This is a genomic window from Brevundimonas sp. NPDC046655 (assembly GCF_044901625.1).
GTDB lineage: Bacteria > Pseudomonadota > Alphaproteobacteria > Caulobacterales > Caulobacteraceae > Brevundimonas.
Map to the genome: position 1 here is coordinate 326,101 of NZ_JBJDPV010000003.1, position 56,986 is coordinate 383,086.

The 56,986-nt window shown below is 67.8% G+C and carries 46 protein-coding genes and 1 tRNA gene (2 of these 47 running past the window's edge); 26 read left to right on the plus strand and 21 right to left on the minus strand.

Annotated features, from left to right (window positions below):
- The 6 genes from ACI2KI_RS11445 to ACI2KI_RS11470 form a co-directional block, all read left to right on the plus strand.
- Nucleotides 1-481: the 3' portion of a fumarylacetoacetate hydrolase family protein gene (locus ACI2KI_RS11445; protein ID WP_404620166.1), read on the plus strand. Its footprint begins 215 nt before the window's first position; the window shows 481 of its 696 coding nt (coding positions 216-696); its start codon lies off the left edge, out of view; the stop codon is at nt 479-481.
- A gap of 72 nt (nt 482-553) precedes the next feature.
- Nucleotides 554-1,888: an MFS transporter gene (locus tag ACI2KI_RS11450; protein WP_404620168.1), complete on the plus strand. Its 1,335-nt coding sequence runs from the start codon at nt 554-556 to the stop codon at nt 1,886-1,888.
- A 4-nt stretch (nt 1,889-1,892) separates the two neighbouring features.
- Nucleotides 1,893-2,522: a maleylacetoacetate isomerase gene (gene maiA / locus ACI2KI_RS11455; protein WP_404620170.1), complete on the plus strand. Its 630-nt coding sequence runs from the start codon at nt 1,893-1,895 to the stop codon at nt 2,520-2,522.
- Between the two features lie 55 nt (nt 2,523-2,577).
- Nucleotides 2,578-4,026 carry an alginate export family protein gene (locus ACI2KI_RS11460; RefSeq protein WP_404620172.1) on the plus strand — a complete coding sequence of 483 codons (1,449 nt, stop codon included), beginning with the start codon at nt 2,578-2,580 and terminating at the stop codon, nt 4,024-4,026.
- A 272-nt stretch (nt 4,027-4,298) separates the two neighbouring features.
- Nucleotides 4,299-7,286: a TonB-dependent receptor domain-containing protein gene (locus ACI2KI_RS11465; protein ID WP_404620261.1), complete on the plus strand. Its 2,988-nt coding sequence runs from the start codon at nt 4,299-4,301 to the stop codon at nt 7,284-7,286.
- A gap of 117 nt (nt 7,287-7,403) precedes the next feature.
- Nucleotides 7,404-8,195: a hypothetical protein gene (locus tag ACI2KI_RS11470; protein ID WP_292083477.1), complete on the plus strand. Its 792-nt coding sequence runs from the start codon at nt 7,404-7,406 to the stop codon at nt 8,193-8,195.
- Here ACI2KI_RS11470 and ACI2KI_RS11475 read toward each other — a convergent pair.
- Nucleotides 8,192-9,892: a M1 family metallopeptidase gene (locus tag ACI2KI_RS11475; protein WP_404620174.1), complete on the minus strand. Its 1,701-nt coding sequence runs from the start codon at nt 9,890-9,892 to the stop codon at nt 8,192-8,194. The genes ACI2KI_RS11470 and ACI2KI_RS11475 overlap by 4 nt on opposite strands.
- 110 nt (nt 9,893-10,002) lie before the next feature.
- Nucleotides 10,003-10,299, minus strand: a complete 297-nt coding sequence (gene rpmB / locus ACI2KI_RS11480; protein WP_292083479.1) for a 50S ribosomal protein L28 — start codon at nt 10,297-10,299, stop codon at nt 10,003-10,005.
- A gap of 254 nt (nt 10,300-10,553) precedes the next feature.
- Between rpmB and ACI2KI_RS11485 the strand changes: the two genes are divergently transcribed.
- Entirely contained in the window at nt 10,554-11,030 is a 477-nt protein-coding gene (locus ACI2KI_RS11485; protein ID WP_313101664.1) for a DUF3617 family protein, read from the plus strand.
- On the opposite strand, the gene ACI2KI_RS11490 is transcribed toward ACI2KI_RS11485, so the two are convergent.
- Nucleotides 11,027-11,656, minus strand: a complete 630-nt coding sequence (locus ACI2KI_RS11490; RefSeq protein WP_404620176.1) for a DUF2306 domain-containing protein — start codon at nt 11,654-11,656, stop codon at nt 11,027-11,029. The two genes, ACI2KI_RS11485 and ACI2KI_RS11490, sit on opposite strands and share 4 nt — an antisense overlap.
- 140 nt (nt 11,657-11,796) lie before the next feature.
- On the opposite strand from ACI2KI_RS11490, the gene ACI2KI_RS11495 reads away from it, so the two are divergent.
- Nucleotides 11,797-12,537 carry a LytTR family DNA-binding domain-containing protein gene (locus tag ACI2KI_RS11495; protein ID WP_404620178.1) on the plus strand — a complete coding sequence of 247 codons (741 nt, stop codon included), beginning with the start codon at nt 11,797-11,799 and terminating at the stop codon, nt 12,535-12,537.
- 61 nt (nt 12,538-12,598) lie between these two features.
- On the opposite strand, the gene ACI2KI_RS11500 is transcribed toward ACI2KI_RS11495, so the two are convergent.
- Both ACI2KI_RS11500 and fdxA read right to left on the minus strand, forming a co-directional pair.
- Nucleotides 12,599-13,159 (minus strand): CarD family transcriptional regulator, encoded by a 561-nt coding sequence (locus ACI2KI_RS11500; protein WP_105564399.1) that lies wholly within the window; start codon nt 13,157-13,159, stop codon nt 12,599-12,601.
- Nucleotides 13,160-13,471: 312 nt separating this feature from the next.
- Complete coding sequence (gene fdxA, locus ACI2KI_RS11505) at nt 13,472-13,813, minus strand: ferredoxin FdxA (RefSeq protein WP_207825511.1); 342 nt, start codon at nt 13,811-13,813, stop codon at nt 13,472-13,474.
- Between the two features lie 171 nt (nt 13,814-13,984).
- Between fdxA and ACI2KI_RS11510 the strand changes: the two genes are divergently transcribed.
- Nucleotides 13,985-14,617, plus strand: coding sequence for a YceI family protein (locus ACI2KI_RS11510; RefSeq protein ID WP_404620181.1), 633 nt, complete (start codon nt 13,985-13,987; stop codon nt 14,615-14,617).
- A 143-nt stretch (nt 14,618-14,760) separates the two neighbouring features.
- On the opposite strand, the gene ACI2KI_RS11515 is transcribed toward ACI2KI_RS11510, so the two are convergent.
- Nucleotides 14,761-15,048: an RNA-binding S4 domain-containing protein gene (locus ACI2KI_RS11515; RefSeq protein WP_404620183.1), complete on the minus strand. Its 288-nt coding sequence runs from the start codon at nt 15,046-15,048 to the stop codon at nt 14,761-14,763.
- Complete coding sequence (locus ACI2KI_RS11520) at nt 15,045-17,543, minus strand: helicase-related protein (RefSeq protein WP_404620185.1); 2,499 nt, start codon at nt 17,541-17,543, stop codon at nt 15,045-15,047. The genes ACI2KI_RS11515 and ACI2KI_RS11520 overlap by 4 nt, the downstream gene beginning before the upstream one ends.
- Nucleotides 17,544-17,806: 263 nt before the next feature.
- Here ACI2KI_RS11520 and ACI2KI_RS11525 point away from each other — a divergent pair.
- The 10 genes from ACI2KI_RS11525 (at nt 17,807) to ACI2KI_RS11570 (ending at nt 29,302) form a co-directional block, all read left to right on the plus strand.
- Nucleotides 17,807-17,883 (plus strand) — tRNA-Arg (locus tag ACI2KI_RS11525).
- Between the two features lie 300 nt (nt 17,884-18,183).
- Nucleotides 18,184-18,270, plus strand: a complete 87-nt coding sequence (locus tag ACI2KI_RS11530; RefSeq protein ID WP_349678975.1) for a potassium-transporting ATPase subunit F — start codon at nt 18,184-18,186, stop codon at nt 18,268-18,270.
- A 16-nt stretch (nt 18,271-18,286) separates the two neighbouring features.
- Complete coding sequence (kdpA, locus tag ACI2KI_RS11535; RefSeq protein WP_404620187.1) at nt 18,287-19,999, plus strand: potassium-transporting ATPase subunit KdpA; 1,713 nt, start codon at nt 18,287-18,289, stop codon at nt 19,997-19,999.
- A 12-nt stretch (nt 20,000-20,011) separates the two neighbouring features.
- Nucleotides 20,012-22,075 carry a potassium-transporting ATPase subunit KdpB gene (kdpB, locus tag ACI2KI_RS11540; protein WP_404620189.1) on the plus strand — a complete coding sequence of 688 codons (2,064 nt, stop codon included), beginning with the start codon at nt 20,012-20,014 and terminating at the stop codon, nt 22,073-22,075.
- Between the two features lie 17 nt (nt 22,076-22,092).
- A complete protein-coding gene (locus tag ACI2KI_RS11545) occupies nt 22,093-22,836 on the plus strand; it encodes a TorF family putative porin (protein ID WP_404620191.1) in 744 nt (247 codons plus the stop codon).
- Nucleotides 22,836-23,420, plus strand: coding sequence for a potassium-transporting ATPase subunit KdpC (gene kdpC / locus ACI2KI_RS11550; RefSeq protein ID WP_404620193.1), 585 nt, complete (start codon nt 22,836-22,838; stop codon nt 23,418-23,420). The genes ACI2KI_RS11545 and kdpC overlap by 1 nt, the downstream gene beginning before the upstream one ends.
- Entirely contained in the window at nt 23,420-26,089 is a 2,670-nt protein-coding gene (locus ACI2KI_RS11555) for a DUF4118 domain-containing protein (RefSeq protein WP_404620195.1), read from the plus strand. The genes kdpC and ACI2KI_RS11555 overlap by 1 nt, the downstream gene beginning before the upstream one ends.
- A 10-nt stretch (nt 26,090-26,099) precedes the next feature.
- On the plus strand, nt 26,100-26,789 hold the full coding sequence (locus tag ACI2KI_RS11560; protein ID WP_404620197.1) for a response regulator: 690 nt from the start codon (nt 26,100-26,102) through the stop codon (nt 26,787-26,789).
- Nucleotides 26,790-26,886: 97 nt separating this feature from the next.
- Nucleotides 26,887-28,881, plus strand: a complete 1,995-nt coding sequence (locus ACI2KI_RS11565; protein WP_404620199.1) for a TonB-dependent receptor plug domain-containing protein — start codon at nt 26,887-26,889, stop codon at nt 28,879-28,881.
- A gap of 16 nt (nt 28,882-28,897) precedes the next feature.
- Nucleotides 28,898-29,302, plus strand: coding sequence for a helix-turn-helix domain-containing protein (locus tag ACI2KI_RS11570; RefSeq protein ID WP_404620201.1), 405 nt, complete (start codon nt 28,898-28,900; stop codon nt 29,300-29,302).
- A 67-nt stretch (nt 29,303-29,369) separates the two neighbouring features.
- Here the strand turns inward: ACI2KI_RS11570 and ACI2KI_RS11575 are convergent, their stop codons facing one another.
- A complete protein-coding gene (locus ACI2KI_RS11575) occupies nt 29,370-30,827 on the minus strand; it encodes an alpha/beta fold hydrolase (RefSeq protein WP_404620203.1) in 1,458 nt (485 codons plus the stop codon).
- A 110-nt stretch (nt 30,828-30,937) separates the two neighbouring features.
- Here ACI2KI_RS11575 and ACI2KI_RS11580 point away from each other — a divergent pair, with 110 nt between their 5' ends.
- On the plus strand, nt 30,938-32,365 hold the full coding sequence (locus ACI2KI_RS11580) for a LytR/AlgR family response regulator transcription factor (RefSeq protein ID WP_404620205.1): 1,428 nt from the start codon (nt 30,938-30,940) through the stop codon (nt 32,363-32,365).
- Nucleotides 32,366-32,368: 3 nt separating this feature from the next.
- Here ACI2KI_RS11580 and ACI2KI_RS11585 read toward each other — a convergent pair whose 3' ends face one another.
- A complete protein-coding gene (locus ACI2KI_RS11585; RefSeq protein WP_404620207.1) occupies nt 32,369-34,618 on the minus strand; it encodes a glycoside hydrolase family 88 protein in 2,250 nt (749 codons plus the stop codon).
- Nucleotides 34,619-34,769: 151 nt separating this feature from the next.
- Between ACI2KI_RS11585 and ACI2KI_RS11590 the strand changes: the two genes are divergently transcribed.
- Nucleotides 34,770-36,146: a glycoside hydrolase family 28 protein gene (locus tag ACI2KI_RS11590; protein ID WP_404620209.1), complete on the plus strand. Its 1,377-nt coding sequence runs from the start codon at nt 34,770-34,772 to the stop codon at nt 36,144-36,146.
- 140 nt (nt 36,147-36,286) lie between these two features.
- Here the strand turns inward: ACI2KI_RS11590 and ACI2KI_RS11595 are convergent, their stop codons facing one another.
- From ACI2KI_RS11595 to rhmD, 8 genes are all read right to left on the minus strand, one after another.
- On the minus strand, nt 36,287-39,013 hold the full coding sequence (locus ACI2KI_RS11595; protein ID WP_404620211.1) for a TonB-dependent receptor: 2,727 nt from the start codon (nt 39,011-39,013) through the stop codon (nt 36,287-36,289).
- 320 nt (nt 39,014-39,333) lie between these two features.
- The gene (locus ACI2KI_RS11600) at nt 39,334-40,803 is read right to left on the minus strand and encodes an oligogalacturonate lyase family protein (RefSeq protein ID WP_404620213.1); all 1,470 of its coding nucleotides are present in this window, start codon (nt 40,801-40,803) and stop codon (nt 39,334-39,336) included.
- Nucleotides 40,804-40,844: 41 nt separating this feature from the next.
- Nucleotides 40,845-43,139 carry a hypothetical protein gene (locus ACI2KI_RS11605; RefSeq protein WP_404620215.1) on the minus strand — a complete coding sequence of 765 codons (2,295 nt, stop codon included), beginning with the start codon at nt 43,137-43,139 and terminating at the stop codon, nt 40,845-40,847.
- Nucleotides 43,139-44,401 carry a sugar MFS transporter gene (locus ACI2KI_RS11610; protein WP_404620217.1) on the minus strand — a complete coding sequence of 421 codons (1,263 nt, stop codon included), beginning with the start codon at nt 44,399-44,401 and terminating at the stop codon, nt 43,139-43,141. The genes ACI2KI_RS11605 and ACI2KI_RS11610 overlap by 1 nt, the downstream gene beginning before the upstream one ends.
- A 63-nt stretch (nt 44,402-44,464) precedes the next feature.
- Nucleotides 44,465-45,367 (minus strand): amidohydrolase family protein, encoded by a 903-nt coding sequence (locus tag ACI2KI_RS11615; protein WP_404620219.1) that lies wholly within the window; start codon nt 45,365-45,367, stop codon nt 44,465-44,467.
- Nucleotides 45,368-45,379: 12 nt separating this feature from the next.
- A complete protein-coding gene (locus ACI2KI_RS11620; RefSeq protein ID WP_404620221.1) occupies nt 45,380-46,132 on the minus strand; it encodes an SDR family NAD(P)-dependent oxidoreductase in 753 nt (250 codons plus the stop codon).
- Nucleotides 46,129-46,992, minus strand: coding sequence for a fumarylacetoacetate hydrolase family protein (locus tag ACI2KI_RS11625; RefSeq protein WP_404620223.1), 864 nt, complete (start codon nt 46,990-46,992; stop codon nt 46,129-46,131). The genes ACI2KI_RS11620 and ACI2KI_RS11625 overlap by 4 nt, the downstream gene beginning before the upstream one ends.
- 17 nt (nt 46,993-47,009) lie before the next feature.
- Nucleotides 47,010-48,203, minus strand: coding sequence for an L-rhamnonate dehydratase (gene rhmD, locus ACI2KI_RS11630; protein WP_404620225.1), 1,194 nt, complete (start codon nt 48,201-48,203; stop codon nt 47,010-47,012).
- A gap of 150 nt (nt 48,204-48,353) precedes the next feature.
- Here rhmD and ACI2KI_RS11635 point away from each other — a divergent pair, with 150 nt between their 5' ends.
- From ACI2KI_RS11635 to lldD, 3 genes are read left to right on the plus strand one after another with little or no spacing between them, the layout of a single operon-like run.
- On the plus strand, nt 48,354-49,151 hold the full coding sequence (locus tag ACI2KI_RS11635; protein ID WP_292083516.1) for an IclR family transcriptional regulator: 798 nt from the start codon (nt 48,354-48,356) through the stop codon (nt 49,149-49,151).
- A gap of 24 nt (nt 49,152-49,175) precedes the next feature.
- On the plus strand, nt 49,176-49,937 hold the full coding sequence (locus tag ACI2KI_RS11640) for an SDR family NAD(P)-dependent oxidoreductase (RefSeq protein ID WP_404620227.1): 762 nt from the start codon (nt 49,176-49,178) through the stop codon (nt 49,935-49,937).
- Nucleotides 49,938-49,947: 10 nt separating this feature from the next.
- Nucleotides 49,948-51,087 carry an FMN-dependent L-lactate dehydrogenase LldD gene (lldD, locus tag ACI2KI_RS11645; RefSeq protein WP_404620229.1) on the plus strand — a complete coding sequence of 380 codons (1,140 nt, stop codon included), beginning with the start codon at nt 49,948-49,950 and terminating at the stop codon, nt 51,085-51,087.
- An 8-nt stretch (nt 51,088-51,095) separates the two neighbouring features.
- On the opposite strand, the gene ACI2KI_RS11650 is transcribed toward lldD, so the two are convergent.
- The 4 genes from ACI2KI_RS11650 to ACI2KI_RS11665 form a co-directional block, all read right to left on the minus strand.
- Nucleotides 51,096-52,502: an amino acid permease gene (locus tag ACI2KI_RS11650; RefSeq protein WP_404620231.1), complete on the minus strand. Its 1,407-nt coding sequence runs from the start codon at nt 52,500-52,502 to the stop codon at nt 51,096-51,098.
- A 107-nt stretch (nt 52,503-52,609) separates the two neighbouring features.
- Nucleotides 52,610-53,143: a PadR family transcriptional regulator gene (locus ACI2KI_RS11655; protein ID WP_404620233.1), complete on the minus strand. Its 534-nt coding sequence runs from the start codon at nt 53,141-53,143 to the stop codon at nt 52,610-52,612.
- Between the two features lie 20 nt (nt 53,144-53,163).
- Nucleotides 53,164-53,595: a nuclear transport factor 2 family protein gene (locus ACI2KI_RS11660; protein ID WP_404620235.1), complete on the minus strand. Its 432-nt coding sequence runs from the start codon at nt 53,593-53,595 to the stop codon at nt 53,164-53,166.
- Between the two features lie 13 nt (nt 53,596-53,608).
- Nucleotides 53,609-55,621 carry an FAD-dependent oxidoreductase gene (locus ACI2KI_RS11665; protein ID WP_404620237.1) on the minus strand — a complete coding sequence of 671 codons (2,013 nt, stop codon included), beginning with the start codon at nt 55,619-55,621 and terminating at the stop codon, nt 53,609-53,611.
- A gap of 157 nt (nt 55,622-55,778) precedes the next feature.
- Here ACI2KI_RS11665 and ACI2KI_RS11670 point away from each other — a divergent pair, with 157 nt between their 5' ends.
- The gene (locus ACI2KI_RS11670; protein ID WP_404620239.1) at nt 55,779-56,375 is read left to right on the plus strand and encodes an RNA polymerase sigma factor; all 597 of its coding nucleotides are present in this window, start codon (nt 55,779-55,781) and stop codon (nt 56,373-56,375) included.
- Nucleotides 56,347-56,986, plus strand: partial view of a FecR family protein gene (locus tag ACI2KI_RS11675; protein ID WP_404620241.1) — the 5' portion only. It continues 317 nt past the right edge of the window; 640 of the gene's 957 nt are visible here — the first part of the coding sequence; its start codon is at nt 56,347-56,349; its stop codon lies off the right edge, out of view. Before ACI2KI_RS11670 ends, ACI2KI_RS11675 begins: the two co-directional genes overlap by 29 nt.

The following is a 56,986-nucleotide window of genomic DNA, read 5'->3' on the forward strand; positions in this document are numbered from 1 at the left end:
CGAGAACTTCCACTATGAGGCCGAGCTGGTCGTCGCCATCGGCAAGGGCGGTCGCGACATCGCCGCCCGGGACGCTCTGGACCACGTCTGGGGCTACGCCACCGGCCTCGACATGACGCGCCGCGACCTGCAGCTGGAAGCGCGCGCCCAGGGCCGTCCGTGGGACACGGGCAAGAACGTCGAGCAGTCGTCGCCGCTGGGCCTGATCCACAAGGCGGGCGAGGGCTTTGATCCCGAGAACGGCAAGATCGAGCTGACCGTCAACGGCGAGGTCAAGCAGTCGGCGGACCTGGCCGACCTGATCTGGCCGGTGGCGGACATCGTCTCCTACCTGTCGGGTCTGTGGGAAATCCAGCCCGGCGACCTGATCTATACCGGCACCCCCGCCGGCGTCGGCGCCGTCGTCGAAGGCGACGCCATGGTTGTGAGCATCGACGGTCTGACCCCGCTCAACATCAAGGTCGGCCCCAAGGCCGCCTGATTTCCCTTCACAAGCATCATCAACACAAGGAGAGGCGCGCGACAGACGCGCCCTCCACGGAGGACGACACAAATGGCAGCCATGGGTGAGGGGGGCGGAAACGCCGTCATCGACCGGGCCAAGTTCGGCCCGCTACAGTTTGGCGTCACGGCGCTGTGCTTCATCATCGCCATGCTCGACGGCTTCGACACCCAGTCGATCGCCTTCGTCGCGCCCAAGATCGCCGAGGACTGGGGCTTGGCCCCGTCGGCCTTCGGCCCGATCTTCGCCATCGGCCTTCTGGGCCTGACGGTCGGCGCCTTCACCCTGAGCCCGGCGGCGGACAAGTTCGGCCGCAAGACGGTCATCCTGATCTCGACCTTCATCTTCGGCCTGTTCGCCCTGCTGACGGCCTTCTCGACCTCGATGAACGAGCTGCTGATCTATCGCTTCATCACCGGCGTCGGCCTGGGCGCGGCCATGCCCAACATCATCGCCCTGACCAGCGAATACGGCCCGGCCCGCCTGCGCGCGACCCTGGTGACGGTCATGTTCTGCGGCTTCCCGCTGGGCTCGACCATCGGCGGTCTGATCTCGACCTGGCTGATCGCCACCTGGGACTGGCATTCGGTCTTCGTCGTCGGCGGCGTCCTGCCGCTGCTGCTGCTGCCGGTGCTGTACTTCATGCTGCCGGAATCGGTGCGCTTCCTGGTCGCCAAGGGCGCGCCGGAACACAAGATCGCCCCCATTGTGAAGAAGATCGACGCTGACGCCTCGGTCAGCGAATTCATCGCCGGCCTGAAGCACGAGCAGTCCTCGGCGGCCAAGGGCTTCTCGGTCTTCCAGCTGTTCCGCGAAGGCCGCGCCCCGGTGACCCTGCTGCTGTGGGTCGCCTTCTTCATGAACCTGCTGGTCATGTACTTCCTGGTGAACTGGCTGCCGACCCTGCTGAAGGGCGCCGGTCTGCCGCTCAGCATGGCCATCCTGTCCACCGCCACCCTGAATCTCGGCGGCGTCGTCGGCGCCATCGTTCTGGGCCGGATGATCGACAAGATCAGCCCCTATGTCGTCCTGGGTTCGGCCTACGCCGCCTCGGCCGCCTTCATCGCCCTGCTGGCCTTCGGCGGCACCAATCTGACGGTCCTGCTGGTCGGCGCGGCCCTGTCCGGCTTCGGCGTCGTCGGCGCACAGATCGGCTGCAACGCCCTGACGGCGGCTGTCTATCCGACCGCCATCCGCGCCACGGGCGTGGGTTGGGCCCTGGGCGTGGGCCGCATCGGCGCCATCGTCGGCCCGCTGGTCGGCGGCGTGCTGCTGGCCGCCGGCTGGAGCCCGCAGAACCTGATCCTGCTGGCCGTCATCCCTGCCATGATCGCCTCGATCGCGGTCTTCACCCTCGGCGGCGTGCGCCGTCGCGCCGGAGTCTGACCCCATGATCCTGCACGGCTATTTCCGCTCCACGGCCTCCTGGCGGGTGCGTATCGCCCTGGGCCTCAAGGGACTGGAGGCCGTGCAGGTCATCCATCACCTGCGCAAGGGCGAGCAGCGGGCGCCGGAATACCTCGCGCTCAATCCGCAAGGCTTGCTGCCCGCCTTCGTCACCGACGACGGCGCGGTCCTGACCCAGTCGCTGGCCATCATCGAATACCTCGACGAGACCTCGCCCGAGCCGTCGCTGCTGCCCGCCGATCCGGTGCAGAAGGCCAAGGTCCGGGCCGTGGCTCAGGCCGTCGCCTGCGACATCCACCCGGTGCAGAACCTCAAGGTGCTGCAACGCCTGCGCGACCTCGGTCTGGGCGAAGACGTGGTTCAGGCCTGGGCCGCGACCGTCATCGAGGAAGGCCTCGACGCGGTCGACAAGCTGCTGGCCGATCAGCCGGGGCCCTTCGCCTTCGGCGACGCCCCGACCCTGGCCGACCTTTGCATCGTGCCGCAGCTGGGCAACGCCCGTCGCTTCGGCGTCGAGCTGCGCTGGCCGCGCCTGCTGGCGCTTGAAGCCGCCTGCCTCGACCTGCCCGCCTTCCAGAACGCCGTCCCGGGCCGACAGCCCGACGCCGAATAATCATCCCAATCGAACCGAGCGCGGAGCCAACCGCGCCCTTTCCCGGAGGACATCCATGAGTATCGCCGCTGCGGCCGCCGCCGCATTGCTTTCGCACGCCCCCATGCCCGCCGACGCAGAGGCGCCGATCCAGACCGCGCCCGCTGCGGTTCCGACCGTCGCGCCTGCCGCCCCGGCCGCGCCGCCGCCGTTCAAGCTGATCAACCACGACGAGAGCTACGCCTGGATGGCCGACCCGGCCAAGCGCACCTCGACCTGGTCGAAGTTCAAATATGTGCCGGTCGGCGGCGAGGGCGGGCCCGTCTGGGCCAGCTTCGGCGGCGAGCTGCGTTTCCGCGGCGAACACCGCGACAACGAGCGTTTCGGTCGGGGGGCTCAGGATACCGGCGGCGACTTCCAGACCCGCGCCCGCCTGTGGGGTGAACTGAACCTGGGCTCTTCGCTGCGGGCCTTCGTCGACGTGCAGGACGCCCGCACCTCGGGCCTGGCCAGCGGCGAGCCGGTGATCGAGGAAAACCGCACCGACCTGCATCAGGCCTTCGTCGAAGCGAAGACCGGTCTCGGCGGGGGCACGGTGCGCGTCCGCGCGGGCCGTCAGGAGTTCGGTCAGGGCGGCTTCCGCCTGTTCGACATGCGCGAGGGCGCCAACGCCCGCGTGGCCCTGGACATGGTGCGGGTCCTGTATGACAGCCCGACGGGCTGGAGCGGCGGCGCCTTCGCGGGTTACGCCCTGCGCGAAGGCAAGGCCTCGTGGGACGACGCGACCAACTTTGACTACCGCCTCTATGGCGCGACGGCCGCCAGGACTCTGGGGCAGGGTGCGACGGCGCCCAGGCTGGAGCTGCTCTACGCTAACACCGATCGCCTGACGACGCCCTTCTATGGCCAGGTGGCGGGCCGCGACGACCGCGACACCCTGTCGGTGCGCCTGTCGGGCAAGGTCGCGCCCTGGGATTATGAGGTCGAGGCGGTCAAACAGTGGGGCTCGTTCCGCGACCTCGACATCGACGCCTGGTTCGTCTCGGCGGTCGGCGGTCGCACCTTCTCAAGCGTAAAGTGGTCGCCGCGCCTGGCCGTGCGTCTGGACGTCGGCTCCGGCGACAAGGACCCGAACGACGGCAAGCTGAACAGCTTCAACCCCCTGTTCCCGCAACCGGCGGCCCTGCGCACGGATCTGGGCTTCGCCAACATGGTGCTGCTGCAACCCGAAGTGACGGTGCGTCCGTCGCCCAAGCTGACCCTGGGCGCCAACACGGCGGGCCTGTGGCGTCAAAGCAAGGACGACGGCCTTTACGCCCTGTCCGGCATGGTGCTGCGCGGCGCGAATGAAGGGCAGTCGTCCTATGTCGGCTGGCGCACCGGCGTCTTCGCCCGCTACGCCTTGACCCCCTATGTCTCGCTGATGGGCGTCGCCAACTACACCAAGGCCGGCGACTTCCTGAAGGAGACCGGGACGGCGGAAGACCAGTCCTATCTCGGGACCTTCCTGACCTTCCGCTTCTGACGTCAGCGTCAATGTGAGGGGCCCCGTCGCCGAGACGGGGCTCTTTTCAATTGCGAGACCGGGCATCCCGGCCGGGCGCGTCCGGCGTCGAACGGCGGGCAGTGCTGTGGCGATAGTGCAACGTCGTTCCGTCAAAAGTGTCCGCTTTGCGGTTGCGGTGGTGCAATTGTGGCGCTTTTGGCGAAGTCTGATGAACTTGTCGTAATGAATTTATTGCGGTCGAGCTCGCCGAGAAGCGAGGGCGACAGGATGAAAAGGACACAGTGATCAAGATGACGCCGCAAAATCGTCTGCGCTATTCCTCCTCGCTCTTCGGCGGCGCTGTAGCGGCGCTGCTGGCGACGAGCCCAGCCTTCGCTCAAACGACGCCGCCGGCCGCCGTGGACGACCAAGCCACCCAGGTTGAAGAAGTCATCGTCACCGGGTCGCGCATCCCGAAGAATGAGTTCACCAGCGCCTCGCCGGTGCAGGTGATCACCAGCGAACGCGCCCAGGCGCGGGGCCTGAGCGACACGGCGCAGATGCTGCAGTCGTCCACCGTCGCCGCCGGTTCGCCGCAGGTGAACAGCACGATTTCCAGCGCCTTCGTGACCGATGGCGGTCCCGGCGCCTCGACGATCTCGCTGCGCGGTCTGGGCGCCAACCGGACCCTGGTCCTGCTCAACGGGCGTCGCGCCGGCCCGGCCGGCACGCGCGGCGGCGTGTCCGCCTTCGACCTGAACGTCATTCCGCAGTCGGCGATCAATCGCGTCGACGTGCTGAAGGACGGCGCCTCGTCCATCTATGGCTCGGACGCCGTGGCCGGGGTGGTCAACCTGATCACCAATCGCGGTCGCGACGGCGGGGAGATGGGCGTCTTCGCCACAGCGCCCCTGGACGGCGGCGGCGAGCAGTACAACATCTCCGGCTCCTTCGGGAAGAAGTTCGACCGGGGCTACATCAACCTGTCGGCCGACTACTATCGCCAGGAGGCGCTGCGCGCCGGCGACCGCGACTTCCTGATCTGCAAGAACCAGTATGTGTTCGAACCGGGCACCCGCAATCGTGCCGACCGGATCGACCCGCGCACCGGCAAGCCGACCTGTAACGACACCCTGTGGGGGCAGGTCTATGTCTATGGCCCCGGCTTCACCGGCCGCGCGGGTCGCTTCCAATACGATTACGACGGCGACCTGGGCAAATACATCCCGGCCCGTCCGACCAATCCGGCCACCAGCGCACAGTATCCGGGCGCGCCCAACGGCTTCTATCTGGTCAACTACGACGCCGCGTCGCGTGCGGTCGTCAACGCCAGCCATCCCTTCGCGCGCGAAGAATCCATCGTCCCCGAGATCGAGCGCTACACGGCCTTCGTCGACGGCGCCTATGACGTCGGCGGCGGCGTGGAAGTCTATGGCGAGTTCCTGCTGAACCGTCGCGAGAGCCGCACCGACAGCTATCGGCAGTTCTGGAACTACACCTACACCTCGACGGGGCTGGGCTATGGCGGGGATCCCGTCACAGGCTTCAGCGGCGACTACTATCTGAGCGCGACGCCGATCACGGACCACTTCGATCAGTCGCAACGCGTGGACTACATCCGCGGCGTGGCCGGCGTTCGCGGCGATCTGAACCTGTTCTCCAACACCTGGAAATGGGACGTCTTCGCCCAGTACAGCCGCTCTGACGGCGACTACACCTCGGATGTGATCCTGGACGACGCTGTGGCGTCGACCAACTTCAAGACGTCGAGCTGCGTCGGCACCAATCTGCCGGTCAGCGGCCGCAAGTGCATCGACATGGACTTCACCGATCCTCGCGTGCTGCGGGGCGATCTGAGCGCCGAAGAACGGGCCTTCCTGTTCGATACGGAAACCGGCAACACCCTCTACGAGCAGACCTATGTGGAAGGCTCGATCGGCGGCAATTTGTATGAACTGCCGGCTGGACCTCTGGGCCTGGCGCTGGGCTTCCACATCCGTCGTGACGAGATCAATGATACGCCCGGCGAAGTGACCCTGGCCGACAACAGCTGGGGTCTGTCGGGCGCCGGCATCACCCAGGGCAGCGAAGACACCCGCGAAGCCTATGCCGAGCTGGCCGTGCCCCTGCTCAAGGACTTCCCCTTCGTCCAGGGGCTCGATCTGTCGCTGTCGGGACGCTACACCGACACCAAGACCTCCGGCGACGCCTCGACCTACAAGGTGGGTCTGAACTGGGCGGTGAACGACGCCGTGCGCTTCCGCGCGACCCACGGCACCTCGTTCCGCGCTCCGGCCCTGTTCGAACTGTATCTGGCGGACCAGACCAGCTTCGCCGGACAGCGCAATATCGACCCCTGCCTGAACCTGGACACGCGTCTGGCCGATGGCGCCGTGACGCAGAAGCTCTATGACAACTGCCGCAATGCGGCGGGTCCGGGCGGCGGCGTGGCCGGCGACTTCACCGGGGGCAACGCCTCGGCCGAGGTGGTCACCGGCGGCGGTCTGGGCGTTCTGACGCCGGAAACCTCGAAGGCGACGGTGGTGGGCGTCATCATCACCCCGCCCGAAACCGGCATCAGCCTGGCGGTCGATTACTTCGACATCAACATCAACAACCAGGTGACCAACCTGGGCGCCGGCGGGATCCTGACGGCCTGCTATCTGTCGGACAACTTCCCGACCGATCCGATCTGCAACCAGTTCGACCGCGATCCGACCCTGGGGATCACCCAGGTGCGCGACAGCTTCATCAACATCGCTGAGCAGACGAACCGCGGCCTGGACTTCACCTTCCGCTTCATCACCGAGACGCCCTGGGGTGAGCTGACGCTGGACAGCCAGACGACCTGGACCCTGGAGAACTACACGGCGGTGTTCGCGGACAGCTCGGTCGATCCCCTGGGCGAGGTCGGCTATCCTGAACTGGTCGGCAATATCAACGCCAGCTTCTCGCGCGGTCCGTGGACGGCCTACTGGGGCTTCGACTGGATCGGCAACCAATCCAGCGCGGGCGAGTACCTGGAGAGCAATGGCTCGCTCTTCACGACCATCGACGGCCGTCGCGTCGAGGTGAAGGCCGACGCCGAGTTCACCGGCTTCCACAGCGCTTCGCTGGCCTATCAGTTTGACGACTGGAAGCTGATCGGCGGCGTGGCCAACGTCTTCGACGAGAAGCCGCCCGCAGCCTCGACCATAATCGGCGAGTACTCGACGACGGGGAACTCGATCCTCGCGTCGCAGTACACCGAGGCCTATTACGGTCGTCGCGTCTTCGTTCGGATCAGCAAGTCCTTCTGATCGCAAGAACATCTGTGTTCCGGGAGGGCGGCGAGGCTTCTCGCCGCCCTTTCCATTTTTTGTGCTGTGCGGCGAGGCGGACCCTGCCTTATCCATGGCTGAGGCTTAGGGGGAAGCATGGCGATCATCACCGGAATCAAGGACACGTTGGACGCGGAGGTGGCGCGGTTCTCACAGACGCCGCTGGCGCAGCCGGTCCTGCTTAACAGCGTGCCCAAGGGCGGCACCCATCTGTTGCGCAACATCGTCAGGATGTTCGTGCCCGTCGAGCAACACTACGACCGCGACTTCGTGCAGATCCCCAACATGCATCTGCACCTGGAGGCCTTCAATCCGCACGCGCCCCGGCTCAGCGCCGCGCATCTGCTGTTCAGCGACCAGGCCGCCGCCAATGTCCGCACCGCCCGTCATGTCCTGCTGGTGCGCGACCCCTACGACTGGGTGCTGGCGCGCGCTCGGTTCTTTGTCTCGGACACCTTCCATCAGGAGAATCTGGAGCATCTGAAATCCGGCGTGTTCAACGCCGACATGCTGATGAACTTCATGATCTTCGGCCTGCATGGGAAGACGCCGGCCCTGGCCGACATCTACACGCACAACGCCGCCTCCTGGCTGGGGACGGGGGTCTATCTGGTCCGTTACGAGGATATTCTGGCGGCGCTGGGCGATCTGGATGCGCCGTCGTCAGAGGCCTATTTCCGCGCGCTTCTGGACGCCTGCGGCATCGCCTTGCCGGAAGACTGGAAGGCGCGCGTGCGGATCGGCTCGGACCGCAAGCTGAGCCGGACGGCGCGCGAGAACCTGATGTTGCCGGAAGGCATGACCTTCCCGTCGGAACTGCCCGAGCAGCAAAAGCGGCTGGTGGATTTCCACGCGCCCGGCCTGCGCAGCCTGCTGGGCTACGCCTAGCCGGCGCTCTGGGACGCCTTCCAGACCTCGAGGTACTCCAGGCGGCGCAGCACCTTTGAACCGGGGTCCAGCAGGATGTGGGCGCTGGAGGGCGCCGTGAAGACGGCGCGACCGTCGGTCATGGGCAGGGCGCGCAGACGGCCGTCCACCTCGACCTCGACAGGCAGGGGGAAGGGGCGGCCGTTTCCGGTCTTCCACTCCACGGTGACACGCTCGCCGTCGCGGGTCATGACCAGATCGGGCAGGGCGGCCTGATAGAGGTAGGCGTCGAAAAACCAGCCCAGATCGCGGCCGGTCACCTGATTGACGATGGCAATGAACTCGGGCGTCGTGGCGTAGCGCGGGGCGAAGTTGCCGGGTTTCGGATCAGGGCGGCCATAGACCAGTCGGCGCATGGATCCGTAGAAGGCATCGTCGCCGATGTAGAGGCGCAGGGTGTGGGCGATCAGGGCGCCCTTGTAATAGAGGTCCAGCCCCGGCCCGGTCTCGCCGTTGTAGACCGTGCCCGCGTCCTGGGGCTTGCCCGAGACGACGGGGAAGCGGTTCGACAGCGTCAGCCGCATGGTCTGAAGCTCGGACTGCATGGCGCGTTCGCCGTTCAGCCAGCGGGCGTAGAGGGGCTGCATATAGGTGCCGAAGCCCTCGTGCAGCCACATGTCGTCCCAGTCGGCGTTGGTCAGCTGATTGCCGAACCATTCGTGCGCCAGTTCATGCTGCAGCAGCCAGTCGTAGCCCTTGCCGTCCAGCTTGTAGCCGTTGCCGTAGGCGTTGATGGTCTGGTGCTCCATGCCCAGGTGCGGGGTCTCGACCACGCCCATCTTCTCGTCGCCGAAGGGGAAGGGGCCGATGGTCGCCTCATAGAAGTCGAGCTGCTGGGGGAATTCGGCGAACAGGGCGGCGGCCTTGGCCGGGTCGTCCGACGCCAGGCGCCAGAAGCGCAGCGGAATCACATTTCCGAAGCGGCTGGGGTAGTCGGCGGCCATCTCCACGAAGGGGCCGACGTTCAGGCTGATGGCGTAGGTGTCGGGCTGGCGCGCTGTCCAGTTCCAGGTGGTGGTGCCGTCGCCATTGTCGGTCTTGCCCAGGAAGCGGCCGTTGGCGGGGGCGCTGAGGGCCGAGGGGACGGTGATGTGCAGATCGACGCGGTCGGGCTCGCCCTGCGGGTGGTCGACGCAGGGCCAGAACAGATCGCAGCCCTCGCCCTGAACCGCGCTGGCGATCCATGGCTGGCCGTCGGACGTCTTGGCCCAGACGAAGCCGCCGTCCCAGGGGGCGCGCTTGGCCTGGTGCGGGCGTCCGGCGTAGGCGATGCGGACGGAAACCGTCTGACCGGCCTCCAGGGGGCGCGGCAGGGGGATGGTCAGGCGGCCCTCGGGATTGGACCAGCCGGCGACAGTCTGGCCGTCCACGGTGACCAAGGCGATGGCGAACAGGGTGTCCAGTTCGACCACGACGGCGCTGGCCGGGGCCGCAGCGGTGAAGTCGAGGACGGCGACGCCCTCGATCGACTGGGTCTCGGGCAGCAGCTTGAACGACAGGTCCGCCTTGTCGAAGCGCAGGGCCAGTTGTTCCGACGTGCGGGGCGTGCCGCTGGACAGGGTGAAGGCCGTCGAATCGCGAGCGGGGGCGGCCTCCTGGGCCAGCGCCGGGGCGCTGATCAGGGCGGTGGTCAGGCAGAGGGCGGCGGTCAGGCGCAAGGCTTCGGCTCCGGCAGAGGTCGTGATGACCGTAGCGGGGGGCGACGAGGGCGCAAAGAAAAAGGCCGGTGTTTCCACCGGCCTCTTCAAACTTGGTCAGACGGCGCTGATTAAGCGGCGGTCTGCTCGGCCAGCTTGGCCTTGACCTGGCGCTTGATGCGCTGGGCGGCGACCGACAGCTTTTCGTCGCGAGCCTTGACGATGAAGGCGTCCAGGCCGCCCTTGTAGTCGAGGGTGCGCAGGGCGGCGTTCGAGATACGCAGCGAGAAGGTTTGGCCCAGCGATTCCGAGGCCACCTTGACCGTCTTCAGCGACGGCAGGAAGCGGCGCTTGGTCTTGATGTTCGAGTGGCTCACATTGTGGCCGACCATCGGGCCGATACCCGTGAGTTCGCAACGACGCGACATCTTAAGATCCTCAAGGTCACATCCGCGAGACGTGTGCGGACGCATGAAACAGGTGCACGCAGCGGGCGGACCCCTGCGAGAGAGGGGGCCGTATAGAGGAATGACTCGGAGGCCGTCAAGGCTGGAGTCGAGTCAGGCCAGGGATTCTGGCGGGGATCGAGGCTGTCCGGCGCGCGGGATCGCCTTCGTTCAGCCAGCGTTCAACGACCTGCTATACAGAGGATAGCATGAAGACCCATTGGAAGCCGTTCCCCATGAAGACGCTGCCTGTTTCGTTCGCTCGAGTCCTGGCCCTGGCCGCCCCCGTTGTCGCCGGCGCCGTCATGCTGGGCGCGCCTGCGGCGGCCCCCCAGGCCCAGACGGCGGCCCCGGCCCAGCCGGTCCTGCCGGGCTACTGGGAATACACCACCAGCGCACTGGGCAGCCGCGACACCGAGCAGAAGTGCGTGCGCCCCAGCGAGATCAACCGCTTCTTCGGCGGGCTGTCGACGAACCGCTGGAAATGCACCTATCCGACGCGTCAGGTCGGCGACGGGCGGGCGCGTTTCGAAGGCACCTGCCAGGACAAGAAGGGCCGTCGCGTCAGCGTGCGCCTGAACGGCACCTATCAAACCGAGAGCTTCCATTTCAACGGCGGCGCCCAGCTGATGCGAGGCACCCCCTATATCCCCGCCAGCATCACCGCGCGTCGTCTCAGCGCCCAGTGCCCGGCGAACGCCGAGTATTTCTAAGCCTTTCCTGAGCGGCGCAGCCAAAGCTCCGCCGCGATCAGATTGGGAACCCAGGCCAGGAATGAGATGGCGCGGTACCAGGGCAGGAAGGGCAGATCCAGGATCATGACCAGCGGCAGGTAGAGCCGCAGGGTTACGGCGGCCAGGGTCAGGGCCCAGGAGCGGATCATCCAGCGGCGGTGGTCGTCGAAGCGGCCCTGCACGGCGGCGCGCCAGCCTAGGAGGGTTGTGGCGATCCAGAGGACGGCGAGGGCGTCGAAGCCTGCCGAGGCGATGGGGCCTGCGTGGGAGCCGGGGGCCAGAATCAGACCCGCCGAGCCGCCGACCAGGCATCCCGCGACATAGACCCTCCCGACCCAGCGGTGGGGCGGGCCGGCTGTGCGGCGCAGGACCGGCAGGAACTGGAGCGACCCCAGCGCCAGGGCCGTGACGGAGCCTGCAACGTGGATGAAGAGCCACGGAACGCCGAGTGGGTTGCCCAGGGCCTGGGCGGGCGTTTGCGGCGGATGCAGCAGATAGCGGGCGGAGTAGACGCTGATCCCCAGGCAGAGGAGGGCGAGCAGCGCCCAGCCGATGCGGAAGCGCCAGGACGTGCGGCGGGTCGAAGGCGGGGCGGCGATGGTCATGCGGGGGCCTCGTTGGCGGTTTCGCCGAACGCCATTGCCGGACGCGCGGCGGCTCGCTAGGCCTTGCTTCGTGAGCGGCGCCAGGGTTGCGCGAACGGGGCGACATGAGCGGAGAGGCGACAAGGGCGGGGGCGTCGGCCATGGCGCGGCGATGGGGCGTCGACCTGGCCATGCTGATCGCGATCGGCCTGCTGATGGGCTTCCTGGGGCCGTTCGGCTCGGACCGCATCCCGGACGCCTATCGCTATATCTACTGGATGATCTGCATGGTCGGCGGCGGTGTGATCGGGATTACGGCCGATGAGCTGCTGAGCCGTCGCATGGCTTCGGGCTGGCAACGGGTCGCGGCAGTTTCGGTGCTGATGACGCCTGCGGTGTCGCTGCTGGTGTTGAGCACCGAGCACCTTCTCATGGGCGGGCGGCTCGACTGGCAGGGCTTCGGGCGCCTTCTCTGGCAGGTCTGGCCCATCCTGCTGGCGGTGATGGCGGTGCGGGCCCTGGTCTGGCGGCGTTCGCCGGCGCGCGTCGAGACGCGGACCATCATCGCCCCGCCCTTGCCCGAGGCCGAGGCCGCGTTCAGGCGGCGCCTGTCGGCGAAACGGCGCGCGGCGCGGCTGATCGCGATCGAGGCCCACGACCATTATCTGAAGGTCCACACGGATGCGGGGGTCGAACTGGTCGCCCTGCGTTTCGGCGACGCCCTGGAGGAACTGGGCGGCGCGCACGGCTGGCGTGTTCACCGGTCATGGTGGGTGGCGGCCGATGCGGTGGAGGATGTGCGCTGGCGACGCGGCGTCGGCGAGCTGCGTCTGGTCGGCGGCCTGACGGCGCCGGTGAGCCGGACCTATGGCCCTGTGCTGAAAGAGGCGGGCTGGTTCTAGGGCTAAAGAAAAGGCCCGGCGTTTCCGCCGGGCCTTTGTCGTATCCGTCTGTCGCCGTGGATCAGGCGGCCTCGGCCTCGGCCTCGGCGGCGGCCAGTTCAGCGGCCGTCGGGACCGGCTTCTTGGCGCTCAGCGACTTGGCCAGCAGGGCGACGGCGGCGTCCTTGTCGATGCGGTTGGCGGCGGCGACTTCGCGAGCCATGCGGTCCAGGGCCGATTCGTAGAGCTGACGCTCCGAATAGGATTGTTCCGGCTGGGTGTCGGCGCGGTGCAGGTCGCGGACCACTTCGGCGATCGAGATCAGGTCGCCCGAGTTGATCTTGGCTTCGTATTCCTGGGCGCGGCGCGACCACATGGTGCGCTTGACGCGGGCGCGGCCCTTGAGGGTCGTCAGGGCCTTGGTGACGGTGTCGTCGGCGGCCAGGGTGCGCAGACCGGCGGTCTTGGCCTTCTTGGTCGGGACGCGCAGGGTCATTTTTTCATGGTCGAAGGTCACGACATAGACCTCCAGCGACATGCCGGCGACTTCCTGAGTCTCGATGGCGGCCACCTTGCCGACGCCATGGGCGGGATAGACCACCGCATCGCCAACCTTGAATTCCAGACCGGTCTTGCTCGTCATGTCATTCCTTTCCCGGAACAGGGGCGAAGCGAGGCGCTGAACGCAGCCGATGGGCGAAAACAACCCCGCCGCCGGAAACTGGTCCCGTCGGTTGGGCGGTCAGGTCACACATCAGAAGCGAAAGCGGATCACCGAACCTCTGGCCGACCCCGTCTGTTCGGCGGGGGACTGTCGCAAACGCGGGCGGCGCGCATGACTGCGGAACCGCCCGTTTCGAATAGGGAGGAACCTATCATAAAATTAGGAAATCTCAAAACATCCACAGGACGACTGAGCGGTTCCGGCACTTTGTGACCGGATTGTGTTCAGGTCTTAGGAGCCCTTGCCGGGCTTCTCGCTGAAGTATTTCTCGAACTTGCCGGTCTCGCGCTCGTACTGTTCGCGGTCGGCGGGCGGCGTGCCCTTGACGGTGATGTTGGGCCAGACCTTGGCGTACTCGGCGTTGACCTGCAGCCACTTGCCGTCGGGTTCGTCCTCGGTGTCGGGGACGATGGCGTCGACGGGGCACTCCGGCTCGCAGACGCCGCAGTCGATGCACTCGTCAGGAGCGATAACCAGGAAGTTCTCGCCCTCGTAGAAGCAGTCCACCGGGCAGACCTCGACACAGTCCATGAACTTACATTTCACGCAGGCGTCGGTGACGATGTAGGTCATGGCGGTCGGGCGGGCTCTCTGGCGCAATCAGGGTCGAGGGCGGGCACATGGCCCCGTCGGAACCAAGTGTCAACCGAGGGCGCTGTTCAGCGACGCGAGAAGCTTGACGGGCCAGAGGCGCGTCTGCATCCCATGTGGCTGAAGATCATCGTTCAAAAAGGAGGTTCGCCCATGCGTTTCGTCGCTCGTTCCGCAGTCGTTCGTGTCGGCGCGGGGGCTGTCGCTCTCAGCCTTCTGGCCGGGGGCGCCGTCGTCGCCCAGGCCGCCCTGACCAAGGTCCCGTCCGAAGTTCAGGCCGGCGACTACAGGCTGGATTCCGCCCACGGCAAGATCACCTGGTCGGTCGATCACCTGGGCTTCTCGAAATATTACGGCCAGTTCGTCAATGTTCAGGCCGAGCTGAAGCTGGACCCGACCAATCCCTCGGCCAGCAGCCTGACGGCGACTATTCCGCTGACGGATGTGGCGTCCAACTCGGACGGGCTGAACCGTCACCTGCAGACGGCGGACTTCTTCGACACCGCCAATCATCCGGTGGCCACCTTCCGCTCGACCCACATCATGCTGGACCCGTCGGAACCGAACGAGGCCATGGTGCATGGCGAGCTGACCCTGCGCGGCGTGACCAAGCCAGTGACCATGGAGGTCGAGTTCAATCAGGCCGGCCAGACGCGCGGCGGTTACAAGGCCGGCTTCGACGGCGAGGCCAAGATCAAGCGGTCGGACTTCGGCATCACCTTCGGCCTGCCGGCGCTGGGGGATGAGGTCGAGCTGCACATCGAAGGCGAGTTCGTGAAGCCGTAGAGGGCTTTTTCCTCCCCATGAAATGGGGAGGGGGACCACGGAGTGGTGGAGGGGGCGACGCAAACTTCAGCCGTCGAGACGCCCCCTCCGTCTCATCGCCTTCGGCGTCGATCCACCTCCCCATTTCATGGGGAGGAAAGAGGTTAGGTTTCCGGCGCGTCGAGCGCCGCATAAAGGGCGCGGGCTTCCTCGGAAGGGCCGCGCCTTTCGCCCAATTGCAACACGCGCACGGCGATCAGCCGCCCGCCCTGGGCGAACAGGATGTCGTCGCCGGGGTGGACGCTGCGACTGGGTTTGTCGAGGCGGGTCTGGACCCCGTGATGGGTCAGGCGGACGGCGCCGCGCTCGACCATGTCGGCGGCCAGACCGCGGGTCCTGGCGAACCGCGCCCGCCACAGCCAGAGGTCGATGCGGCAGCTTTCCGCCTTCACGCGCCGGCGGCCTTGCGCCTCGGGCGGCGCTTGCGGCGCGGGGGCGCGGGCGGCTGGGTCAACTGGGCGAGCGCGGCGAAGGGCGAGTCCTTGGGAGGCGGGGCGGGCTTGCCCGGGCGCGGGGTCTTGTCGGCGCGAGGCAGGCGCAGGGCCGTCTGCACCTGTTTCGCCTGTTCGGCGGTCCAGCCCAGTTCGGTCAGGGCTTCGTCGGCCAGCGGAGCCTTGCCCGCCGCACGCGACAGCTCGGCGAAGCGTTCCAGGGCCTCGACCGGAGCGGTCCATGACCCCACGGCGCGGCGACCGAAGGCGGACAGCGCGCGCGGAGAGGGCGCCTGCGATGGCAGGGGGAGGAGGGCCTCGCCGCCGGGGCGGAAGGGCTCGACGACAAAGGCCTGGGCCAGCAGCCGGGCGCGGGGCTTCAGCGCGCCGGGCAGCCAGACGGAGTGGGCGCCGATGCGGATGGCGAAGGTCTTGACCGTGCGCCGTTCGTGCTGGCTAAGCGCCGCCAGATCGCGTTCGACGTCGGCGCGGCGGATGACGCCGCCCGCCTCGATCAGACGGAAGGCCAGGCCGCGCGGCAGGCCGGTCAGGGCGCCGCTGTCCACGGCCTGACGCAGGCGGCGCAGGTCGCGAAGGGCGCGGCCCGCCTCGGCCGCCAGCCAGGCCTCAATGCGACGCTGGGCTCGCTCGCGGGCCGGGACCGGGCCGAGGTCGCCCAGCAGGCGCACACGCGGGGCGAAGGGATCGTCGTTGATGATCCGGGCCGTCAGGGCGCCCTTCCACAGGACGTCGCCGCCGCCTGAACGCGGATTGGGAATGAGGCTGAAGGCCTCGTCCGTCTCGGCGGCCAGCTTGCCCAGGCGCCGCGCGATCTCGGGCCCGACGGCGCGGGTCGCGGCCTGTCGCAGGGCGCGATCGGCCAGGGCCGAGCCGCCTGCGTCGGGGGTGAAGTGGACGCCCTCCAGATGGCCGACCACCTCGCCCTCGACCGTTACCTCGCCGTCGTCGCCCACGCCCGCGACGGTGTCGGAGCGCACGTTGAGCGCCCGCATCAGGGCGGTGGTGCGCCGGTCGACGAAGCGCGCCGTCAGCCGTTCGTGCAGGACGTCGGACAGACGCTCCTCCAGCGCCTTGGTCCGGTCGCGCCAGCCTTGCGCCTGATCCATCCAGTCGGGGCGGTTGGCAATATAGGCCAGGGTCCGCACCCCGGCGAGCCGCGCCGACAGCTGGTCGATCTGGCCGTCGTCGCGGTCCAGATCATTGAAGCGCGGGGCCACCCACTCCTCGGTCAGGCGGCCGCGCCGACTGGTCAGGGCGGTGAAGATCTCCTTCGACAGGCGGGCGTGCTCGTCCAGCGTCGTCTTCTGGAAGTCCGGCAGCTGGCAGGTCTCCCACAAACGCATGAGGGCGCCGCGCGAGCGGGCGATCTTCTTGATGTCGTCGTCGGCCGCGAAGCGCCGCAGCAGGGTCTCGTCCAGGGCCTGGGCCGTCAGCCGCAGCCCGAACCGTTCGGGGCTGACGGTCAGCGAGCGCAGCAGGTCGGGCAGGGTGTCGAAGTCCAGCCGGCCGTGGCGCCACTCGGCGGCCTCGACCGGATCGAAGCGATGGCTGACCACCTGTTCGAGGATGTCTTCGTCCAGCTCCTCGGCCTCGCCCGTGACGCCGAAGGTGCCGTCGCGCAGGTGGCGACCAGCGCGCCCGGCGATCTGGCCGATCTCGGCGGCGTGCAGCCAGCGGGTCCGTCGGCCGTCGAACTTGCGAAGCCCCGCGAAGGCCACATGGTCCACGTCCATGTTCAGCCCCATGCCGATGGCGTCGGTGGCGACCAGGAAGTCCACCTCGCCCGACTGGAACAGCTCGACCTGGGCGTTGCGGGTGCGCGGCGACAGCGAGCCCATGACCACGGCGGCGCCGCCGCGTTGGCGACGCAGCAACTCGGCGATGGCGTAGACCTGCTCGGTCGAGAAGGCGACGACGGCGCTGCGGCGGGGCAGGCGGGTCAGCTTCTTCGACCCGGCATAGGACAGGGTGGACAGGCGCTCGCGGGTGACGATCTCAGCGTCGGGGACCAGGGCGCGGATCAGGGGGGCCATGGTCCCGGCCCCCAGGAACATGGTCTCGAAGCGGCCGCGCGCGTGCAACAGGCGCTGGGTGAAGACGTGGCCGCGTTCCGGGTCGGCGACCAGCTGGATCTCATCGACGGCCAGGAACTCGACCTGGCGCTCCAGCGGCATGGCCTCGACGGTGCAGACGAAATAGGCCGGGCGCGGCGGGACGATCTTCTCCTCGCCGGTGATCAGGGCGACGGCGGCGGCCCCGCGCTGCTTGACGATCCGCTCATAGATCTCGCGCGCCAGCAGGCGCAGCGGCAAGCCGATCATGCCTGAGGCGTGACCCAGCATCCGCTCAACCGCCAGATGGGTCTTGCCGGTGTTGGTGGGGCCCAGGATCGCCGTAACGCGCGATGGGGCCAGACCTGCGGAACGATCACTCATGTCGCGTTCAAGGTGGAGAAGCGCCCTGGGTTTCTCAAGCGAAACCGCAGATCGAGGGCAAGAATGAACAGATGCTTTCCAGCGCCTGGAACGGGCGCGAAACGAATCATGACCGAATCAGCGACACGGCCCGATTCAGGATTTGTTCCCTACAAGATATTGTAGCTTAACGAGGATTAATCGCTAGGATTTTCTTGCCGGGTGGATAAGTCGGGCGCGGCGTCTTTCCCTGATCGCCTTGAGCCGCTAGGGACGACGGCAACGGCCCCGTAGCTCAGCTGCATAGAGCAAGGCTTTCCTAAAGCCGAGGTCGGGGGTTGGAGTCCCTCCGGGGTCGCCACTGCTTCTAGCTGTGCGACGCGTCGTTGAAGTTGCTTCATTTAATTTCGATAGCTTTCCCCGATTTGGGGAGCTTGCCCGCCGGGTGACCCGCCGCCGCGCGCCGAGCGCATAAGGTCTTTACGCGCGCCTTATGCGGAGCGCCGGGTTCCGCATGGCTCCCTTATGCCTCAAGGGCGTCTTCTTCGGCTCTCAGTCGAGCTGGAGGTGTCGGCATGGCCGATGTGATCTTTCTGGCGATCGGCGGCGGGGCCTTTCTGGCCTTCGCCGCCCTCGCTGTTGCGTTGAAGAGGTTGTGACGATGTTGCTGAACGTCCTGTGGGGCGCCGGCGCCCTCGTCATCGCCGCCTACATGGTCGCGGCCCTGCTGCGCCCCGAGCGGTTCTGAGCGGAGCCGCCTCAAGATGAATATTCAAGGTTGGGCGGAAATCGCCCTGACCCTCGGCCTCGCCGTCATGCTCGGCTGGCCGATCGGGATATATATGTCGCGCGTCTGGAACGGCGAGCGCACCTGGCTGGACCCGGTGCTGAAGCCGGTCGAGGGCCTGTTCTATCGCGCCGCCGGGGTCGACCCGAGCCGCAGCCAGGGCTGGCTGGGCTACGCCGGCGCCCTGCTGGCCTTCAACCTGGCGGGCTTTGTCCTGCTCTACGCCATGCTGCGTCTGCAGGGCGTCCTGCCGATGAACCCGCAGGGGTTTGACGGCGTCAGCCCGCACCTGGCCTTCAACACCGCCGTCAGCTTCGTCACCAACACCAACTGGCAGAGCTATGGCGGCGAGACCACCCTGTCGACCTTCACCCAGATGGTCGGCCTGACGGTGCAGAACTTCGTCTCGGCGGCCACCGGCGCGACCATCGCGGCGGCCCTGACCCGCGCCTTCATCGCCAGCCGCGGCGAGGGCGTCGGCAACTTCTGGGCCGACCTGACGCGCACGAGCCTCTATGTCCTGCTGCCCATCGCCTTCATCGTGGCCGTGGTTCTGGCCGGCCTCGGCGTGGTTCAGTCGCTGGCCGCCTCGGCCCAGGCGACGACGCTGGAAGGCGGATCGCAGACCATCAGCCTGTTCCCGACCGCCAGCCAACTGGCCATCAAGCAACTGGGCATCAACGGCGGCGGCGTGTTCAACGTCAACTCGGCCCACCCGCTGGAAAACCCCACGCCGCTGACCAATCTCATCACGGCGATCAGCATCAACGTCCTGGGCTGGGCGGCCTTCTTCGCCTTTGGCCGCAGCGTCCTGGCCAAGAAGGACGTGCGCGCCCTGGTGGTGGCGGCGGTCATCCTGCTGGGCGGCGCGGCATCGGCGCTCTATGTCATCGAAAGCCAGCCGGCTCCGGCTGCGGTCGCTGCCGGCGTCGATACATCGGTCGGCAATATGGAGGGCAAGGAGGTCCGCTTCGGCGTGCCGTCCTCGGTCGCCTGGGCGGCCCAGACGACGGGCGCCTCGAACGGCTCGGTCAACTCCATGCACGCCAGCTACATGCCGCTGGGCGGGGCTGTGACCATGTTCCTGATGCAACTGGGCGAGATCCTGCCCGGCGGGATCGGTTCGGGCATCGCGGTCATGGTGCTGATGGCCATGCTGTCGGTCTTCGTGGCGGGCCTGATGGTCGGTCGCACGCCGGAATATCTGGGCAAGAAGATCGAGGCGCGCGAGATCCAGTTCGCCATGCTGTCGGTGCTGGTCGTGCCGCTTTCCGTGCTCGGCTTCTCGGCCGTGGCTGCGGTCCTGCCCGAAGCCCTGGCCGGACTGCTGAACAAGGGGCCGCACGGCCTGTCCGAGGTCCTCTACGCCTATACCTCGGCGACCGGCAACAACGGTTCGGCCTTTGCGGGTCTGACCGCCAACGCGCCCTGGTGGAACACCACCCTGGGTCTGGCCATGCTGCTGGGCCGGTTCGTGCCTGCCATCGCGGTTCTGGCTGTCGCCGGCGCCCTGGTCGCCAAGCCCAAGCTGGCCCCCTCGACCGGGACCCTGCCGACCCATGGCCCGCTGTTCATCGGCCTGTTGATCGGGGTGATCCTGATCCTCGGCGGCCTGCAGTTCTTCCCCGCCCTCTCGCTGGGTCCGATCGGGGAGCATTTCGAAATGCTCCAGGTCGTGGCTCGGTTCTGATCGGATAATCTAATGACCCAAGTCACGCTCGATCCGTCGAGCCCCCGGTCGACGCCCATTGCGGGCGGCCTGTCCGGGGCCATGCTCGGCCGGGCGCTCGGCGACGCCGTCGCCAAGCTGAACCCGACGAAACTGCTCAACAACCCGGTGATATTCGCCACCTGGATCGTCGCCCTGCTGGCGACCGCTTCGGCGGTCGTGGCGGTCGCCAGCGGCCAGGCGGCGGGCTTCGCCATCCAACTGGCGCTGTGGCTGTGGGCCACGGTCCTGTTCGCCAACGTCGCCGAAAGCATCGCCGAAGGGCGCGGCAAGGCGGCGGCCGACAGCCTGCGCGCCACCCGCGTCACCACCAAGGCCAAGCTGATCGTCGATCCGAAGACCGGAACGGTGGTCCCGACCCCCGCCGGGGAGCTGGAGATCGGCTCCATCGTCCTGGTCGAGGCCGGCGACGTCATCCCGTCGGACGGCGAGATCATCGAGGGCGTCGCCTCGGTCAACGAGGCCGCCATCACCGGCGAAAGCGCCCCCGTCATCCGCGAAAGCGGCGGCGACCGCTCGGCCGTCACCGGCGGCACCACGGTCGTCTCCGACTGGATCAAGGTGCGCATCACCTCGGCCCCCGGCGCCACCTTCCTGGACCGCATGATCGCCATGGTCGAGGGCGCGGACCGTCGAAAGACGCCGAACGAACTGGCCCTGTCGGTGCTGCTGGCCGGGCTGACCCTGGTCTTCCTGATCGCGGTGGCCAGCCTGCTGGGTCTGAGCGCCTATTCGGGGATCAAGCTGGACCCCATCGTCCTGGGCGCCCTGTTCATCACCCTGATCCCGACGACGATCGGGGGACTGCTGTCCGCCGTCGGCATCGCCGGCATGGACCGGTTGCTGAAGGTGAATGTTCTGGCGACCTCCGGCCGTGCGGTGGAGGCGGCAGGCGACGTCGACACCCTGCTGCTCGACAAGACCGGCACCATCACCTTCGGCAACCGCATGGCCACCGAGGTCATCACCGTGCCGGGCGTGCGTCCCGAGGCCGCGATGCGGGCGGCCGTCATGGCCTCGCTGGCCGATGAGACGCCGGAAGGCCGCTCCATCGTGGAGCTGGGCCGCAACGCCGGGGTGACGGGCGATCTGCCTGTCGGGGCGAAGACCATTCCGTTCAGCGCCGTGACCCGCCAGTCGGGTCTGGAGGCCGACGGCCAGTCGTGGCGCAAGGGCGCGGTCGACGCCGTGCTCAAATCTCTGGGCTTGGACGAAAACGCCGCGCCCGCCGAGTTCCGCGCCGCCGTGGACCGCATCGCCCGCTCGGGCGGCACGCCTCTGGCTGTGGTCGAGAACGACGTCCTGGTCGGCGTCATCCACCTGAAGGACGTGGTCAAGCCGGGGGTCAAGGCGCGCTTCGCCGACCTGCGCCGCATGGGTCTGCGCACCGTCATGATCACCGGCGACAACCCGGTGACGGCGGCGGCTATCGCGTCCGAGGCCGGGGTCGACGACTTCCTGGCCGAGGCGACGCCCGAGGACAAGATGCGCCTGATCAAGGCGGAACAGGCCAAGGGCCGTCTGGTCGCCATGTGCGGCGACGGGGCCAATGACGCGCCGGCTCTGGCTCAGGCCGATGTCGGCGTGGCCATGCAGACCGGCGCCCAGGCCGCCCGCGAGGCCGGCAATATGGTCGACCTGGACAGCGACCCGACCAAGGTCATCGAGATCGTCGAGGTCGGCAAGCAACTGCTGATCACGCGCGGCGCCCTGACCACCTTCTCGATCGCCAACGACCTGGCCAAGTATTTCGCCATCATCCCGGCGATGTTCGTGGTCGGCCTGCCGTCGCTGGCGGCGCTGAATGTGATGAAGCTGTCCAGTCCCGAAAGCGCCATCCTGTCGGCGGTCATCTTCAACGCCCTGGTCATCATCGCCCTGATCCCGCTGGCGCTGCGCGGGGTGAAATACCGCGCCGTGGGGGCGGGCAAGCTGCTGGGCCGCAACCTGCTGATCTACGGCCTGGGCGGTCTGATCGCCCCCTTCGTCGGCATCAAACTGATCGACATCCTCATCTCCGCCCTCGGCCTGGCTTGAGGCGTAAGGAAACCACCATGCGTAAACCCAACCTCCCCAAGGCTTCCGGCTCGAACGACGCCCTGTTCGGCGGCGCCTGTCTGGCGGCCATCATCGCCCTGGGCCTGTGCAGCAGCCCGGCCAAGGCCGAGGAAAAAGTCGGTCCCGACTTCGCCTTCAACGCCGCCGTGGCTTCCGACTACGTCTTCCGGGGCGTCAGTCAGACCGAGAGTGATCCGGCGATTTCGGCCGGGATCGATGTGACCCAGGGTCTGTTCTACGCCGGCGCCTGGGCCGGCAACGTCTCCTTCGCCGGGGACGCTGACACCGACGCGGAGATCGACCTCTACGCCGGGGTTCGGCCCGAGTTCGGCGGCTTCAACTGGGACTTCGGCGTGGTCAGCTACTTCTACGCCGGTCAGCCGGACGGGGCCGACTACGACTATGTCGAGCTGAAGGCCGCGACCTCGCGCGCGGTCGGCCCGGCCACCCTGGGGGCGGCGGTCTACTGGTCGCCCGACTTCTTCGGCGCGGCCGAGGACGAGGCGACCTATGCCGAGATCAACGGCGCGATCAGCCCGGCCGACAAGTGGACCATCTCGGCGGCGGTGGGGCGTCAGTGGGTGTCGTCGGACTTTGACTACACCACCTGGAACCTGGGCGCGGCGTATCAGATGACCGATCATCTGGCGCTGGACGTCCGCTATTTCGACACCGACGAACACGACTTCGGCGCCGCCTATGACGGTCGCGTCGCAGCCAGCCTGAAGGCGACCTTCTGATGCTGAACCACATCCGTCCGGCGGTCGTGATGATCGCCCTGTTCACCGGCGTTCTGGGCGTCGCCTATCCGTTCGCGGTGACGGGCGTGGCCCAGACGGTCTTCTCGGAGCGGGCCGACGGCAGCCTGGTCCGCGACAAGGCCGGTAAGGTGGTCGGCTCGGCCCTGGTCGGCCAGACCTTCGCGGAGCCGGTCTATCTGCATCCGCGTCCTTCGGCGGCGGGCGACGGCTATGACGCCGCGGCCTCGTCCGGCTCCAACCTCGGCCCGCTGAACCCGGACCTGATCGCCCGGGTCAAGACGGACGCCGATGCGCTGCGGGCCGAGACGGGGGAGGCGGTTATCCCCGCCGACGCCGTGACCACCTCGGCCTCGGGCCTCGACCCGCATATCTCTCCGGCCTACGCTGAGCTTCAGGTGGCCCGCATCGCCAGCGCGCGCGGGGTAGGGGAGGCGCAGGTGCGCGAGGTGATCCGAGAGCATGAGGAGGGCCGCACGTTCGGCGTTCTGGGCCAGCCGCGCGTCAATGTGCTGCTGACCAATATGGCGCTCGACGCTCGCTTCCCGCGTCCCACGGAGGGTTGATGGCGCCGCCCATCCCTCCGACGAGCAAGACCCCGGCCGCCCCGCGCAAGCGTGGGCGGCTGAAGGTTTTTCTGGGCATGTCGCCCGGCGTCGGCAAGACCTATGAGATGCTGCGCGCCGCGCGTCGGCGCAAGGCCGAGGGCGACGACGTGGTCGTCGGCGTGGTCGAGACCCACGGCCGCAAGGAGACCATGAGCCTGCTGCGCGGGTTGGAGGTCATGGCCCGCAATCCCATCGCCTACCGCGACCGGACCCTGCTGGAGTTCGACCTCGACGGCGCCGTGGCGCGCCGTCCCGGCCTGCTGCTGGTCGACGAGTACGCCCACTCCAACGCCCCCGGATCACGGCACCCGAAACGCTGGCAGGATGTGGAGGAGATCCTCGACGCCGGGATCGACGTCTGGACCACGCTGAACGTCCAGCATCTGGAAAGCCTGTCGGACGTGGTGTTGCGCATCACCGGCGTCAGACAACGTGAAAGCGTGCCCGACAGCGCCCTGTCGCGCGCTGACGACATCGAACTGGTGGACATCACCCCCGAGGAGCTGCGCAAGCGTCTGGCCGAGGGCAAGGTCTATGTGCCCGAGACGGCGCGGCTGGCCTCGGACAACTTCTTCAAGGTCGAGAACCTGACGGCCCTGCGCGAACTGGCCCTGCGTCGCGCGGCTCAGACGGTGGATGACCAGTTGACCGCTCGCCTGCGGGAGCAGGGGATGACCGGGCCGTGGGCGGCGGGCGAGCGGATTCTGGTCCTGATCGCGGGCGACGCCATGGCCGGGCCTCTGGTCCGCGCCGGTCGGCGGCTGTCGGACATGATGATGGACGCGCCCTGGACCGTGGCCCACGTCGACCGCCCCTCGGGCGCGCGGCACGGCGTCGGCTCGGCGGGCAAGCTGTCGGACGCGCTGAAACTGGCCGAACAACTGGGCGGGCGCACGGTGGTCCTCAGCGGCGACGACGTGGTGCGCGCGGTCATGGATTACGCCCATCAGAACAATGTCACCCAGATCGTCCTCGCCAAGGGGCGCGACAGCCGCCTGTCCGAATGGCTGGGCCGGTCGCTGGCGGCGGAACTGCTGCGTCAGGCGCGCGGCGTGGCGGTTCACGTCATCACCGACGGCGCCGATCTGGAGGAAAAGACGCTGCGCGAGCCGCGCGTGTCCCTGCCCGGCGGCTGGCGCGGCTATGCCGTGGGCGCGGCCTTCGTGATCGCCGCCACCGGCCTGGCCCTGCTGCTGGATCGGACGTTCGAGCGGGTCGATCTGGGCGTCATCTATCTGTCGGCGGTGCTGGCGGCGGGGGTGCTTTATGGCCTGCGCCCGGCCCTGGCGGCGGCGACGGTCGCCTTCCTGACCTACAACTTCCTGTTCCTTCAGCCGAAATACAGCTTCGCTATCGGCTCTCCGACCGACGTCCTGACCCTGATCGTCTTCTGGGCCGTGGCCCTGACGACGGGCTTCCTGGCCGGCCGGGTGCGCGAGCAGGCGCGGGCGGCGCAAGGCCGCGCCTCTGCGGTCTCGGCCCTGCTGGCCGCCAGCCAGCGCCTGACCGGCGTGGGCGACCGAGCGGCGGCCGCCCGCATCCTGGCCGAACAGACGGCGGCGGCGGCGGGCGCGGGGGCCGTGGTCCTGCTGCCGGTCGAGGACGAGCTGACCCTGATCGCCGGGGCGCCGGGAAAGCCGGAACTGGGCGCTGAAGCCATGGCCGCCGCCCGCTGGGCCTGGGAAAAGGGCGAGCCCGCCGGACACGGCACCGGCACCCTGCCGCAGGCGCGCTGGACCTTCCGCCCCCTGCAAGGCGTGCGCGACCGCGCGGGCGTGGCCGGGATCGAGGCGGCGGCCCTGTCGCCCGGCTCGGACGAGGAAAAGCTGGCCTTGGCCCTGCTGGATCAGGGCGCGGTGGCGGTCGAGCGCGCCGATCTGGCCGGGCAGGCGGTCGAGACCGAGACCCTGCGCCGCACCGACCGTTTCCGCGGCGCGCTGATGAACTCGGTCAGCCATGACCTCAGAACGCCCCTGTCCACGGTGCTGGGGGCCTCGACCACCCTGATCGATCTGGGCGACAAGCTGAAGCCCGAGGTCCGCGCCGACCTGCTGCTGTCGATCCGCGAGGAGGCCGAGCGGCTCAGCCGCTATGTCGGCGACCTGCTGGACATGACCCGGCTGGAGGGCGGCGGGCTAAACATCCGCGCCGACTGGGTCGATGTGCGCGACGTCCTGAACGCAGCGGGCAAGCGCGTGTCGCGGCGTCTCGGCCAGCGCAGGATGACCCGCGACTTCCCGGCCCAGCTCAGCCTGGTCATGGTCGATCAGGGGCTGCTGGAACAGGCGCTGGTCAATATTCTGGAAAACGCCATCGTCTACAGCCCAGACGGCTCGACCGTCGAGCTGGCGGCCTATGAGGACCGGGGTTCGGTGGTCATCTCCATCGAGGACGAGGGCAAGGGCATCCCTACCGCCGAGCTGGAACGGGTCTTCGACAAGTTCCGCCGCATGGAGGAGTCGTCCGACCGCACCAAGGGGGCCGGGCTGGGCCTGGCCATCGCCAAGGGCTTCGTCGAGGCCATGAACGGCCGCATCGCCGCCGCCAGCCCGATCCAGGACGGGAAGGGCACCCGCATCCTGATTAGTCTGCCGAAGGCCGTCGTCACCCACCCGAGCCTGCTCTAAGGTCCGCTGCATGGCCGCCGTCCGTCCCCAGATTCTCGTCATCGACGACGAGCCCCAGATCCACCGCTTCCTGTCCCCGGCGCTGGACGCCGCCGGCTATGAGCCGCGCCGCGCCGACAGCGGGCAGGAGGGTCTGCGCGGCATCGCCTTGTGGAGTCCCGACGCCGTGGTGCTGGACCTCGGCCTGCCCGACATGGACGGCAAGGACGTGCTGGCCCGCGCGCGTGAGTTCTATGCCGGCCCCATCATCATCCTGTCGGCGCGCGACAAGGAGGCCGAGAAGATCGCGGCCCTGGATCTGGGCGCCAACGACTATGTCGAAAAGCCTTTCGGCGTCGGCGAGCTGCTGGCCCGCGTCCGCGCCAACCTGCGCCAGACCGCGCCGCGCGCCGAGGCGACGGGGCCGCTGACGGCGGGGGAGGTGGTCATTGATCTGGAACGTCGTCTGATCACCCGCGCGGGCGAGGGCGTGCGCGTCACGCCCAAGGAGTACGACGTCCTGGCCCATCTGGCGCGCAACGCCGGCAAGGTCGTCGGCCACCGCGACCTGCTGACCGCCGTATGGGGCAAGGCCCACGCCGACGACACCCAGTATCTGCGCGTGGTCATCGGCCAGCTGCGCCAGAAGCTGGAGGCCGACCCGGCCCAGCCACGTCTGATCCTGACGGAGCCTGGCGTGGGCTATCGGCTGGCGGATTGATCGTGGCGAAACGCTTGACCCTGTAGCCGCTACAGGGTGCATGAGGCCGCCTCGGCTAAGGGCAAAGGTCCCGCTTCATGTCTGCCTCGGAGCTCGCGTGTCTTCGTCCGTCGTCTCGTCTCGTGCTCGCCAGGTCCTGTTGGGGTCGGTCGCCGCCCTGATTTCGGCCGCCGCGTCTCCGGCGCTCGCGCAGGAGGCCGGTCACCACGACGACGACCATCAGGATGAAGCGACTGAGGTCGAGGACGTCATCGTTCAGGCGACCCGTTCGGGTCGCCGCATTCAGGACGAACCGATCCGCGTCGAGGTCATCGGCCGCGAGGAGATCGAGGAAAAGCTGCTGATGACGCCCGGCAACATCGCCATGCTGGTCAATGAGACCGGCGGGGTGCGGGTGCAGACGACCTCGCCGGCCCTGGGCGCCGCCAACATCCGCATGCAGGGGATGAGCGGGCGCTACACCCAGCTTCTGGCCGACGGCCTGCTCCTGTACGGCGGTCAGGCGTCGTCGCTGGGCGTGCTGCAGATTCCGCCGACCGACCTGGGTCAGGTGGAGGTCATCAAGGGCGCGGCCTCGGCCCTCTATGGCCCCTCGGCCCTGGGCGGGGTCATCAACCTGGTGTCGCGTCGTCCGGGCGACGAGGGCGAGACGGAAATCCTCGCCAACATCACCAGCCGCGACGGGCAGGACCTGACGGCCTACGCCTCGGCGCCCTTCAAGGGCGCCTGGGGTCATTCGCTGGTCGGCGGCTATCATCGCCAGAGCCGTCAGGACCTGGACGGCGACGGCTGGAGCGACATCGCCGCCTATGAGCGCTGGTCCCTGCGCCCGCGCCTGTTCTGGCAGGGTGAGAACGGCGGCGAGGCCTTCATCACCCTCGGCGCCATGACGGAAACCCGCAGCGGCGGAACCGAGCCCGGCCGCACCGGGCCCGACGGCCGACCCTTCGTTCAGGCCCAGGACACCGACCGTTTCGACGCCGGTCTGGTCGCCAGCCTGCCGGTCGGTTCGGGCACGCTTCACCTGCGCGCCTCGGCCATGACCCAGGCGCACGACCATCAGTTCGGCGACGTCCTCGAGAAGGACCGCCACGACACCGGCTTCCTCGAAGCAGCCTATGGATCGGAACTCGGCGCCACCACCTGGCTGGCCGGGGCGGCGGTTCAGGCCGACGGCTACGACAGTCAGACCTTCTCCAGCTTCGACTACACCCACACGGTCCCCGGCGTCTTCGCCCAGGTCGAGCATGAGGTGACGCCCGACCTGACCTTCGCCGGCAGCGCCCGCTTCGATCAGCACAGCGAATACGGCGGCCAGTTCAGCCCGCGCCTATCCGTCCTCTATCGCCCCGGCCGCTGGACCGTGCGCGCCTCGGCGGGGCAGGGCTTCTTCGCTCCCACGCCTTTTGTCGATGTGACCGAGGCGACCGGCCTGTCGCGCCTGCGCCCGCTGGAGGGCCTGAAGGAAGAGGTGGCCCGCACGGCCTCGCTGGACATCGGCTATCGCCAGGGCCCGATCGAGGCCAACCTGACCCTGTTCGGCTCCGACCTGGACGACGCCGTGCGCGCGGTGGACGACGGGCCGGGCCGTATCCGCCTGATCAATGTTGACGGCGTGACCCGCACACGCGGGCTGGAGGCGATGCTGCGCTATCGCCGCGCGCCCTTCACCCTGACCGGCAGCTATGTCTTCGTCGACTCGACCGAGCCCGAGGATGACGGCCTGTCGCGCCGCGACACCCCCGCCACCCCGCGCCATACGGCGGGCTTCGTCGCCATGTGGGAGGAGCACGACCGGGGCCGCCTGGGGCTGGAAGTCTACTACACCGGCAAGCAGGCGCTGGAGGACAATCCCTGGCGCAGCGAAAGCCCCTCCTATCTGGAGGTCGGCCTGCTGGGCGAGATCATCCTGGGCCGCTACAGCCTGTTCGTGAACGCTGAGAACCTGTTGAACGAGCGTGTGACCAGGCACCATCCCCTGCTGCTGCCGCAACGCGCCAACGACGGCCGCTGGACGACAGAGGCCTGGGGGCCGACCGACGGCTTTACGGTCAACGGCGGGGTGCGCATCCGCTTCGGCGGCGGCCACTGACAATACGGAGGCGGGCGTGACGCTAAGCATCGGCGAACTGGGGCGGCGGACCGACACCAAGGTCGAGACGATCCGCTACTATGAGCGCATCAGCCTTTTGCCCGCGCCCGCCCGCACCGAAGGCAATTACCGCGCCTATGGCGAGGCGGAGCTGAACCGTCTGTCCTTCATCCGCCGCGCCCGCGACCTGGGCTTTTCCATCGAACAGGTGCGCGACCTGCTGGCCCTGTCGGACCGCCGCGATCAGTCCTGCGCCACGGTCGACGAACTGACGCGCGCCCACCTGGTCGAGGTCGAACGCAAGCTCGTCGACCTGGAGGCCCTGCGTCGCGAACTGTCCGCCCTGCTGTCGCAATGCCGCAAGGGCACGGTGTCGGAGTGTCTGATCATCGAGGCGCTGGGGCCGAAGAAGGTCGATTAAACCTCGCCGTCCTGCAATATGGCCAGACCGGCATTCCCGTCCGGGTATGCCGGCCTGTCATCGCGTCCTATGCGACCGTGAAGGTCGGCGGCGGCAGGACCAGTTTGGTGTCGCTCACCGGCTGTTCGCCGAAGAACTTCACCAGCAGGGGCTGCACCTCCGGGTGAGCCTCGAAGACGTTGTGGCCGGCGTTCTCGACCAGAACCTGGGTCTTGTTCTGGAACTGGGCGATGACCTCGGCCTGTTCCTCCAGCGGGGTGCGGCCGTCGAGGGAGCCGGCGACCAGAAGCGCCGGGGTCTCGATGCGGATGGGCTGGCGGAAGTCCTCGCCGAGATCGACGCCGGGGATGGCGCCCACCAGATGCGGCATGGGCAGGTTGAAGGCGTCGCCCAGAACCGCCGTCTTCGCCTCCCGGATGATGAGCGCCAGACGTTCGGGCGAGATGCCTGAGGCCATATCCATCGTCGTGGACATGCCGGAGACGCCGAAGTAGCGGTGGGGCGGCGGGATGATCGACGCCAGGCTGTCGGTATCCCCTGCGTCGAGCTTCAGATAGATGCCCGGCAGCATGGAGAGCTGCGGCGGGTTGGCGACCAGGGCGGAGGCCAGAAGCTGGATGCCGAAGCCGCCTACCTGGACGTCGATGGGGCCGTTTTCACCGGCGAAGGTCACCGTCGCCGGATTGGCTTCCAGCCGCTCATGCACGCGGCGCATCAGGGCCGGCATGTTCGGGATGGCCGCGCGAACGGCAGGGTCCTGCCTCATCAGATGATCCACGCGATCCAGGAACATGTCGATGTGGGCCGGGCGCTTGACGGTCTGGTCCTGACCTTCCAGGCTGGCCAGGGCGACGCGACCGATCGAGTTCGGGTGGCGCTTCAGCACCGAGAGGGCCAGGTGGGTGCCGTAGCTGATGCCCCACAGATTGACCTTGTCCACGCCCAGATGGCGGCGCAGGTCCTCGATGTCGTCGGCGTTCTGTTCGGTATTGTACCCGGCTATGGCCACGCCGGCGCGTTTCCAGTCCACCCAGGCCTTCTGCATTTCCTCGCGGTACCAGGCGCTCACGTCGGCGTGGGTCATGGCGGGATAGGGGGTGCTGGTTTCCCGTTCAGGAATCTGGTTCGACATCCCGACCCCGCGCTGATCCAGAGCAATGACGTCGGCCACTTCTCTCAGCGCCATGAAGATCGGGAAGCGCGGCCCCATCGCCGTACGCGGGCCCGAACCGCCCGGTCCGCCGGCCAGATAGATGATGGGCGGTCCCGGGTTCTTCGCGGTCGAGGCGAACCGCACATAGCCGATACGGATGCGGCGCGAGCTGGGAACACGGCGATCCTCGGGCGCCTCGAAGTAGCCGCGTTCGGCGTCGACTTCCTCGCCGTTGCCGGCCTTGAAGCGGAACGGTCCGACTTCGGGCTGGGCATCCTGAGCCCAGGCGGTTTTCGACAAGAGCGCCAGACCGGGAAGCGACAGGCCGGCGGCGGCGAGGATGGAGCGGCGGTTCAACGATGTGTGTGTCATGACCCCGGTTGAAGCAGGCTTTTCGGCGCCGTGGGGCGCGCTTCGGCCAACGGTCGGCCTGCGTCGGTGAACGGCAGCGCTTTGCGGCGAATGGAGATAGGGTTCGCGCCATGTGGCGGATTCTTCTCATCGCGATTCTCTGGACCTCGCTGCCGACGGCGTTGCGAGCGCAGGATCAGGGCTATGACTGGCAGGCGTGTCGGGGCGAACCGGGCGCGGCGGCGCCCGTTCTGCACGACTGTCGCCCGGTCGAAGGCGTCATCGATCCGCAAGGGCGCGAGCTGTGGCTGCGCGCCGTCGTGCAGCGCCCGAGCGGCGACGAACCCGCCGCCCTCTATGTCGTCGGCGCGGCGTCCTCGGAAGTCTGGCTCAATGGGCAGAAGCTGGGCGCGAACGGACGACCGGGCGGCTCGCCAGCGGCGGAAGCGGCTGGTCGTTATGAAGCGTCCTTCCCCATCCCCGAACGGATGTGGCGACCGGCCGACAACCTGGTCGTGGTCCACATGTCGTCCTTCCACGGGGCCGTGCGTCTGGACAATCCCGTCGGGGGGATCATGGTCGCCCCCTATCCCTGGCCGTCGCGCACGGTCCCGGTGGCGATCGCCTTCATCGCGGCCGGCGCCCTGTTCGCCGCCGCCTTCGGTTTCGCCGTCATCTACAGCCTGCGCCGCACGGGTTCGAGCCTGGCGCTGGCGGCCCTGGCCGGGGTCGCGGGTCTGCAGGCGATTCTGGAAAGCCTGCGGGCGCTGGTTCCCTATGCCTATCCCGTCCACGGTCTGCGGCTGGTCGGCATCTGGGTTCTGAGCGCCGCCTTCGCGGTCCTGCTGGTTTCCTATGTCGTGTCGCGCTTCTGGCCGCAGGCGCGCGGCCGGCTGGTGCTTCTGGCCGCGGCGGCCGTGGCCGCGACCGGCCTCGCCCCAGGCTTTGACCTGAAGACGACGCTGGCTCTGATGATCGGCCTGGCGCTTTCCGCCGTCGTCGCCGCCGTCGCCGTGCGCCGCCGACTGCCCGGCGCGCGGCCGATGCTGGCCTATCTCGCCGTCTTCATCGCGGTGGGCATGCTGTTCCCCAGCTTGCTGGTCGACCTGTCCTATTTCCTGTTCGCCGCGGGCCTTCTCCTTCCCCTTCTGATGGCCGATGTCGTTCGGCTGGGGCGCGCCGATCAGGAACGGGAGGTGGCGCTGACCCGCGCCGCCGCGCTTCCGGACTGTCTGACGGTGGCCTCGTCGCGCGGGGTCGAGCGAGTGCCGCTCGTCGACATCCTGGCCGTGGTCGGCGCCGACGACTATGTGGAACTGCGCCTGACGAACGGACGCAGAATGCTGCACGCCGCCCGTCTCGATCGACTTGAAGCGGAACTGCCCGCCAGCTTCCTGCGGGTCCACCGCTCGGTGATCGCCAACCTGGCCCATGTGCGCGGCTTTGAACGCGATGGCGGGCAAGGGCGCTTGCTGATGGACGAGGGCGCATCCCTGCCCATCAGCCGTAACCGTCTTCCGACCGTTCGCGACGCGCTCAACGCCGCACCGCGCGTGTGAGCGTCAGAACCGGAAGGTCTGGCCCGCCGCGAAGGTCTCCCAGCTTTCCCGCGTCCTGAAGTCCAGGCCGCCGTCCCAGGCGGAGCCCATGTAGTAGGTGAAGGGCCGGCCAGGGGTGACGCGGACCAGGATCAGATAGTTGTCGGCGTCCTCGGCGAAGCCTTCGACCTGGGCCGGATCGACGGCGATGGCGATGCCGATGGAGCCGTGCTCGGGATTGGCGGGCTCCCAGAACATCAGGCGGCCGTTGGCGGCGTCGCGGGTGACGGCGCCGGCACTGGCGGCGTTGCGGCGCTTGGAGATGCCGATGCCGACGATCAGGGGCTCTGACGTGTCCGAGTTAAGCGTCGAGGTCATGCGGGTGAAGTTGGAGCCCAGCGGCAGGGAGAAGTCGCGCGTCTCCCAGACCTTGCGGGCCACATCGACGGGCCAGGGGCGGTAGTCGACGCTGAAGCGGGCCTCGTCGCCGCCGGTCTCCTCGATGCGATAGGTCGAGAAGTTGCGGCTGGTCCACAGCTTGTTCTCGAACCAGACGCCCAGACCGCCCGAGCCGCGACCCCGGCCGACGTCGTAGTAGTCCAGGCCCTCGCCGCGATCGACGTGGTAGTTAGGGAAGCGCAACTGGCGGTCCATGTAAGGATAGCGCACGCGCTTGGCCCAGACGTCTATGCCAGACCCCGAGGGCGCCTCGCGCGCCTCCAGCGCCGGGCCGTAGATGCGGTGGGCGACGCGGTCGTTTTCCCACAGCAGGTCGTCGAGACGGTCGGGGGCGAAGCGGACCACGGCGCGCGGTTGCTGCTGGTCGACGGGCGGCGGCGCCAGGCGCTCAACCTCGGCGGGACGCCCCAGAGCGGTCGGGTCATAGGACAGGGCGCGGGTGGCGTGCATCTCCTCGGCGCGGCGCCTGATCTCGGCCTCGCCGACGACGGTGACGGGAGCAGGCGGCGTCGGCGTGGTGGCGGCGATGACGGCGGGCGTATCGCGCGCCGGTTCGGCCAGAGGCAGGCTCTTTTGAGGCCCGTTCAGGTCGGCGACCTCCAGGCCCGCCAGCAGATAGGTGCCGGTGGTGTAGAGGCCGACTTCGTTCGGATCAGTCGCCACGGGCATGTCGCCGGTCTTCTGCGTGGCGCCGATCAGGCCGCTGGGCAGGACGTGGCGGTTCAGCGCCGCCCAGCCCTTGAGCACGGCGGGCTCATAGGTCGCGCGGTCCAGCAGGCCGTGGTTGATGCCCCAGGCCATGGCGTAGACGTAGAAGACCGAGCCCGAGGTCTCGGCCTGCGGATAGAGGTCGGGGGCCAGCAGGCTGGCGCGCCACAGGCCGTCGTCCTGTTGCAGTTCGCGGATGCGCCCGGCCATGGCCTGGAAGATCTCGATATAGTCCTGACGACCCTCGAAGTCGGCGGGCATGGCCTCCAGCGTGCGGGCCAGACCGCCCATGACCCAGCCGTTGGCGCGGCTCCAGTAGATGGGCTGGCCGTTGGCCTCGGTGCGGCCCTTGAAGCGCTGGTCGCGCAGGAAGAGGCGCTGCTCGGGCACCCACAGGCGGTCGATGGTGCGGCGGAACTCCTTGTCCATGCCGCGGATGTATTTGGGATCGCCGGTCACCGCCGACATGCGCGCCAGCACGGGGGGCGCCATGTAGAGGGCGTCGGCCCACCACCAGATAGAGGCCTCGGTCTCGGCCGTGCGGTTCAGGTGCGGGACCATATAGTCCAGGCGCTGACGCAGCGGCATCAGCACCCCGTCCTGACCCCGGCGCGAATAGAGCTCGATGTAGAGGTCGCCGATGGTCTGGTCGTCGGCGTTCAGCATGGTCGGGCCGGAACGGGCCCCGCGCAGGCTGTAGTTGTAGTGCTCGGCCACCGCCGTCAGGAAGCGCAGGGTCTCGGGATCGTCCGACACGCGGGCCAGCCTTGCCGCGCCGATATAGAAGGTGGCGGCGACCCAGTTGGACGACATCTGCGTCAGGTTGCTGCCGGTCGACAGGGCGAGCGGGCGTGACGCCATGTCCTTGATCTGTGACGAAGCGACGTATTCGACCGCCGCCATGGTCTGTTCGCGCGAGGGGCGGGCGTCGGCGCGGAAGTTCAGGTCGGGGCGCGGCCTGGCGGTCAGCCACTCGGCCTCGACGCCGGGGTTCGAGTGCGGCGCCCAGGGCTGACCGGCGGCGGACTGCGCCAGGGCGGGAGAGGTCAGGACGGTGCTGGCCAGCAGGAAGGCGGCAATCGTCGGCACGGCGCGGCGTAGCGTCACAGGCGTTCTCTCCGGTACGAACCCCGCTGCGTTTGGGGTTTCACTATTTGCTTATGCGTACCATAAAATGGTGATCGAGCAGCGCAAGTCGGAATGACACCGCGCGACAAGACGCCGTCGCCCAAGGCGGCCCGTAGATTGAGGAACGCCCATGCATCGCCGCTCCCTGCTGCAACTCGGCCTGACCGGGGCCATCGCCACCGCAGCCCCGCCTGTCTTCGCGCAATCGACGGGCCGCACCTTCGACCCCGCCGACTTCGGCGCGGTCGGCGACGGCGAGGCGATCAACACCCGCCCGATCCAGGCCGCCATCGACGCGGCGGCGGGCGCGGGCGGCGGGACGGTGGTGCTGAAGCCCGGCGTCTATCTGTCCGGCTCGCTGTTCGTGAAGTCGAACGTGACCCTGCTGATCGGGCGCGGCGCGACGATCAAGGGCCTGCGCGACATCGCCGCCTATCCGATGGTCCGCACCCGCGTCGCCGGGATCGAGATGGAGTGGCCGGCGGGCCTGCTGAACATCTATCGCGAGAAGAACGCCAGGATCACCGGCGAGGGTCTGGTGGACGGCGACGGAAAGGTCTTCTGGGACGCCTACTGGGCCATGCGCCGCGACTATGACCCCAAGGGTCTGCGCTGGGCCGCCGACTACGACTGCCGCCGCCCTCGTCTGATCCACGTCTATGACGCCGAGGCGGTCGAGGTGTCGGGGCTGAACCTGGCGCGGGCGGGCTTCTGGACCGTGCACGTCTGCTATTCGCGCGACGTGAAGGTGTCGGACCTGATCATCCGCAATAACCTGGGCGGTCGCGGCCCCTCGACGGACGGTATCGATATCGACTCGTCGGAGCGGGTTCTGGTCGAGCGCTGCGACCTGTCGGTCAACGACGACGCCATCTGCATCAAGGCCGGGCGGGACTGGGACGGTCTGCGCGTGGCGCGGCCCTGCCGACAGGTGAAGGTGCGCGACTGCATCGTGCGCGACGCCCTGGCCGGCATGACTTTCGGCAGCGAGACCTCGGGCGGGTTCGAGGACATTGAGGTGTCGGGCCTGCGGATCGAGTACCCCGTGCCTCTGGGCATCTTCTTCAAGTCCGGCCACACGCGCGGCGGGGTGATCAACAACATCGCCCTGAAGAACATCCACCTGCAGGACGTGGCGACCCTGTTCCGGGTCAATCTGAATTGGTACCCGAACTATTCCTACGCCCAGATCCCGGCGGGGATCACCGACATTCCCGACTACTGGCGGGCCCTGGCGACGCCGGTGCCGCGCGAGCAGGGCATCCCGCGCATCCGCGACGTGCGCCTGTCGGACATCAAGGCGGTGGGCGGCAAGATCGGCTTCGAGGCCGCGGCCTATGAGGAGGCGCCGCTGCGCGACTTCCAGTTCGAGCGTCTGGACTGGGACGTGCGCGAGGCGGGGACCATCGCCAACGCCGACAGCTGGCGCTTCAGCGACTGCAAGATCGACACCCTGGACGGGACGGGGCCGAAGGTGACGGCCTCGCGCGGGGTGGTCGGCCTCTAGGAGCGTCGCCCGCTTCAGGAACATTGAGCCCCGGCGCCTCAGGCGTCGGGGCTTTTTGCTGCGTGGCGGCAGGCAAAAAAGAGGCCCGGAGCGAGAACGCTCCGGGCCAAGTGATGCGCTGAAAGGCTCAGGGAGGAAGATCAGTATTTCCAGCGCAATCCGATAGCGATCTCACGACCGGTGTGGCGGTAGTCGGACACGCGGTCCGCCACATCGACGTAACGATCATTGTATTCGTCGGTCAGGTTGATGCCTTCCAGCGACACCGTCAGGCTGTCGTTGAAGGCGTAGGACATCGAGGCGTCGATGTAGGTCGTCGCGTTCATGCCCTCTTCCGAGTTGCCGTTGCCGCCCGGGAAGGACATCAGGTAGCCGCTGCGATAGGCCGCCGAGACGCGGGCCTGGAAGGGGCCGTCCTCATAGTACAGCGTCGTGTTGTAGGTGTTCTTCGACTGACCCGTCAGACGGTTCTTGCCGGCGGCACCGTAATCGACCTCGGAGTCGACATAGGTGAAGTTGCCGATGAAGCCGAAGTTCGACCACAGGCCGGGCAGGAAGGTGAAGGGCTGCTGGTACTGGATTTCCAGACCGTGCAGCGAGCCGCCCTCGCCGTTGAGCTTGCGCGTGACCTGGAAGACGTCGGTCGGACGCGCGGCGCCTTGCAGCAGGTCGTCAGGCAGACCCAGGTCGCTCCAGACGATCGACTCGGTCACCGAGGTGATGAAGCTGTCGATGTCCTTGTAGAAGACGGCGGCGGCCAGCAGGCCCTCGTTCTGGAAGTACCACTCGACCGACAGGTCGTAGTTGGTGGCCCGGAACGGATCCAGCAGCGGGTTGCCGTAGGAGACGGTGCGCGTGGTCGGCGACACGCCGCCGCCCGGCGTCAGATCGCCCAGGGTCGGACGCGACATGACCTTTGCGGCGCCCAGGCGGACGACCAGGTCGTCGCGCGGCTCGATAGCCAGGTTGAACGACGGCAGGACGTCGTCGTAGTCGTTATTGGCCGTGACATAGGCGTAGGTCGGTCCGCCCGCGCCCGTAATCGTCTGCCAGCCCTTGGATTCGACCTCGGTCTGGGCGTAACGGACGCCCACGTTGCCGCGCACCACCATGTTGGCGAAGTCGGTGTTGAAGTCGGCCTGGACGAAGATGCCCTTGTCCGTTTCGTCGACTTCGCGCTCGCTGCGGTTCGAGACCAGCGGATCGTCATAGGTGCTGAGGAAGTCGTTGATCTTCCAGATGTCGGGCACGATGAAGTTCATGCTCGAACCGGCGGGGACGCCGATCTTGCCGTCGATGCTGACGATCTTGCCCAGGGCGTCCACGCCGGTGATGCGGTCGGCGCCGGTGGTGTTGGTGGCGGCGCGCGCCACGCCCCAGGTGCTGAAGCCATAGGTGCGGTACTCACCGCCGGCTTTGAAGGTCAGCGAGGGGTTCCAGTCGTATTCCAGGGCGCCGGCCACGACATTGTTGTCGAAGTCGCCGCCGCTGGTGCTGCGCGTGCCCTGAACCAGGGTGAAACCCTTGCCCGAGGTGATGTCGTAGCCGTAGTTGATCATCGGCATGCGGTCATTGCCGCGGAAGTCGATGGTGTAGCCGTTCACGCCAGCCTGTTCGAAGGCGTAGGTGACGTTGATCGGGGTGCGGGCTTCGGACTTGTTCAGACCCAGCTTCATGTTGCCGCGCAGGCGGTCGGTGAAGTCATGACGGACGTTCAGCGAGGCCTGGGCGAAGGTGCTCTCATTGCGGGTGAAGCCGTTTTCCGAGCGCACCAGCATGTTGTCGAAGACGCCGTAGGACAGGGCGTTCTTGTTCGCGTCGATGGCGTAGTCGCGAACGATGACGTTGTTCACGGCGGCGCGGCTGAAGGCCCAGGCCTCGACGTTGGGGCTTTCCAGCTCCGAGTTCAGGCGCGACCAGAGCAGGTCCAGCACCACCTCGGTGCGGTCGCTGGGGCGCCACTGCAGGGCGCCGGTCAGACCCAGGCGATCTTCCTGGGTGTTGCCGAAGGTATAGCGCGGGATGCGCGGATAGAAGGCGTTCAGCAGTTCGGTGCGTTGAGCCGTCGTGGTGCAGGGGACGCAGCCGCCGAAGTTCTGGCCGACGCCATAGGCTTGGGCCGGGTTGCCCTTCTGCCAGCGCGTCGTGTTGAAGCTTTCGAGGATCGGCGAACGCTCGGAATAGGCCACCGACAGCAGGGCGCCGAAGGTCTTGTCCTCGTTCGACCAGCTCAGAAGGCCGGCCGTGCGCGGCACGGTCTTTTCCGACAGGTCGTTGTACGACCCCTGGACCGACAGGGCGGAGTTGAAGCCGCTGCGCGAGAAGTCCAGCGGGCGGCCGGTCTGCAGATCGACGGTCGAGCCCAGCGAGCCCTCCTCGATCTCGGCCGACTGGGTCTTGCGGACCTTGATGCTGTTGAACAGTTCCGACGCGAACATCGAGAAGTCGAAGCTGCGGTTGCGATTGCCGCCCGAGGCCGCCTGGGCCTCCAGGCCGTTGATGCGGGTGCGGGTGAAGTCTGCGCCCAGACCGCGCACCGAGATGGTCGTGCCCTGGCCGTTGACGCGCTCGATGGTCACGCCGGGCAGGCGCTGAATGGCCTCGGCCAGGTTCTGGTCGGGGAAGTCGGCGATGTCTTCAGCCAGGATGGCGTCGACGGCGCCGGCTTCGCGGCGCTTGACGTTCAGGGCCTGCTGCAGGCTGGAGCGGAAGCCGGTGACGACGATCTCGTCGACGGTGGTGGCTTCTTCCTGCTCGGGAGCCGGCGCGGCCTCCTGGGCGAAGGCGGGGGCGGCGCCCCACAGCAGGGCGGTCGCCGAAACGCCGGCGATGCACAGAGTCCGGGCGTGGCTGAAGGGCCGTTCCATGTTTCTCTCCCCGCACCGGAGCCAGTGGCACCGGTGTCATTTGTTGGTATGGTGTCGCGCATAGTTGGACGTCAGCGCGTGCCACTTCTTGCAACAGCTTCCCGTTTTTTGCAACAGACCGATGTCAGCTGTGCATTTTGAAGCCCGCAAGACGTCAAAAATGTGTTTTTAAGCAAGGGGATGGCGACGCGCGTCGTCGCCAAAAACACATGGGATCGGGTTCTGAATTGCGGAACACTGGTATCCCGTCGGGCGTGTGAGATAAGAAAAAGGCCCCGGATCGCTCCGGGGCCTTCTTTGCGCAAGGCGCGGCAGGGCGGTCAGGCCGCGCGGGCCACCTCGACGGCATAGACGTGATTCCGGCCATGCATGTTGGAGACGAAGACGATCCAGCGGCCGTCCGGCGTGAAGGTCAGGTTGGGCTCCAGCCGGTAGTCGTGGTTGGACAGGTCGACCAGCCGTTCCGAGCGCAGGTATTCGACGCTGATCTGGTCATCCTTGTCGCTGGAGGGGTCCTCATCGACGATAGGCTCGGGACGCAGAAGGACGATCCATTTGCCGTCCGGAGCATGGGCCACCATGTCGCCGTCGCCGCCGTCGCCGGCGAACATCCGGCCGTCCGGCGAGACGTTGAAGTGGACGGACCAATCGTTCTGCTCGACCCGGCGATAGACGCGCTTGCCCGTCTCCAGATCCACCGAGGCGACCCAGAAGACCTGACCGCGCGGGGTCTGCAGGTCATAGAGCACCTGCTTGCCGTCGGGGCTGAACCATTCGTGGCCGAAGATTTCGAAGTTCATCGTGCGCGTGTGGGTCTTGCGCAGGTCCGAGCCGTCGACCTTCATCGTCCACATGCGATCGACCCGGTGCCAGGGGCCTTCGTGGCAGAAGATGATGCGGTCGGGATCGGTCGGCGAGAACTGGGTGTGGCCGATCCATTCATTGGTCGAGTGGATGGCGCGGCGCTCGCCGGTCGCCATGTCGATGACGAAAATCTCCATCGGATAGCGGGCGGCCCAGCGTTGCAGCATCCGCACGCCCTTGGCGCGGGCGAAGTTCAGGGGCTTTCCGTCCGGTCCGTTGGCGGCGTACTCGGCCTGGTCGAAGCGGCGGTTGCGCGGGTCGCCGACGCCCGGTTGAAGCGGTTCCGACCCATAGGCGACGAAGCCCAGCAGCAGGGTCTCGTCGGCGTTGACCGAGTTGATGTTGCCGTTGGGAACGCGGGCGATCCGGCGCACGCGCTTGGTGTCCGCGTCGATGACATAGATCGTCTTGGCGCGGTCCATCAGTTGGGCCTCGCCCGGCTCGGTGACCGAGTAATAGACGTTGCGACCCTTGCGCCCCGTGAACATCAGGTCTGCGTTGCGGTCAGGGACCAGGACGCTCAGCGTCCAGGTCTTGAGGTCCACCGTCGAAATGCCCTGGGGCGTCGAGATGACCATCAGGTCCGGCGCGCCCGCCTTCGCAGGCAGGAACATGTTTTTGTAGAAATAGGGCTTGCCGCCGCCGTCGGGCGTCAGGCGGCGGATGCGGTGTCCGGTCTTCTGGTCGATCCAGTCCGTCGGCACGGGGCCGGACCATTGCGGCGGCTGGTGCGGCGTCTCCTGGGTCGAGGGCGGGGCGGTGTTGGGCGCGGGCCATGCAGGAACCTGACCGGCCGGGGGCAGGGCGGGCTGAAGCTGCGGCGCGCCTGCGGTCTGGGCCGAGGCTGACGTAGCGGCACCGGCGGCGGCCCCCAGGGCGGGGGCGGCCAACAGGGCCTTGAGGGCGGATCGGCGGGAGGTCGTCATGGGGCGGTCCTCTTTGAACTTCTACTCAGGGCGGCGCAGGCTCAGGGCGCGGGCGTCAGGCCTTCGACCCGCACGGTCCAGCCTTCTTTCGGGAAGCCGGGCGCATGGCCGGTGGAGCCGTCCCAGCCGCCCGCCATCAGACCTACCGCCATCAGCAACGAGCCGTTGGAGGGGAAGTAGGTCTCGGCCGCGCGGCGGTAGCCGGCGCCGTCCGGGTTGACGGTCATGGCGACGCCTCCGGCCCCGGCGGACACCGGCACCAGTTCGTCGGCGTGCTCGTCCAGATGGACGCGCGGGGTCATGCCGGTGACGCCCCACTGATTGTTCTTCAGGTCGGCGAACAGCCAGTCGACGGCCTTTTCCGGCTCGCCGAGGCGGGCGGCGGTCATGGCCATCATGGGGAAGTCCCAGCCCCAGGTCTGGCGCACGTCCCAGTTCTGCTCCACCGCCTCGAAGGTGCGGCGCATGGCGTTCGGGTCGATCCGCGCGCCGGGGATGAAGCCATAGGCCATCAGGAAGGAGGGGTGGTCGCGGTTCTTGCACTGGGCCGCCGCGGCGTGCTTGCGGCAGGCGTCCGACATGGCCGTCTCCCAGAAGTCCGGCACGCTCTCGACCGGCAGGTAGAGGCCGTCCTTCAGGGCGGGCGGAGCGATCTTCGTCAGGGCCTGATCCCAGTCGGCGCGACGGGGCTGTCCCTGACGGACACGCCACTGTTGCGCGGTTTCCAGCGCCCAGCGGAAATACTCGACCTCGAAGGTCGGGTTGATCGTGGTCAGGGGATCATAGTTTTCCTGAGCCGGAATCAGGGGCGTGCCGAGGTTCAGGCGGCCGTTCTGTTCGATCGGCCAGGAAGCCAGCAGGTCGGCCGTAGTCTCGACCAGTTCGGCATAGCGGGCCAGAACCGCCGGGTCCTTCTCCGAGCGCCAGACCAATTCGGCCAGCAGGATCGGATGCGGCTGCTGCCACATGATGAAGGGCGAGACCAGGCTGGGGCTGTTGCGCCCCTCGGGCCCGACCATCTTGGGCCACCAGGCGCCCTTGACCCCGTGACGCGCGGCCTCGGCGCGGGCGTTGTCGAGATTGCCCAGATACCAGGGCAGGCTGCGCTCCAGCAGTTCAGGACGGCCCCACATGGCCTGCCAGCCGGCGTGCCAGGGATGCATCTCCAGATGGAACTTGCCGTACCAGGAGTTGGAGAAGAGGCCCTCTTCCTGTGGCGGCAGTTCGCCCGCGCCGTTCACGGCGGACAGATACTGTGACAGGACCACGCGGCGTTCCAGCTCAGCGGCGCGCGGGTCGGTGGAGCCGGTGAAGTCGACGGCGCCGCCCTCAGTCCAGAAGGCGTTCCAGTGGGTGGTCACGGCCTCAACGCTGGCCGAATAGGCCGGGGCCTTCGTCGTGTCCGCCTGCTGGTCGAAGCGGACCATGACGGTCAGCCGGTCGCGGCCATTGGCTACGACGCTGAAGCGGTCAGCCCCGCTCTGCTCGATCTTGCCCGAGGCGATGATGCCGGAATGATAGGTGGTGTCGTCCAGGGTGCGGCGAATGCGAACGTCGCCGGTGTCGAAGGCGACGACGTCCAAGCTCTGGGAACCCGCGCCGTCGAAGCTGGTCGGGTCAGGATTGATGGCGGGGTTCACGCCGGGATAGCGGACCTGAACGCCCAGGCCCTGCGACGCGACCAGAGGCGAGACGATCTCAACCATGACCATGTCGAGCTCGGGGTGGACGCGGGTCACGACCTCGACCGGCTGGCCGTCATAGGTGAAGCGGCTGGTCAGGGCGCCCGACCACAGGTCCAGGGTCTGGCGGGTCTCCGCCACCTTGGCGAAGTCCAGGGCGCGGCCGTCGCTGAAGCTCAGGCCGATGCGGCTGAGCGAGATGCGGTGCGGATTGGCCCGCAGCCAGGTGAAGGCGGGGTTGGTCTCGGCCTCGGCCCAGGACTTCATCCAGGCATAGGGCTGCTCGCCGCGACCGGGGACGGAGACGTTCACCAAGCCGCTCTGCTCGGTGTAGCCCTGAGGGTTGGGGAAGCTGTGCCAGGCCCACTGGGCCATGGTCAGCAGGGGCGCCAGTTCCGAATACTGCTCGGGGAAGGTCTGCAGGCCGGTGATGTCGGCGGTGAAGCCCAGGTCGCCGTTGCCCAACTGGATCGGGGCGTGCCGGTCGATGGCGGTCAGCGTCACATTGTGACGCTGGGCCAGGGCCTGCCGGTTGATCGGGGCCGCCGGGGCGACCGCCGATGCCGCCTGAACCGTCTGGGCGCAGGCGCCCAGCGGCAGAGCGATCGGGCCGGCCAGCAGGGTGAAGGCGAGCAGGGCGGAACGCAGACGCATCAGTTGGTCTCCGTCTTCAGACCCAGACCCGCGCCCTTCCAGCCGTACCAGGCGACGACGACGAAGCAGGCGGCGGGCAGCAGGAAGGCGACATTGGCGCCGTAGAGGTCGGAGATCTTGCCCATGGGCCAGGGCAGAAGGACGCCGCCGCCGATGGCCATGACCATCAGGGACGAGGCCTTCTTGGTCGCGGCGCCCAGGCCGGTGGTGCCCAGGGCGAAGATGGTGGCGAACATGGTGGACATGAAGAAGAAGACGGCGATCAGGGCGATCGGCGACACCTTGTCGATGCCGGCGGCCACGATCAGCGTCAGGATGACGTTGATGACGCCATAGGCGGTCAGCAGGGTGCGCGGCTTGACCTTGAGCAGAAGGGCGGTCGCGGCGAAGCGTCCGACCAGATAGCCGATGGCGGCCAGCGACAGCATGAAGGCGCCGGTCTGGCTGCTCAGGCCCTGCCAGTTCTGGGTCACCAGGTTGATGAAGAAGGCGCCGATGCCGACCTGGGCGCCGATGTAGAGGGCCTGGGTGATGACGCCCGCGACGAAGTGCGGTTGCTTGGACAGCGGCTTGGCCACGCCGCCGGCTTCCTCGCCGCCGTGGTCGGCCAGGCCCGTTTCGGGCAGGCGGGCGCGCCACACCACCAGGGCGAACAGCACGACGCCCAGGGCGATCAGGCCATAGACGATCTGGATCGAGCGAGTGGCGCCGCCCAGAGCCTCGGTCGTGGTCGGGCTGAAGAAGACCGCGCCGCCGATCAAGGGGCCGAAGAAGACGCCAAGCGCATTGAACGACTGGGCCAGGTTCAGGCGCTGCGGCGCCTTGGCCGGGTCGCCCAGCACGTTCACATAGGTGTCGGCGCTGGTCTCAAGAATGCAGAGACCCGCCGCCAGAACGAACATCGAGCCGACGAAGGGCAGGAAGGCGCCGGCGCTGGCCGCCGGAATGAAGAGCAGGGCGCCGACCGCCGCGACCATCAGGCCGGTGACGATGCCGAACTTGTACCCACGCGCGTTCAGCAGCATGCCCGCAGGCACGCTGAGCAGCAGATAGGCCCCGAAATAGGCGATCTGCAGCCAGGCGCTGTCGGCGTGGCTGATGCTGAGCGTGTCCTGGAAATGCTTGTTCAACACGTCCAGCAGGCCGTAGGCCAGACCCCAGATCAGGAAGCAGGCGATGGCGAAGGCCAGCGGGCCGCGCAGGTTGCCGGCGGGCAGGGCGAGACCGCCGGGGGTGTGGGCGGCGTCGGTTTCGATACTCATGTCGTCCTCTCGGGCTTCCTCGGGGGCCGGCGCCGTCTTGATGCGGGCTCGGCGAATGATGGGTCAGATGCGGTAGATCGCCTCGGCGTTGGCGGCGAACAGACGGTCGCGTTCATCGGCGCTGAAGTGACGCGTGATGTCGTCGAAGGCGGAATAGAAGGCGTCGAAGGTCCCGTGGACGCGCTCGACCGGGAAGTCGCTGGCGAACATGGCGCGCTGCGTTCCGAAGGCTTCGATGCAGGTCAGCACGACGGGCTGGATCGACTGCAGGGTCCAGGCGCGGTCGGTGATGCCGAGGCCGGAGATCTTGATCGACACCTGGGGGCGCTCGGCCAGGGGCTTCAGCCCGGCGCGCCAGAGCGCCAGGCCCTCGGCGTCGCGGTCGGTCGGCAGACCGGCGTGGTTGATGATCAGGGGAATGTCGGGATGGGCGTCGGCCAGTTCGACCGCGCTGGCCATCTGCGACGGATAGAGCTGCAGGTCGAAGGACAGGCCGTGCCGCGCCAGCTTGCCAAAGCCTGCGCGCCAGGCGGGGTCGAGCAGGGGATCGGCCGGATTGTAGGTCTTGAGCGGATCGGCGTGCCAGCAGACGATCTGGCGCACGCCCCGAACGTTGCGCCGGTCGGCGTGGGCCTCCAGCAGGGCGTTCAGATCGGGATCGGTCAGATCGGCGCCGGCGACGACGCCATGCGGATAGCCGTAGTCGTCGGCCATGGCCTGCAGCCAGTCGGTCTCGGACAACTGATGCCCGCGCGGCTGACCGGCCTCGACATGGACGATCTTGTCCACGCGCCAGTTCGCCGTGTCGGCCAGGTAGTCCTTCAGCAGGTAATCACGGTGCGCGATCGGAGCCATGTCCCCCGCCGGATTGTTCGGCAGGGGATCGTCCTGCAACCAGCCGTAGCGGGCGCGCGACAGGTCCCACAGGTGGACGTGCGGATCGACGATGCGAAGGTCGCGGCCCACCTGCAGCGCTCCTTAGTAGGTCGTACGGCCGCCCGACGTATCGAACGTCGAGGCGGTGGTGAAGCTGCATTCTTCCGAAGCCATGAAACAGACCATGGCGACGCTTTCCTCGACCTCGCCCAGACGGCCCATGGGGATCTTGGAGCGCATGTAGTCGACCTGGCTTTGCGGCAGCTGTTCCAGGATGGGGCTTTCGAAGGTGGCGGGGGTCAGGCTGTTGGCGATGACCCCCTTGCCGGCCAGTTCCTTGCCCAGCGACTTGGTGAAGCCGATCACGCCCGCCTTGGACGCCGAATAGGCGCTGGCGTTGGGGTTGCCCTCCTTGCCCGCGACCGAGGCCACGTTGACGATGCGGCCGTAGCCGTTGTCCAGCATGTAGGGGGTGACGGCGCGGCAGCAGTAGAAGACGCCGTTCAGGTTGATGTCGACCACGCGCTTCCAGCTGTCGAGCGGGAACTCGTGCACCGGCACGGTGGCGCCGGTGATGCCTGCCGAGGCGACCAGGATATCGATGCGCCCGCCCAAGGCCTCATGTGAAGTCCTGGCGGCGGCCTCGACCGCTTCGGGATCGGAGACGTCCAGCGCCACCACGGCGGTCGCGCCCACTTCCTCGGCGGCGGCCTTCAGCGTCTTGGGATTGAGGTCCCAGAGCACGACCTTGCCGCCCTCGGCCACGATACGGGCGGCCGAGGCCTTGCCCAGGCCCGAGGCGCCGCCGGTGACGACGGCGGTGCGGCCGTTAAAGCGTCCTTCATAGGCGCTCATGCGACCACGTCCTTCGACCAGGCGACGACCGACTGGCGCTGGCTGCCCAGCTTCGCGATGCCCAGTTCCATGACGTCGCCGGCCTTGAGGTAGAAGGGCTCGGGCTTCTGGCCCAGACCGACGCCGGGGGGGGTGCCCGTGGTGATCAGGTCGCCCGGTTCCAGGGTCATGAACTGGCTGACGTAGGAGACGATCTCGGCCACGCCGAAGATCATGGTCCGGGTGTTGCCGGTCTGCATGCGCTTGCCGTTGAGGTCCAGCCACATGTCGAGCCCCTGCACGTCGCCGACCTCGTCCGTGGTGACGATCCAGGGGCCGACTGGGCCGAAGGTGTCGCAACCCTTGCCCTTGTCCCAGGTGCCGCCGCGTTCAGTCTGGAAGGCGCGTTCCGACACGTCGTTGATCAGGACATAGCCCGCGACGTGGTCCAGGGCGTCGGCCTGTTCGACGTAGGAGGCGCGCTGGCCGATGACGATGCCCAGCTCGACTTCCCAGTCGGTCTTTTCGGAGCCGCGAGGAATGACAACGGTATCATTCGGGCCCGTCAAACAAGAGACGGCCTTGGTGAAAACCACCGGCTCGGCCGGGATCGGCAGGTTGGACTCGGCGGCATGGTCGGCGAAGTTCAGGCCGATGGCGATGAACTTGCGCACGCCGTTGACCGGCACGCCGTAACGCGGCGCGCCCTCAACCAGGGGCAGGGTGGCCGGATCAATGGCCTTCAGCGCGGCGAGGCCTTCGCCCCACAGCTGGTCCGGGGTGATGTCGGCGACCTCGCCCGACAAGTCGCGGATGCGGCCTTCGGCGTCCAGGGTGCCGGGCTTTTCCTGGCCCTTGGGGCCGTAGCGGAGGAGCTTCATGGGGAGGAACTCTTGTCTTAGCGCGCGTAGGGGCGGTGCAGGGCGATGTCGCGGTTCAGCTCGACGCCGAAGCCGGGGGTGTCGGGAACCTTCAGCTTGCCGTTCACCGGAACGGGCTCGCCGATCAGCTGCGGATGGAACATGGGCACGACCTCGTCGGCGCCGGGGGCCATCATCAGGAACTCCGCGAACGGGCTGTTATGGCGCGTCACCACGAAGTGGTAGGAATAGACGCTTGATCCGTGTGGGATCATCAGCACGCCCTTGGAATCGGCGAGGGCGGAGATCTTCTGCAACTCGGTCACGCCGCCGCACCAGCCCACGTCAGGTTGGATGATGTCGCAGCATTCCATCTCCAGCAGCATGCGGAAGCCCCAGCGGGTGGCCTCATGCTCGCCGGTGGTGACCAGCATCCCCTTGGGCGCGTTCTTCTTCAGCGACTGATAGCCCCAGTAGTCGTCGGGGCTGAGGGCCTCCTCGATCCACTTCAGGCCCAGCTTGTGGGCTTCGTGGGCCAGGCGCGTGGCGTAGTTGAGATCCAGCGCCATCCAGCAGTCGAACATCAGCCAGAAATCGTCGCCGCAGGCGTTCCGCATGGCCTCCAGCTCGGCCAGGTTCTTGCGCAGGCCTTCCTCGCCCTCGGCCGGGCCGTGGTGCAGGGGCATCTTGCCGCCGATGAAGCCCAGTTCCTTTGCTTTGTCGGGACGGGCGCCGGTGGCGTAGAAGGTCAGCTCGTCGCGCACCGCCCCGCCAAGCATGGCGAAGACCGGCTCCTGACGCAGGCGGCCGAGCAGGTCCCAAAGGGCCAGGTCGACGCCGGAGATGGCGTTCACCACCAGACCCTTGCGACCGTAATACTGGGTCGAGAAATACATCTGGTCCCAGATCTTCTCGACCTCGGACGGGTCGCGCCCTTCCAGGAAGCGGGCCAGGTGCTTCTCGACGATATAGGCGGCGGGCTCGCCGCCGGTGGTCACGGCGAAGCCGACCACGCCGTTGTCCGCTTCGATCTCGACGACCAGCGTGCCCAGCACGTTGATGCCGAAGCTGCGGCGGCTCTGGCGGTACTCGGGGTATTTCGCCATCGGCGTGGCGATGTGGTCGTCGATCCAGTGGCCGTCGCCCTGATCGTGATAGTCGGCGCCCCCGCCAGTGCCGTCGTTTTTCACAACAAATGCGCGGACGTGTTTGATTTTCGGCAGGCGGCTCATTGGCAAATCACCGAGATACGGTAATCCGCTCCCATAATGCGGGATTTCACTGGCGTTCCTCCGTGCGACCCGTCAAACTTGCCAACCATTTGAGCGGCCCGCTTGCGTGTTTTGCTACATTCTGGGAATGAGGATTACGAGATGGGACGAATGACGTCAATCAAGACCGAACACGGCGAGGGCGAAGAGGAAACCGGGGTCAAGGCCTCCGGCAGCCAGACCCTGCTGCGCGGTCTGGATGTCATCGACGCGTTGATCGACGGCTCGCTGCCGCTGGCCGAACTGTCCGAGAAGCTGGAGCTGACGCGCAGCACCACCCACCGTCTGGCCTCGGCTTTGGTGGATCGTCGCCTGCTGTCCTTCCGCCCGCGCGAAGGCTACAGCCTCGGCCCGAAACTGCTGGAGCTGGGCCACGCCGCCAGCCAGCAGATGCACCTGCCGCGCGTGGCGCGCCCCTGGCTGGAGCATCTGTCGGCTGCGACTGACGACACGGTGCATCTGGGCGTGCTGGACGGCCGCTTCGCTCTTTATCTGGACAAGGTTCCGGGACGCCGCCGGGTCAACATCGGCTCGCGTCTTGGGGAGCGTCACCCCATCGCTTCGACCGGCCTGGGCAAGGCGCTGATCCTCGACAAGTCCGAGCCGGAGTGGAGCGACTTCTACGCCCCCGAGGGCGCGCCGTTCGATTCCGCCGCTCGCGCTGTCTGGATGGAGCGGATGCGCGGTTACGCCGAGAAGGGCTACGCCTTCGACCTTGAGGAAAACGAGGATCAGGTTCGCTGCGTCGCCGCGCCGATCCGTTCGGTCGACGGGCATATCGTGGCCGCGATCAGCGTCTCCTCCGCCGCACAATACATGTCCGACGCCCGGATGGCCGAGCTGACCAAGACGGTCACCGACGCCGCCAACGCCATCAGCGGCGACCTGGGCTGGACCCCCAAACCCTGAAGTAACTGACTGTACGGAGCCCCCATGCTGCTTAAAGACAAGGTTGTCCTCATCACCGGAGGATCGCGAGGCATCGGGGCGGCCGTGGCCGTGGAAATGGCCAAACAGGGCGCGGACGTGGCGATCAACAGCTACGCCGGCGGCGAAGCTGCGGCCGAAGTGATCGCCGCGGTCGAGGCCCACGGTCGCCGTTGCATCTCGGTCGAGGGCGACGTGGCCCTGCCGGAAACCGCCGCCGCCTTCGTCAGCGCGGCGGTCGAGGCCTTCGGCAAGGTGGACGTCTTTGTCTCCAACGCCGGGATCTGCCCCTTCCACGCCTTCCTCGACATGCCGGCGGAAACTCTGAAGCGGACGATGGAGGTCAACCTGCACGGCGCCTACTTCATGACCCAGGCGGCGGCCAACCAGATGGTCAAGCAGGGCAATGGCGGGGCCATCGTCGCCATCAGCTCGATCTCGGCCCTGGTCGGCGGCGAGTTCCAGACCCACTACACCCCGACCAAGGCGGGCGTGCACAGCCTCATGCAGTCCTGCGCCATCGCCCTGGGCAAGCACGGCATCCGCTGCAATTCAGTCCTGCCGGGCACCATCCTGACCGACATCAACAAGGACGACCTGGCCGATCCGGCCAAGCGCCAATACATGGAAGGCCGCATCCCGCTGGGCCGTCTGGGGCAGCCCGAGGACATCGGCGGCGCGGTCGCCTTCCTGGCCTCGGACATGGCGGCCTATGTCACCGGCGCGGCCCTGCTGGTCGACGGCGGCGCCTTTGTGAACCTGCAATAGGGCGGGCGGGGTGAAGGCGGCCTCCATCACCGATTACCGCGAGCTGGCGCGTCGGCGTCTGCCGCGCTTCCTGTTCGACTACATCGACGGCGGCTCCTACGCCGAGACGACGCTGGGGCGGAACATCTCCGATCTGCGCGACGTGGCCCTGCGCCAGCGGGTGCTGCGCGACGTGTCGGACATCGACCTGTCGACGACCCTGTTCGGGCAGAAGCAGAGCCTGCCGGTGGCCCTGGCGCCGGTCGGGCTGGCGGGTATGAACGCCCGGCGCGGCGAGGTTCAGGCCGCCCGCGCCGCCGCCGCCTTCGGCGTGCCCTTCACCCTGTCCACGGTGGGGGCCTGTTCGATCGGCGAGGTGGCGGGGGGCAGTCCGACGCCCTTCTGGTTCCAGCTCTACATGATCCGCGACCGCGCCTTCATGGCCGACCTGATGGATTTGGCCGAGGCGGCCAAATGTCCGGCCCTGATCTTCACCGTCGACATGCCGGTGCCGGGGTCGCGCTATCGCGACTATCACTCGGGTCTGGCCGGGGCCTCGGGCTTCTTCGGCGACATGCGCCGGGCCATGCAGGCGGTCGGCCGTCCCGCATGGGCCTGGGATGTCGGCGTACGGGGCGGGCCGCATTCGCTGGGCAATGTCGCGCCGGTGCTGAAGGGCAAGACCGGCATCGACGACTTCTTCGCCTGGATGCGCGACAACTTCGATCCGACCGTCACCTGGGACGATCTGGCCTGGGTGCGCGAGCGCTGGAAGGGGCCGCTGATCATCAAGGGCGTGCTGGACGCGGACGACGCCAAGCGCGTCGCCGATCTGGGGGGCGACGGCCTGGTGGTGTCGAACCACGGCGGGCGTCAGCTGGACGGGGTCCTGTCCTCGACCCGCGCCCTGCCGCCGATCGCCGACGCGGTCGAGGGGCGGTTGACGGTGCTGGCCGACGGCGGGATTCGTTCCGGCCTCGACGTTGCGCGGATGCTGGCACTCGGCGCCGACGGCGTGCTGATCGGCCGGGCCTGGGCCTATGCCCTGGCCGCGCGCGGCGAGGCGGGCGTCAGCCATGTGCTGAACCTGATGGCCGCCGAGATGAAGGTGGCCATGGCCCTGACCGGCGTGACGCGCATCGACCAACTGGACCGTAGCGCCCTCGCCTAAGAGGCGGGCTACTTCCCCGCCAGACTGTGGCGACGGCCATAGGCCAGATAGACGGCGATCCCGGCCAGGTTCCAGAACAGGAACCACAGGTGGGTCTTCTGCGGCAGGCTGGCCAAAAGGTAGAGACAGCCGGCGATGGCGATGGGGCCGATCACCCAGGCCAGGGGCGTGCGGAAGCCGCGCGGCGCGTCGGGGGCGCGGCGGCGCATGATCAGCATGCAGGTCGCCACCGCCGTAAAGGCGACCAGCGACCCGGCGTTGGCCAGGGCGACGATCTCGTCCAGCGGCAGGAAGAGGCTGATGGCACCGACGACGGCGACTGTGAACAGGGTGATGCGGATCGGACGGCCGCCCTTCGACACCCGGGACAGGCCGTGCGGCAGCAGGCCGTCGCGCGCCATGACAAAGAAGATGCGGCTCTGGCCATAGAAGAAGGCCATGATGACCGTCGGCAGGGTGAGAACGGCGGTCACGGCCAGGAAGCGGGCGGCGCCGGGCTGGTTGATCTCGCGCAGGATCAGGGCCAGGGGCTCGGGGCTGTTGGCGAAGGCGGTGAAGGGCGTGGCGCCCAGGGCCGCCAGGGCGATGATCGTATAGACGGCGGCGCAGGCGAACATGGAGCCGATGATGCCAATGGCCAGATCGCGCTTGGGATTGCGGGTTTCCTCGGCGGCGGTGGCGATGGCGTCGAAGCCGTAGAAGGCCGAGAAGATGATGGCGGCGGCGGCCATGATGCCGCGCTCGACGCCGTCGGCGCCCATGTTGCGCGCGAATCCGTAGGGGCTGAAGGGCTCCAGATTGGCGGCGTCGAAATGGGGCAGGGCGAACCAGACGAAGACGGCCAGGGCCGACAGCTTCACCGCCACCAGGATCATGGTCAGGCTGGCGCTCTTGCGCGTGCCGGCGATCAGCAGGGCGGCGACAACGGCGATGATGAAGAGGGCGGGCAGGTTGGCGACCCCGCCCGCGTGCGGCGCCTGCATCAGGGCCATGGGCACGCCCGCCCAGCCGTTCAGCAGGGGGGCGGCGTAGCCTGACCAGCTGACCGCCACGGCGCTGACCACCAGGCTGTATTCCAGGATCAGGCTCCAGCCGATGATCCAGGCGAAGACCTCGCCCATGACCACATAGGAATAGGTATAGGCGCTTCCCGAGGCCGGGATCATCGAGGCCATCTCGGCATAGGCCAGGGCGGCGCAGGCGCAGACGAAACCGGCGATCAGGAAGGACAGCAGGACGGCCGGGCCCGCCTTGTCGGCGCCAATGCCGATCAGGGTCAGGATGCCGGTGCCGACGATGGCGCCCACGCCCATGGCGATCAGATGCGGCCAGCTCAGGGTGCGCGGCAGGACCTGCCCGTCATGCGCGGCGTGAGTGTCGGTGTCGATGCGCTTGCGTGCGTTCCAGCGGCCCATGTGGCGTTCCTAGGGGGAGGGGCGGACCTCTTCGCATGGATCGAGGACGTGATGAAACGGGGCCTCGGCGCGAAAGACGACAATAGACGTTTTTGCGGACCGGGCGCCTAGCGCGGCGTTTGCAGGATGGCGAGGGCCTCGTTGCAGAAGGCGATGCGGTGGCGCTCGAACGCGATCCCCGCCTTCAGCACCAGGTGCTGAAGTCGCCGTTCGGGCGAGACGGGGTCGGACGGGAAGTCCCGCGCCTCGATCTCCAGATAGGCTGCCAGCTTGCCTTGGTGGCGCTCGACGACGGCGGCCAGTTCCTCGGCGAGGTCAGTCGGGCCGACGACGGCCTCGGCGCGAATGCGCACCATCAGTTCGTCGCGGATGGCGGGCGGGTCCTGACGTTCGTTGATCCAGCGTCGCAGCTCTTCGCGGCCGGACGACAAAATGGAAAAGCGGCGCTTGCCGCCGCGCGCGCCCTCGACCGGTTCCGCCTCGACCCAGCCCGCGGCTTCGAGGCGGGCCAGTTCGCGATAGATCTGCTGGTGCGTCGCCTGCCAGAAATAGCCGATCGAGCGGTCAAAGCGGCCGGCCAGCTCGGACCCCGATCCGGGGCGTTCGGCCAGCGACGTCAGAAGGGCGTGGGGCAGGGACATGGGGCCTGAATAGCCGAACCTCAGGACGCCTTGAAGGCGGGCAGCAGGGCGCCGAGCCGCGCGCCCATTTCGGCGGCCAGGGCCTGGACCCCGTTCATCGGGCGCATCATGACCTCGAAGTCCGTGATCAGGCCGTCTTCGTCAAAGCGGATGAAGTCGATGCCCTTGACGCCCTTTTCACCGACGCGGGCGCTGAACTCCAGCACCACGTTCAGGCCATCGGCGGTGGCGGCTTCACGGTGGTAGGCGAAGTCCTGAAACACGGTGATGACCGTGCCGAGCGCCAGGATCAGGGCGTCGGCGCTGTGATAGGCCTTGAAGGCCACCGGCGAGCGGAAGGTCGCGTCCGGATGAACGATGGCGCGCAGATCGCTCACGTCGGCGCGGGCCACCATGTCGTGCCATTTCACCAAGGAAGCGGCGGCGGCGGGATGCAGGTTCAGCGTCGTCATGAGCGTTCCTCCGTTAGATGGCGGCGGCCAGGCGCACGCCCTGGTCGATGGCGCGTTTGGCGTCCAGTTCGGCGGCCACGTCGGCTCCGCCGATCAGATGAACCGAGCAGCCGCGTGCGAGCAGATCGTCGTGCAGGTCCCGCAGGGGCTCCTGCCCGGCGCAGATGACGACGTGATCGACCGGCAGGGTCTTGTCGGCGCCGTCGATGACGACGTGCAGGCCCTCGTCGTCGATGCGGCGGTAGGCGACGCCGCTGGCGGTGACGACGCCGTGCATCTTCAGCGCGGCGCGGTGAATCCAGCCGGTGGTACGGCCCAGGCGCTCGCCGACCTTGCCGGTCGAGCGCTGCATCAGGAAGACCTGACGTTCCGCCGGTTCGACCTGGGGCGCAGTGCGGCCCCCGGCGGTCCTGTAGTCGGGATCGACGCCCCAGGTGCGGAAGAAGCGGTCGATGGACGGGGCTTCATGGCGTTCGACCAGATATTCGCTGACGTCGTGGCCGATGCCGCCGGCGCCGATGACGGCGACAGACTTTCCGACGGGGACTTCGTCGCGCAGGACGTCGAGATAGGACAGGGTCCTGGGGTGATCGATCCCTTCGATCTCGGGCGTGCGCGGGCTGACGCCGGTGGCCAGGATGATTTCGTCGAAGCCCTCGTCGGCCAGGTCGCTGGCGTCGGCGCGGGTGTTGAGGCGGAGCTTGACGCCGGTCAGTTCCAGTTGCTTGCAGAAGTAGCGCAGCGTCTCGCCGAACTCCTCCTTGCCGGGAATTTTTTTGGCGATGTTGAACTGACCGCCGACTTCCTTCGCGGATTCGATCAGGGTCACGTCGTGGCCGCGTTCGGCGGCGGTGACGGCGAAGGCGAGGCCGGCGGGACCCGCGCCGACGACGGCGATCTTCTTCGCGCTTTCGGTCGGGGTGATGACCAGTTCGGTCTCGTGGCAGGCGCGGGGGTTGACCAGGCAGGAGGTGATCTTGCCGGCGAAGGTGTGGTCCAGACAGGCCTGGTTGCAGCCGATGCAGGTGTTGATCTCGTCGGCGCGGTTCTCGCGCGCCTTCTGCACAAAGGCGGCGTCCGCCAGCAGGGGGCGGGCCATCGACACCATGTCGCAATAGCCCTCGGCCAGCAGGCCCTCGGCCACCTCCGGCGTATTGATGCGGTTGGTGGCGACCAGGGGGATGGAGACCTCGCCCTTCAGCCGTTTCGTCACCCAGGCGAAGGCGGCGCGCGGGACGCTGGTGGCGATGGTGGGGATGCGGGCCTCGTGCCAGCCGATGCCGGTGTTGAGGATGGTGGCGCCCGCCGCCTCGATGGCCTTGGCCAGTTGCACCACTTCGTCGGCGGTCGAGCCGCCGTCGACCAGATCCAGCATCGACAGGCGGTAGATGATGATGAAGTTGGGCCCGACCTTCTCACGCGTGCGGCGCACGATCTCGATGGGCAGGCGGATGCGGTTCTCGTAGGGCCCGCCCCATTCGTCGTCGCGCTGGTTGGTGCGGGCGGCGATGAACTCGTTGATCAGATAACCCTCGGACCCCATGACCTCGACGCCGTCGTAACCGGCGGACTGGGCCAGGGCGGCGCAGTTGCCGAAGTCCTCGATGGTCTGCTCGACCTCCTCGCCGGTCAGGGCGTGGGGGGCGAAGGGGGTGATGGGCGCCTGGATGGGCGAGGGCGCGACCAGGTCGGGGTGGTAGGCGTAGCGGCCGAAATGCAGGATCTGCAGGGCGATCTTGCCGCCCTCGGCGTGGACGGCCTCGGTGATCTGGCGGTGGTGTTCGGCTTCTTCCTCGGTGGTCAGCTTGGCGCCCCAGGGCATGGGGCGACCGCGTTCATTGGGCGAGATGCCGCCGGTGACGATCAGCCCGACCTCGCCGCGCGCCCGCTCGGCGTAGAAGGCGGCCATGCGCTCAAAGCCGTTCTCGACCTCCTCCAGGCCGACGTGCATCGAGCCCATCAGCACCCGGTTCTTCAGGGTGGTGAAGCCCAGGTCGAGGGGCTTGAGCAGTTCGGGATAGGGCATGGGCGGCGGCCTGTTGTGCAATCCGTTTCATAAATACTATCGCCGTTGAAAGTTTATGCAACGAATTGAAATTGACTGCGCCAAGGAACGCCGACACGGCTGGCCCTATCCAAAATAGCGGTTGAACCGGAAGGCCCCAGTCATGCAGAAGCGCTGCATGGGGGTTTCTGACGAACGAGCGCTGTGGCTTGCCACGCATGTGATGCCGCACGAGCCGGCGGTGCGCGGCTGGCTGCGCCGCGGGCGTCAGGCCGAGTGCGATGTCGACGACATCATTCAGGAGGCCTACGCCAAGCTGGTGACGGTCGCTGACGTGTCCGAAATCCGCAACGTGCGGGCCTATTTCTTCCGCACCGCCTATTCGGTGCTGGTCAGCCGGGTGCGCCGCAAGAGCGTGGTCTCGATCCGCTCGCTGGCCGAGGTCGAGAGCCTTCAGCTGGCGGTGGACGAACTGACGCCGGAAGACACGGTCATGGCGCGAAACGAGCTTCAGGTCCTGGCCGAGATGATATCTCGCCTGCCGGAAAAAACGCGAAAGATATTCCTTTTGAGCCGGGTCTCGGGCCTGTCGCAGAAGGAAGTTTCGCGCCGGACCGGGATTGCGGAAAGCACGGTCGAAAAACACATCGCCAAGGGGCTGGGCTTGCTGATGGCGGCCTATGCGAATGGCGGATTTGGCGCGGTGGTCGCGTCTAAGGCTGAGAAGAAACAACGCGGACGGGTTCATGGTCAGGCAGACAAGCCAGGAGGTTGAGCGCATCGCTTGCCTCTGGGCGGCGAAGCTTGACGACGGACCCCTGTCCCCGGCGGATCAGGCGGAATTGGACGCCTGGCTGGAGGGCGACGAGCGGCGTCTGGGGGCCTTTGCGCGGGCGCGGGCCGTGGCGGTGCACAGCCGCCGGGCGGCCGCGCTGGCGGGCGGGGCCACTCCGTTCACGCGTCCGATGCCCAAGCCGGTTATCAGCCGACGCGGTCTGATCGCGGCCTCGGTTTCTGTGGTCGCGGTCGGCGGCGCGGGCGCGCTGGCGGCCTTGCGCACCCGGGCGCAGCCGTTCGAGACCCGCATGGGCGAGACCCGGGTCGTGCCGCTGGACGACGGTTCGGTGATGACGCTTAACACCCTGTCCGAGGGCGATGTCCGCTACAGCCGCAGGACGCGCGAAATCGTGCTGACCACGGGCGAGGCCCTGTTCAACGTGGTCGCCGACGCCAGCCGCCCCTTCGTGGTGCGCTCGGGCGAGGCGGCGGTGATCGCCAACGGCGCCAGCTTCCTGGTGCGACGGCTCGGCAAGGCGCCGCTTCAGGTCGTCTCCTTCGGCGGCGAGGTCGAGCTGAACGGCCCGCACGGCCAGGGGCTGGAGCTGG

What these genes read in the sequence shown, in the direction of transcription:
- ACI2KI_RS11450 (WP_404620168.1), top strand. Translation starts at nt 554, where the DNA reads ATGGCAGCCATGGGTGAGGGGGGCGGAAACGCCGTCATCGACCGGGCC.
- maiA (WP_404620170.1), top strand. Translation starts at nt 1,893, where the DNA reads ATGATCCTGCACGGCTATTTCCGCTCCACGGCCTCCTGGCGGGTGCGT.
- ACI2KI_RS11460 (WP_404620172.1), top strand. Translation starts at nt 2,578, where the DNA reads ATGAGTATCGCCGCTGCGGCCGCCGCCGCATTGCTTTCGCACGCCCCC.
- ACI2KI_RS11465 (WP_404620261.1), top strand. Translation starts at nt 4,299, where the DNA reads ATGACGCCGCAAAATCGTCTGCGCTATTCCTCCTCGCTCTTCGGCGGC.
- ACI2KI_RS11470 (WP_292083477.1), top strand. Translation starts at nt 7,404, where the DNA reads ATGGCGATCATCACCGGAATCAAGGACACGTTGGACGCGGAGGTGGCG.
- rpmB (WP_292083479.1), bottom strand. Translation starts at nt 10,299, where the DNA reads ATGTCGCGTCGTTGCGAACTCACGGGTATCGGCCCGATGGTCGGCCAC.
- ACI2KI_RS11485 (WP_313101664.1), top strand. Translation starts at nt 10,554, where the DNA reads ATGAAGACGCTGCCTGTTTCGTTCGCTCGAGTCCTGGCCCTGGCCGCC.
- ACI2KI_RS11490 (WP_404620176.1), bottom strand. Translation starts at nt 11,656, where the DNA reads ATGACCATCGCCGCCCCGCCTTCGACCCGCCGCACGTCCTGGCGCTTC.
- ACI2KI_RS11495 (WP_404620178.1), top strand. Translation starts at nt 11,797, where the DNA reads ATGGCGCGGCGATGGGGCGTCGACCTGGCCATGCTGATCGCGATCGGC.
- ACI2KI_RS11500 (WP_105564399.1), bottom strand. Translation starts at nt 13,159, where the DNA reads ATGACGAGCAAGACCGGTCTGGAATTCAAGGTTGGCGATGCGGTGGTC.
- fdxA (WP_207825511.1), bottom strand. Translation starts at nt 13,813, where the DNA reads ATGACCTACATCGTCACCGACGCCTGCGTGAAATGTAAGTTCATGGAC.
- ACI2KI_RS11510 (WP_404620181.1), top strand. Translation starts at nt 13,985, where the DNA reads ATGCGTTTCGTCGCTCGTTCCGCAGTCGTTCGTGTCGGCGCGGGGGCT.
- ACI2KI_RS11520 (WP_404620185.1), bottom strand. Translation starts at nt 17,543, where the DNA reads ATGAGTGATCGTTCCGCAGGTCTGGCCCCATCGCGCGTTACGGCGATC.
- ACI2KI_RS11530 (WP_349678975.1), top strand. Translation starts at nt 18,184, where the DNA reads ATGTTGCTGAACGTCCTGTGGGGCGCCGGCGCCCTCGTCATCGCCGCC.
- kdpA (WP_404620187.1), top strand. Translation starts at nt 18,287, where the DNA reads ATGAATATTCAAGGTTGGGCGGAAATCGCCCTGACCCTCGGCCTCGCC.
- kdpB (WP_404620189.1), top strand. Translation starts at nt 20,012, where the DNA reads ATGACCCAAGTCACGCTCGATCCGTCGAGCCCCCGGTCGACGCCCATT.
- ACI2KI_RS11545 (WP_404620191.1), top strand. Translation starts at nt 22,093, where the DNA reads ATGCGTAAACCCAACCTCCCCAAGGCTTCCGGCTCGAACGACGCCCTG.
- kdpC (WP_404620193.1), top strand. Translation starts at nt 22,836, where the DNA reads ATGCTGAACCACATCCGTCCGGCGGTCGTGATGATCGCCCTGTTCACC.
- ACI2KI_RS11555 (WP_404620195.1), top strand. Translation starts at nt 23,420, where the DNA reads ATGGCGCCGCCCATCCCTCCGACGAGCAAGACCCCGGCCGCCCCGCGC.
- ACI2KI_RS11560 (WP_404620197.1), top strand. Translation starts at nt 26,100, where the DNA reads ATGGCCGCCGTCCGTCCCCAGATTCTCGTCATCGACGACGAGCCCCAG.
- ACI2KI_RS11575 (WP_404620203.1), bottom strand. Translation starts at nt 30,827, where the DNA reads ATGACACACACATCGTTGAACCGCCGCTCCATCCTCGCCGCCGCCGGC.
- ACI2KI_RS11580 (WP_404620205.1), top strand. Translation starts at nt 30,938, where the DNA reads ATGTGGCGGATTCTTCTCATCGCGATTCTCTGGACCTCGCTGCCGACG.
- ACI2KI_RS11590 (WP_404620209.1), top strand. Translation starts at nt 34,770, where the DNA reads ATGCATCGCCGCTCCCTGCTGCAACTCGGCCTGACCGGGGCCATCGCC.
- ACI2KI_RS11595 (WP_404620211.1), bottom strand. Translation starts at nt 39,013, where the DNA reads ATGGAACGGCCCTTCAGCCACGCCCGGACTCTGTGCATCGCCGGCGTT.
- ACI2KI_RS11600 (WP_404620213.1), bottom strand. Translation starts at nt 40,803, where the DNA reads ATGACGACCTCCCGCCGATCCGCCCTCAAGGCCCTGTTGGCCGCCCCC.
- ACI2KI_RS11605 (WP_404620215.1), bottom strand. Translation starts at nt 43,139, where the DNA reads ATGCGTCTGCGTTCCGCCCTGCTCGCCTTCACCCTGCTGGCCGGCCCG.
- ACI2KI_RS11610 (WP_404620217.1), bottom strand. Translation starts at nt 44,401, where the DNA reads ATGAGTATCGAAACCGACGCCGCCCACACCCCCGGCGGTCTCGCCCTG.
- ACI2KI_RS11620 (WP_404620221.1), bottom strand. Translation starts at nt 46,132, where the DNA reads ATGAGCGCCTATGAAGGACGCTTTAACGGCCGCACCGCCGTCGTCACC.
- ACI2KI_RS11625 (WP_404620223.1), bottom strand. Translation starts at nt 46,992, where the DNA reads ATGAAGCTCCTCCGCTACGGCCCCAAGGGCCAGGAAAAGCCCGGCACC.
- rhmD (WP_404620225.1), bottom strand. Translation starts at nt 48,203, where the DNA reads ATGAGCCGCCTGCCGAAAATCAAACACGTCCGCGCATTTGTTGTGAAA.
- ACI2KI_RS11635 (WP_292083516.1), top strand. Translation starts at nt 48,354, where the DNA reads ATGACGTCAATCAAGACCGAACACGGCGAGGGCGAAGAGGAAACCGGG.
- ACI2KI_RS11640 (WP_404620227.1), top strand. Translation starts at nt 49,176, where the DNA reads ATGCTGCTTAAAGACAAGGTTGTCCTCATCACCGGAGGATCGCGAGGC.
- ACI2KI_RS11650 (WP_404620231.1), bottom strand. Translation starts at nt 52,502, where the DNA reads ATGGGCCGCTGGAACGCACGCAAGCGCATCGACACCGACACTCACGCC.
- ACI2KI_RS11655 (WP_404620233.1), bottom strand. Translation starts at nt 53,143, where the DNA reads ATGTCCCTGCCCCACGCCCTTCTGACGTCGCTGGCCGAACGCCCCGGA.
- ACI2KI_RS11660 (WP_404620235.1), bottom strand. Translation starts at nt 53,595, where the DNA reads ATGACGACGCTGAACCTGCATCCCGCCGCCGCCGCTTCCTTGGTGAAA.
- ACI2KI_RS11665 (WP_404620237.1), bottom strand. Translation starts at nt 55,621, where the DNA reads ATGCCCTATCCCGAACTGCTCAAGCCCCTCGACCTGGGCTTCACCACC.
- ACI2KI_RS11670 (WP_404620239.1), top strand. Translation starts at nt 55,779, where the DNA reads ATGGGGGTTTCTGACGAACGAGCGCTGTGGCTTGCCACGCATGTGATG.